Here is a 54713-nt window from a genome sequence, read left to right as displayed (position 1 = left end):
GAGCGTCATCATGGCCATCAGCGGCAGTGTGGTGCCGACGTAGGTCACCAGCGAGGCCAGCAGCAGCGCCAGCACCTCGGCCACCGCCGAGGGCAGGTTCGATACCAGCAGCAGGGCCGCCAGGCCCGCATGGGCGGCGCCGGCCAGTGACCAACTGGCCATCGCCATCGCCGGGCTGGCCACCCGGCTGGAGAGCCGGCGCGAGGTCCGCATCGTGCCCACCAGGCCCTCGGCGCCAGCGCCCAGCACCGCGGCGGCCGGGCCGTACATCACCAGCAGCGTGAAATTGAAGGCATCCGCGATGCTGAACGAGAAGCTCGATCGCGGCAGTTGCAGCGAGAGCAGCGCGGCCGTGACCACCAGGCTCAGTGCGCCCACCACCTGCATCTGCCGCTCGGCCGGCCAGCCCAGGAACGTGTCCAGCGCGATGCCCAGCGCCAGCGCACCCGACAGCGCGATCACCCACCACAGCCGGGTGGAGGCCGGACTGTAGTCGGGCAGGTGCTGCGCGTGGAACCGCGCCAGCCAGCCGCCGGGATCGGCCGGCGGGCGTGGGGCGGGAGAGGATGTGGTCATGGCGGCGGGCCCGGGGATGTCCATCCAACATCGGTCAGGTCGGGCGCCAACTTGAATCCCGCCGCCAGACGCCGGGCGGCGCCGCGGCTCAATCGCCGGCCCAGCTCCGGTCCTGGCCGCCAGCCACGTCGCCGACCGACTCGGACAGCAGGAAGCCCTCGCTCAGCAAGAAGCCCTCGCTGAGCAGGAAGCCTTCGGACAGCAGGAAGCCTTCGCTGAGCAAAAAGCCCTCGCTCAGCAGGAAACCTTCGCTGAGCAGGAAACCCTCGGACAGCAGGAAGCCTTCGCTGAGCAGGAAGCCTTCGGACAACAGGAAGCCCTGGCTGAGCAAGAATCCCTCGCCGCGCAGGCCCAGGCTGTCAAAGCCGAAGCCCCGACGCAGTCGCAGGCCCTGGCCGCTGGCCGCCAGCGCAGACAGTCGGGCCACCGGCGTCAGCAGCGCCGCGGTGCTGTCAGCCGCCGACGGGGCCAGCGCATCGAGCAGGCGCACGCCCGCGCTCAGCAAGGCTTGTGCGCTGGCGTTGCGCTCGACGATGGCGCGCGGCACGGTCAGCGGCGGCACGCCGTCCTTGAGTGACATGGGCTGCCAGCTCACATCGCGCCGCAGCACCCATTGCCGTGCCCAGGTCAGCCGGCCATCAAAGATCGGCTGCCAGCGCGCAATGGCCTCGGCGCCGGTGGCCAGATGGGTGCCGCCAACGGTGAGGATCTGGCTCCAGGGCCGTGCCACGCCGTCCAGGACGGTGAACGGCATCGGCATCGTGCGGCCCACGGCCAGCAGGTTGGCGCCGGGCAGCAGCAGGCCGGCGTCGGCGGCAGCGCTGATGTCGGTGCGCAGGGCGGTTGCCAGCCGTACCGCGCCGGCCACGTTGATCTGACCGGTCCCCTGCTGCAGCAGGTTGCCCTGCGCCAAGGGGGTGGCGGTGTACTGCAGGATGGCCTTGACCAGCGGCGGCGTCAGGCCGGGGTTGGCCTGCAGCACCACCGCCGCCGCACCGGCCACCACGGGCGCGGCCATCGACGTGCCCGAGAGCGACATCAGCGCCTGCCCCTTGGCCTGGGAGGCGCCGCTGACCTGCGTCAGCTCGGGGTGGCTGCGCGCCAGCAGGTTCCAGCGGCCGTCGCGGTCGGCGGCCAGCGCGCCGACGATGCGGTTGCCAGGCGCCACCAGGTCCGGCTTGGGCAGGTGGTCCACCCAGCGCCGGCCACTGGCGAACAGCACGCTGCCGCGCGTGGGACCGCGTGAGCTGAAGCCGGTCACCGCGTCATCGCCGCGCGGCCCGGTGCCGTAGGGGTTGGACGCGCCAACAGTGATCACCGACGGGTCGCTGCCCGGCGACGAGATCGCCCCAAAGACCTCCTGGCCAGATCCGTTGCGCCCGGCATTGCCGGCCGAGGCCACCACCACCAGGCCGGCCGCCGAGGCACTGCGGGCGGCGCGCGCCAAGGGGTCGTTGACAAAGGTCTCCGCCGACGAGCCGCCCAGGCTCAGATTGACCACGCGGATGCCGGCCAGGCGGGCGTTCTGCAGCACCCAGTCCATGCCCAGCAGCACATCCGCCAGGTTGCCGCTACCCTGCTCGTCCAGCACGCGCACGTCGATCAGCGAGGCCCCGGTGGCCACCCCGCTGGCGTCAGGCGACTGGTAGCGGCCGTTGCCCGCGGCCGCCGCGGCGACCATGGTGCCGTGGCCGTAGGGATCGGGCACGGGCGCGACCGGCGCCAGCTTGTCGAACAGCTGACGGTACTTGGTGCCGTCGACGCCCGCTCGCGAGATCGTCGAGTAGTCGACGCCGACGCTCCAGCCCTTGCCCAGCAGGCGCCGCGACAGCTCGACGATGTCGACCGCCAGCTTCACCCGAGAGCGGCCCTTGGCGTCGACGAAATGGCGATGGCGGTGGTCGATGCCCGAATCGAGCACCGCAATGCCCACGCCGCGGCCGTCGTAGGCCGTGCCGTTAGGCTGCGCGGCCAGCGCCGCGCCGTCGCCCGCCGCGGTCTCGAGCAGGCTGGCCTGGCGCGACACCGCGCGGTTGGGCACGATGCTCACGACATCGGCGCGCGCAGCCAGGCGGTTCAGCGCGGCGGCCGGCACCATCGCCGCCAATGCACGGGTGGACAGGAAGTTGTGGTGCACCGATCCCCCCCGGGCCAGCACATCGGCACGCAGCCCCGCCAGGCTGCTGTCGGGGCTGGCGGCCACGATCAGTACCTTGACGTAGGCGCTGCTGGACCGGACCTGCGCCCAGGTGACGGCGGGCTGTCCCGTCGCACGACCGGCCGCATAGGGCAGCAGTTCGGGCGCCAGCTTGGCGGACAGGGCGGCGGCAGGCGTGGCCAGCGCGAAGGCGCACAGCACGGCCAGGCACAGGCGGATCAGCTTGGACAGCGTCAAGGAAGGTACTCCAGGAAAGGTGGACCGGGGTCCCCGGTTCGTCGTCCACGGCTTCGGCCGGCCAGCAGGCCGCTTGAGTCGGCGCCCGCACAGCCGTTCGGGCGCCGTGACAGGGGTCACGAAGAAGGGACGAGCCGGTACCTTGGACGCGCCTGGGGCCCTGCGGCGTGGACGGAGGTGCCCCTGCGCACGACCGGATCTCCGACTTCGGCGTAAGGTCCAGCCTGCGTTGCGCGACTCAGGTTCATCGTCCTTGACCAACAGGCTGCCCATGCCCCTCCTGCCCCGCCCCGGTTTCGACCAGCCCCGCCCGTCCGAGATCACCCCACGCGAGACCTGGCTGCGCCGCCGCGACTGGCTGGCCGCCGCCGCGCTGGCCGGCGCCGGCGTGCACGGCGCGCAGGCCCAGACGCGTGGCCCGGGTCGGCTGCCCGCCCTGCCCGGCGCCCGCTCCGCGGTGGCCGGCGCCCTGGTGATGGAACAGCCCACCGCCTACGGCGACGTCACCAGCTACAACAACTTCTACGAGTTCGGCACCGACAAGTCCGACCCCGCCCGCACCGCCGGCAGCCTCAAGCCCCGGCCCTGGACGGTGATGGTGGATGGCGAGGTCAAACAGCCGCGCCGCTTCGACCTGGACGAGTTGCTCAAGCTCGCGCCGATGGAGGAGCGCGTCTACCGCCTGCGCTGCGTCGAAGGCTGGTCGATGGTCATCCCCTGGGTGGGCTGGTCGCTGGCCGAGCTGCTGAAGAAGGTCGAGCCCACCGGCAACGCCAGGTTCGTCGAGTTCACCACGCTGGCCGACCGCGCCCAGATGCCGGGTCTGCGCTCGGGCGTGCTGGACTGGCCCTACCGCGAGGGCCTGCGCCTGGATGAGGCCATGCACCCGCTGACGCTGCTGGCCTTCGGCCTGTATGGCGAGGTGCTGCCCAACCAGAACGGCGCACCGCTGCGCCTGGTCGTGCCCTGGAAGTACGGTTTCAAGAGCGCCAAGTCCATTGTGCGCATCCGCCTGGTCGAGAAGCAGCCGCTGAGCAGCTGGGAGCAGGCCGCGCCGCAGGAATACGGCTTCTACAGCAACGTCAACCCGCAGGTCGACCACCCGCGCTGGAGCCAGGCCAGCGAGCGGCGCATTGGCGAGGCCCAGGGCCTGTTCGCCAAGAAGCGCCCGACGCTGATGTTCAACGGCTACGAGGCCCAGGTCGGTCAGCTCTACGCGGGTTTGGACCTGCGCAAGCACTACTGATGAACCGCTGGCTGCTTCACCCACTGGCCAAGCCGGTGGTCTGGCTGCTGCTCGGTCTGCCGGCGGCCTCGCTGGTCTGGGCCGCGCTGTACGGCGGCCTGGGCCCCAACCCCGCCGAGGCGCTGATCCGCAGCCTGGGCGACTGGACGCTGCGCGGCCTGTGCCTGACGCTGGCGATCACGCCGCTGCGCCAGCTGACCGGCTGGAGCGGGCTGGCGCGCTTTCGGCGCAATGTGGGCGTGGCCACCTTCGTCTATGCCACGCTGCACTGGTCGGCCTACGCCTGGCTGGACATGGAATGGGCGCTGGACGCGCTGCTGAAGGACATCGGCAAGAGGCCCTTCATCCTGGTGGGCACCGCTGCCTGGCTGGCCCTGCTGCCGCTGGCCGCCACCTCGTTCAATGCCGCGGTGCGCTGGCTGGGTGGCCGGGCCTGGCGCGACCTGCACAAGCTCACCTATGTGATCGGCCCGGTGGCGCTGCTGCACTTCTGGTGGATGCGCGCCGGCAAGAACAACCTGCTGGAGCCGGCGATCTATGCGCTGGTCATCGGCGGGCTGCTGGCGGCGCGGCGCTGGCGCGCCTGAGCAGCCCCCGCACGGCGCGGCGCCTCAGTTCCTGGCGTGGGCCAGGCTGAACTTCACCACGTCGCTCCAGCCCTGCAGCGCGGCCGCCAGGCGGTCCAGCGGCGCGGCATGGTGGCGGTCCTGCACCACGGCAACAAACTTCCAGGTGGACTGGCCGTCGTCGTGGCAGATCGCCAGCGAGCCGGTGGCCAGCATGAAGCCCTGCTGGCGCAGAAAGTGATCGATCGTGGCGGCGTCGCTGGCCACGCCGGGGCGCAGGCGCAGCTCGATGCCCACCGCCTGGTGCGAGGGCAGCCAGGCCTCGATGCGGCTGCCCCACATCATCGCCGAGGCCGACAGCGCGGCCAGCAGGATCGCGGCGCCGTAGAAGCCCACGCCGATCAGCACGCCGATCGCCGAGGCCGACCAGATCGACGCGGCGGTGGTCAGGCCGCTGATGTTCAGCCCGTCCTTCATGATCACCCCGGCGCCGAGAAAGCCGATGCCGGTGACGATGCCCTGGATCACCCGTGTCGGGTCATGCGCCAGCGCGGCGGTGAAGCTGGCCTGGCCGCCGTACCACAGCGCTGGGTAGCCGGCGAACACCGTCAGCGCGGTCGAGGCCATGCACACCAGACCGTAGGTGCGCATGCCCGCCGCGCGGCCGCGGTAGGCGCGCTCATAGCCCACCAGCGAGCCCAGCAGCAGCGCGCCGGCCAGGTTCAGGAAGATCAGCAGGTTCACCGCCAGCAGGTCGCCGCTCCAGTAGGCGGCCAGCTGACGGACAAAGGCGTCGGAGCTCATCGCGCGAGCATCGCCCGCGCCTGCGCACGGCCATGCGCCGATAAGCGCGGCGAAGCGCGCCCTACTCGTCGCGGTGGCGGTAGCTGCGCAGGCCCGGCAGGTCCAGCACGCGCACGCCGCCGTACTCGATGCGGATCAGCTGGCGCTGCTGCAGGGTGCGCAGCGCCTCGTTCACACGTTGGCGCGACAGGCCCACCAGAAAGCCCAGCTCCTGCTGCGTGATGCGCAGCAACTGGCCCACGCCGGGATAGAGCACCGGGTGAAACAGCGAGGCCAGGTTGCGCGCCACACGGGTGTCGGGGTCGCCCTGGCGGTCGGTCTCGCGGGCGGCGATGAACTGGCCCAGGCGCTCATTGAGCTGGTTCAGCACGAAGCGGTTGAACGGGATGCTGCGGTCCAGCAGCTCATGGAAGCTGTCCACCGGCAGGCCGGCCACGGCGCTGCGCCGCAGCACCTCGATGTTGTAGCGGTAGGGCTCGCGCTTGAGCAGCGTGCCCTCGCCGAACCAGGCGCCGGGCGGCACGCCGGTGAAGGTGATCGCCGGGCCCTGGCTGGGGTCGTTGCTCATCTTCAGCAGGCCGTCGACCACACCGAACCAGTAGGTAGCCGGGCGGCCGATGCGGCAGATCAGGTCGCCGGGCTCGGCCTCGGCAATGACGATGACGGCGCGGGCGCGGCGCTGATCCTCGGCGTCCAGCACCTGCAACCAGGGCACGTTGGCCAGCTCGGCCTCGGTCAGCGCTCGGGCGCGCTCGCGCAAGGCGTGGGATCGTTGATTCACCGCAAGGCTCCTTCTCCCCCGATCGGCGACACCGGGGCGCAACCGGCGCGGACCCGGGAAAGTCCGCTCAGGGCTCACCCGTAGATTGTCGTCCAACGGACAACATGACGTCAAAGGGCAGCCTAGGATCGCATCCATTCCGGGGTCGGCCTGTCCGGCCGCGCCGCCTTCTTGGAGAACCGCGTGCAGACCACCTTCGTCCAGCTCCTGCTTGAACACGCCAGCCGCCGGCCCCAGGCCCCGGCGCTGCGCGAGAAGGAATACGGCATCTGGCAGACCACCACCTGGGCCGACCTGGCCACGCTGGTCAAGCGCCTGGCCGGTGGCCTGGCCGCCGCCGGCCTGCGGCGCGGCCAGCACCTGATCGTGGTGGGTGACAACCGCCCGCGCCTGAACGCCAGCATGCTGGCCGCACAGGCGCTGGGCGCCATTCCGGTGCCGCTGTACCAGGACGCGGTGGCCGCCGAGTTCGTCTTCCCGGTCAGCAATGCCGAGGTCTGCTTCGCCGTCGTCGAGGACCAGGAGCAGGTCGACAAGATGATGGAGGTGCGCGAGCAATGCCCCGCGCTGGCCCACGTCTGGTACGACGACCCGCGCGGCCTGCGCAACTACGACGAGCCCGGTCTGGCCTCGCTCGACGCGCTGGCCGAAGCGGGCGACGCCTGGCTGGCCGCCCACCCCGGCTTCTTCGAGGCCGAGGTGGCCCAGGCCCAGCCCACCGATGTGGCGGCGATGTTCTTCACCTCGGGCACCACCGGCAACGCCAAGGGCGTGGTCCACACCCACCTGTCGCTGCTGGACCGCGCCGCGGCGGGCCAGAAGTTCGACCGCCTGACCGAGCAGGAGGAAGTGCTGGCCTACCTGCCGCCGGCCTGGATCGGCCAGAACATCTTCAGCTACGCGCAGTGGCTGGCCTGCGGTTATGTGGTGAATTGCCCCGAGTCGGGCGCCACGGTGTCGATCGACATGAAGGAGATCGGCCCGAGCTACTACTTCGCGCCGCCGCGCATTTTTGAAGGTCTGCTGACCACGGTGATGATCCGCATGGAGGACGCCAGTGCCATCAAGCGCGGGATGTTCCACCACTTCATGAACGTGGCGCGCCGCGTCGGCCCCGACCTGATGGACGGCAAGCCGGTGGGCCTGCTCGACAAGCTGCACTATGCGCTGGGCAATCTGTGCATTTACGGCCCGCTGCGCAACACCCTGGGCATGAGCCGGGTGCGCGTGGCCTACACCGCCGGCGAGGCGATCGGGCCCGACCTGTTCACCTTCTACCGGGCGATTGGCATCAACCTCAAGCAGCTCTACGGCTCCACCGAGACCGCGGTGTTCGTCTGCCTGCAGCCCGACCACGAGGTGCGCGCCGACACCGTGGGCGTGCCCTGCGAGGGCGTCGAGATCAAGCTCAGCGACAGCGGCGAGGTGCTGGTCAAGTCCGCCGGCCTGCTCAAGGAGTACTACAAGAACCCCGAGGCCACGGCCGAGGTGCTGACCGCCGACGGCTGGTACCACACCAGCGACGCCGGCTTCATCGATGCCCAGGGCCACCTGAAGATCATCGACCGCGTCAAGGACGTCGGCCGCATCAAGGGCGGCGCCAACGACGGCGCGATGTTCGCGCCCAAGTACGTCGAGAACAAGCTGAAGTTCTTCCCGCACATCAAGGAGGCGGTGGCCTTTGGCAACCAGCGCGAGAAGGTCTGCGCCTTCGTCAACATTGACTTCGAGGCGGTGGGCAACTGGGCCGAGCGGCGCAACCTGCCCTACGCCGGCTACACCGACCTGGCCGCCAAGCCCGAGGTGCTGGAGCTGATCCGCGAGAACGTCGAGAAGGTCAACGCCGACCTGGCCCGCGACGAGCTGCTGGCTGGCAGCCAGATCGCCCGCTTCATCGTGCTGCACAAGGAACTCGATGCCGACGACGGCGAGATGACCCGCACCCGCAAGGTCAAGCGCGGCTTCATCAACGACAAGTACCAGGTGCTGGTCGACGCCATGTATGAAGGCCGCACCGAGCAGTTCATCGAGACCGTGGTGAAGTTCGAGGACGGCCGCAGCGGCAGTGTCTCGGCCACCCTGAAGATCACCGACGCCAAGACCTTCCCGGCGCAAACGAAAAAGGTGGCTTGAGATGGCCGAAAGAAAGATCGGCGACGTCATCCTCGACGTCCAGAACATCAGCCTGCGCTTCGGCGGCGTCAAGGCGCTGACCGACATCAGCTTCAATGTGCGCGAGCACGAGATCCGCGCCATCATCGGCCCCAACGGCGCCGGCAAGAGCTCGATGCTCAACTGCATCAACGGCGTCTACACGCCGCAGGAGGGCAAGATCACCTTCCGTGGCCAGACCTTCAGCCACATGAACAGCCGCCAGGTGGCCGAGATGGGGGTGGCGCGCACCTTCCAGAACCTGGCGCTGTTCAAGGGCATGAGCGTCATCGACAACATCATGTCGGGGCGCAACCTGAAGATGAAGACCAACCTCTTCCAGCAGGCCATCCGCTGGGGGGCGGCCGAGCGCGAGGAGAGCGAGCACCGCGCCTTCGTCGAGCGCATCATCGACTTCCTCGAGATCCAGGCCTGGCGCAAGACCCCGGTGGGCCGCCTGCCTTACGGCCTGCAAAAGCGGGTCGACCTGGGCCGCGCGCTGGCCATGGAGCCGCAGGTGCTGCTGCTGGATGAGCCGATGGCCGGCATGAACGTCGAGGAGAAGCAGGACATGAGCCGCTTCATCCTGGACGTCAACGACGAGTTCGGCACCACCATCGTGCTGATCGAACACGACATGGGCGTGGTGATGGACATCTCGGACCGCGTGGTCGTGCTCGACTACGGCAAGAAGATCGGTGACGGCACGCCCAGCGAGGTGCGCAGCAACGAGGACGTGATCAGCGCGTACCTCGGCACCAGCCACTGATCGCAGGAGACACAAGACCATGGGATTCTTCCTCGAGACCCTCATCGGCGGCCTGATGGCGGGCATGCTGTATTCGCTGATCGCCCTCGGCTTCGTGCTGATCTTCAAGGCGTCGGGCGTCTTCAACTTCGCGCAGGGCGCGATGGTGCTGTTCGCCGCGCTGGCCATGGCCCGTTTCTCGGAGTGGGCGCCGGGCTGGACCGGCTCCGACTCCAAGCTGCTGGCCAATCTGATCGGCTTCGTGCTGGCCATGGCCTGCATGGTGGCGCTGGCCTGGGTGATCGAGCGCTTCGTGCTGGGCAAGCTGGTCAACCAGGAGGGCATCACGCTGCTGATGGCCACGCTGGGCATCACCTACTTCCTGGATGGCTTCGGCCAGACGGTGTTCGGCTCGGACATCTACAAGATCGACATCGGCATGCCCAAGGACCCGCTGTTCCTGTTCGAGAGCACCTTCCAGGGCGGCGTGCTGGTTGGTCAGGAGGACCTGTTCGCCGCGGTGATCGCCGCCGCGCTGGTCGCGCTGCTGGCGGCGTTCTTCCAGTACACGGCCACCGGCCGCGCGCTGCGCGCGGTGGCCGACGACCACCAGGCGGCGCAGTCGATCGGCATCCCGCTCAACCGCATCTGGGTCATCGTCTGGTCGGTTGCGGGCTTCTCGGCGCTGGTGGCTGGCGTGATCTGGGGCTCCAAGCTGGGCGTGCAGTTTTCGCTGTCGCAAGTGGCCCTGAAGGCGCTGCCGGTGGTGATCCTGGGCGGCCTGACCAGCGTGCCGGGCGCCATCATCGGCGGCCTGCTGATCGGCGTGGGCGAGAAGCTCTCCGAGGTCTACATCGGCCCGATGCTGGGCGGCGGCATCGAGATCTGGTTTGCGTATGTGATGGCGCTGGGCTTCCTGCTGGTGCGGCCGCAAGGGCTGTTCGGCGAGAAGATCATTGACCGCGTCTAACGCCTGAGCGCACAAGGAGAACAACATGCTCTACCGTGAGAATGGCCAGTTCAAGACCAGCTACCGGGCTGATCAGCAGATCTTCCCGATCGCGCAGGACAAGGCGGTCATCGGCGCGCTGGTGGCCTTCGCCTTCCTCGCCGTGCCCTTCCTGGCCAGCGAGTACCTGTTCCGCGCGATCCTGATCCCCTTCCTGATCCTGTCGCTGGCGGCCATCGGCCTGAACATCCTGGTGGGCTACTGCGGCCAGATCTCGCTGGGCACCGGCGGCTTCATGGCCGTGGGTGCCTATGCGGCCTACAACTTCCTGATCCGCATCGACGGCATGCCGATGCTGCTGGCCATCATCCTGGGCGGCCTGTGTGCCACGGTGGTGGGCGTGCTGTTTGGCATCCCCTCGCTGCGCATCCGCGGCCTGTACCTGGCGGTGGCCACCTTGGCGGCGCAGTTCTTCACCGACTGGGCCTTTCTGCGCATCAAGTGGTTCACCAATGACTCGGCTTCGGGCTCGGTCAGCGTGTCCGAGCTGAGCCTGTTCGGCTGGGTCATCAACACGCCGATCGAGAAATACCTGTTCTGCCTGGGCTTCGTGGTGATCTGTGCACTGCTGGCCAAGAACCTGGTGCGCAGCCACATCGGCCGCGAGTGGATGGCGATGCGCGACATGGACGTGGCCGCGGCGGTGATCGGCATCCGCCCGGTCTACGCCAAGCTCACCGCCTTCGCGGTCAGCTCCTTCTTCGTTGGCATGGCCGGCGCGCTGTGGGGCTTCGTGCACCTGGGCTCGTGGGAGCCGGCGGCCTTCAACATCAACCGCTCCTTCGACCTGCTGTTCATGATCATCATCGGCGGCCTGGGCTCGATCATGGGCAGTTTCTTCGGCGCCGCCTTCATCGTGGTGCTGCCGATCGTGCTGGACCTGCTGGGCGTGGCGCTGGGCTTCGACACCGCGCTGGCCTCGCACCTGACCTACATGATCTTCGGCGCGCTGATCGTGTTCTTCCTGATCGTCGAGCCGCACGGCCTGGCGCGCCTGTGGTCCACCGCCAAGGAAAAGCTGCGGCTGTGGCCCTTCCCGCACTGATGACCTGAATCCGCACGGTGCGGGGCGACGAACCCCGGGCCGGCAGACCCTGCACTGACGAGTGCGTTTTTCTCACCTTCCTCTGGAGGCAGACAACATGTTGAAGTTCAAGACCCTGGCCCAGGCCGCGCTGATCGCATCGGCCGGCTTCTCGGCCCTCGCCACCTCGCCGGCGTTCGCCCAGGCCAAGGAGCAGTTCTTCCCGGTGCTGGTCTACCGCACCGGCGCCTACGCGCCCAACGGTGTGCCCTGGGCGAACGGCTATGTCGACTACCTGAAGCTCACCAATGCCCGCGGCGGCATCAACGGCGTCAAGGTCACCTTCGAGGAATGCGAGACCGGCTACGCCACCGACAAGGGCGTGGAGTGCTATGAGCGCCTGAAGGGCAAGGGCGCCTCGGTGTTCCAGCCGCTGTCCACCGGCATCACCTTCGCGCTGACCGAGAAGGCCCCGGTCGACAAGATCCCGCTGATCACCGCCGGCTATGGCCGCAGCGAGTCGGCCGACGGCAATGTCTTCAAGTGGAACTTCCCGCTGCTGGGCACCTACTGGACCGCGGCCGACGTGCTGGTCCAGCAACTGGCCAAGCGCGAGGGCGGCGCCGACAAGCTCAAGGGCAAGAAGATCGCCCTGGTCTACCACGACAGCCCCTACGGCAAGGAGCCGATCCCGCTGCTGCAGGAGCGCGGCAAGATGCACGGCTTCGAGGTGCAGCTGCTGCCGGTGACCCACCCGGGCGTTGAGCAGAAGGCCACCTGGCTGCAGATCCGCCAGCAGCGCCCCGACTACGTGCTGCTGTGGGGCTGGGGCGTGATGAACTCGGCCGCCCTGAAGGAAGCCGTGGCCACCGGCTACCCGCGCGACAAGATGTACGGCGTGTGGTGGGCCGGTGCCGAGCCGGATGTCAAGGACGTCGGCGACGGCGCCAAGGGCTACAACGCGATCACCATGCAGCATGGCGCCGAGCCGAACTCCAAGGTGGTGCAGGAGATCCTGGCCCAGGTCCATGGCAAGGGCCAGGGCACCGGCCCGAAGGATGAAGTGGGCAGCGTGCTGTACATGCGCGGTGTGGTCCACGCCATGTTGGCGGTCGAGGGTGTGCGCCGCGGCCAGGACCGCTACGGCAAGGGCAAGGTCATGACCGGCGAGCAGGTGCGCTGGGGCCTGGAGAACCTGGCACTCGACCAGAAGAAGCTCGACGGCCTGGGCTTTGCCAACGTGCTGCGCCCGATCTCGACCTCCTGCGCCGACCACCAGGGCGCCAACTGGGCCCGCATGCACCAGTGGGACGGCAAGGCCTGGAGGTTCACCTCCGATTGGCTGCAGGCCGACGAGGCGCTGATCAAGCCGTTGGTCAAGCAGGCCGCCGACAAGTACGCCGCCGAGAAGAAGCTCAGCCGCCGCGACGCCGCGGATTGCCAGAGCTGATCACCCCCGAGGCGGCTCGCGCCGCCTTACCCCCTGCCTGCGGGCAGGGGCCTCATTCAAGCGCCGCGCGCGGCGCTTGAATGAGCCAACAAGGACCCCGCGATGAGCAACATCCTTCTGAACGTCAATGGCATCGAGGTCATCTACAACCATGTGATCCTGGTGCTCAAGGGCGTGAGCCTGCAGGTCCCCGAGGGTCAGGTGGTGGCCTTGCTGGGCGGCAACGGCGCCGGCAAGACCACCACGCTGCGCGCGGTCAGCAACCTGCTGGCCGGTGAGCGTGGCGAGGTGACCAAGGGCAGCATCGAGCTGCGCGGCGAGCGCATCGAGAAGCTCTCGCCCGCCCAGATGGTCGACCGCGGCGTGATCCAGGTGATGGAGGGCCGGCATTGCTTTGCCCACCTGACCATCGAAGAGAACTTGATGACCGGCGCCTACACCCGCCAGGACGGCAAGGCAGCGGTGGCGCAGACGCTGGAAAAGGTCTATGCCTATTTCCCGCGCCTGAAGACGCGCCGCAGCAGCCAGGCCGCCTACACCTCGGGCGGTGAGCAGCAGATGTGTGCCATCGGCCGCGCGCTGATGGCCAACCCGAAGATGGTGCTGCTCGATGAGCCCAGCATGGGCCTGGCGCCGCAGATCGTTGAGGAGGTGTTCGAGATCGTCAAGGACCTCAACACCAAGGAGAAGGTCACCTTCCTGCTGGCCGAGCAGAACACCAACATCGCGCTGCGCTATGCCGACTACGGCTACATCCTGGAGAACGGCCGCGTGGTGATGGACGGCGAGGCCAAGGCCCTGCGCGAGAACGAGGACGTCAAGGAGTTCTACCTGGGCATGGGAGGCGGCGACCGCAAGAGCTTCAAGGACGTCAAGAGCTACAAGCGCCGCAAGCGCTGGCTGGCATGAGCGGTGACGAGGATTGGGGCTTCGCGCTGCCGGCCTTCAAACCCGACGAAGCCTTGCAGCGGCTGCGCCGCGACCTGCAAGCCCTGGGTCTGACCGAGCGCGAAGGCCGCTTCGAGCGGCGCGGCAGCGCGATTGCGCGGGCCACGGTGGACGGCGCGCTGCTGCAGGTGGCCATCGTCAAGCGGCCCTCGCGCAGCAGCCCCGAATGGACAAGCAAGGCGCTGAAGGACAGCGCCCAGGTGCGCGACTTTGTCGCGCTGGTGAAGAAAAACCTGGCCAGCTGGAGCGACAGCGATGAGTGATTTCTACGATGCCCTGGAAGCACGCGACCCGGCCGAGCGCGAGGCCGCGCTGATGGCCGCGCTGCCGCGCGTGGTGGCCCGCGCCCGCGACGGCAGCCAGACCATGGGCGAGTTGCTGGCCGGCGTGGATGCCGCCGGCGTGAACAGCCGCGCCGCCCTGGCTGCGCTGCCAGTGACGCGCAAGCATGAGCTGCTCGAGACCCAGCAGGCGCGCCGCGCCGACGCCGCGCAATGGGACCCGTTTGGTGGCTTCTCGGCCATCGGCTGGCGCGGCCTGCGCGCCGCCCAGGGCGCGCGCCGGGTGTTCCAGTCGCCCGGCCCCATCTATGAACCCGAGGGCACCGCGGCCGACTACTGGCGCATGGCCCGCGCGATCTGGTCGGCGGGCTTCCGCGCCGGTGACCTGGCGCACTGCAGCTTCAGCTACCACCTCACCCCGGCCGGCTCGATGATGGAGACCGGCGCGCACGCGATCGGCTGCACCACCTTTGCCGGCGGTGTGGGCAACACCGAGCTGCAACTGCAGGCCGTGGCCGAGCTGAAGCCCCACGGCTACATCGGCACGCCCAGCTTTCTGAAGATCCTGGTCGAGAAGGCCGCCGAGACCGGCACCGACATCTCGTCGATCACCAAGGCCATGGTCTCGGGCGAGGCCTTCCCGCCCTCGCTGCGCGACTGGCTGGCCGAGCGCGGCATCACCGGATACCAGTGCTATGCCACTGCCGACCTGGGCCTGATCGCCTATGAGACCGCCGCGCGCGAGGGCCTGGTGATCGACGAAGGCGTGATCGTCGAGATCGTGCGCCCCGGCACCGGCGACCCGGTGCCCGAGGGCGAGGTCGGCGAGCTGGTGGTCACCACGCTGAACCCCGACTACCCGCTGGTGCGCTTTGGCACCGGCGACCTGTCGGCCATGCTGCCCGGTCCCTGCCCCACGGGCCGCACCAACGGCCGCATCAAGGGCTGGATGGGCCGCGCCGACCAGACCGCCAAGGTCCGCGGCATGTTCGTCCACCCCAGCCAGGTGGCCCAGGTGCTGCGCCGCCACCCCGAGGTGCTGCGCGCCCGCCTGGTGGTCGAGGGCGAGATGGCCAGCGACCGCATGACGCTGAAGGTGGAAGTGCCCGGCACGCCCGAGGGCTTGGCCGCGGCCATCGCCGACACCGTGCGCGACGTCACCAAGCTGCGCAGCGAGGTGCAGCTGCTGGCCCCCGGCGCCCTGCCCAACGACGGCAAGGTGATCGAGGACGCGCGCTCGTACAAGTGAGCCCCCGGCGCCCGGCGTACCGGGCACCACCCCCCGAGGGGGTGCGCGGGCCGCTCCGGAGCGGCCGCGCGCTGGCCCGCGCGGCGTGAGCCCCCGGTGCCCGGCGTACCGGGCACCACCCCCCGAGGGGGTGCGCGGGCCGCTCCGGAGCGGCCGCGCGCTGGCCCGCGCGGCGTGAGCCCCGGCGTTGGGCACTTAGCGATCGACGATCACGAAGTGTTTGCGAACTTTCTCAAGCACCTCGAAACTACCCTCGAAGCCCGGCGGGATGACGATGGCCTCGCCAGGCCCGGCCTCGGTGAAGCCACCCTGCGCGTCATGCACGCGCACGCGGCCGGACAGGACCACGAAGTACTCGTGCTCGTTCGGGCCGAAGACGATGCGCCAGCGGCCCGGCTCGCAGTCCCAGATGCCAGCCGCCAGGCCGTGGCCGGGCGGCTCATAGAGGGTCCAGGTGTGTCGTTCGGGGTTGCCCTGTTCCCGGCGCTCCTCGCGCGGGTGGTCGACCTCCGGGGCGGTGGCGGGCAGGTCGAATCGGATGCTGCGGCTCATGCGCCGATTGTGACGTGGGCGGCAGGGATTACGTAGTTCCCCACATGGCGCCCCCTTCCAGCCCCCCTACCATCCGCCCACCCCTTGTCATGCACCCAGGAGACACCGCATGAATCTGCGCCTGAAAACCCTTGCCGCCACCGCGCTGGCCGCGCTGGCCCTGCCGGCCCTGGCCGAGTACCCCGAGAAGCCGGTCACCATCGTCGTGCCCTTTGCGGCTGGCGGCCCGACCGACAAGGTGGCGCGCGACCTGGCCGAAGCGCTGCGCAAGCCGCTGGGTGGCACCATCGTGATCGAGAACGTCGGCGGTGCCGGCGGCACGCTGGGCGCCACCAAGGTGGCCAAGGCGGCCCCGGATGGCTACACCATCCTGCTGCACCACGTGGGCATGGCCACTTCGCCGTCGCTTTACCGCCAGCTGCAGTACAAGACCCTGGACGACTTCGAGTACCTCGGCATGATCAACGAGGTGCCGATGACCCTGATCGGCCGTCCCACGCTGCCGGCCGCCAACTACGCCGAGCTGGCCAAGTGGATCGACGCCAACAAGGGCAAGATCAACCTGGCCAACGCCGGTCTGGGCTCGGCCTCGCACCTGTGCGGCCTGATGTTCCAGCAGGCGATCAAGGTCGACATGACCACCGTGCCCTACAAGGGCACCGCCCCGGCCATGACCGACCTGCTGGGCGGCCAGGTCGACATCATGTGCGACCAGACCACCAACACCACCAGCCAGATCGAAAGCGGCAAGGTCAAGGCCTACGCGGTCAGCACGCTCAAGCACCTCACCTCGCCAGCGCTGGCCAAGCTGCCCACGCTGGACGAGTCGGGCCTGAAGGGCTTCAACGTCACGATCTGGCACGCGATGTACGCCCCCAAAGGCACGCCCAAGCCGGTGCTGGACAAGCTCAACGCCGCCCTCAAGACCGCACTGAAGGACCCCGAGTTCATCAAGCGCGAAGAGGCGCTGGGGGCGGTGGTGGTGACCGACGCGCGCGTCAACCCGGCCGAACACAAGAAGTTCGTCGAGGCCGAGATCACCAAGCTCGGCACCGCCATCAAGGCCGCGGGTCAGTACGCGGATTGATCACCTGCTGAGGACCTCGAACCTCCAGCCAGCGGGCGCCTTCGGGCGCCCGTTGTCGTTCAGGCCAGGCGCATCGGGATGGTCACCGGTCCGTCGTTGACGAGGTGCACCTGCATGTCGGCGCCAAACTCGCCGGTGGCCACCAGGCCGGTGTGGCGCTCGCGGGCCAGCGCCACCAGGGCGTCGTAGAGGGCGCGGCCCTGCGCCGCCGGCGCCGCGCCACTGAAGCTGGGGCGGTTGCCGCCCGCCGTGTCGGCGGCCAGCGTGAACTGCGACACCAGCAGCAGGCCACCTGGCGTGCCGGCGCCGTCCAGGTCCTGCAGGCTGCGGTTCATCTTGCCGGCGGCGTCGCTGAAGATGCGCAGCTTGAGCCACTTGTCCAGCATCTTCGCGGCGGTGGCCGGCGTGTCGGCCGGCTCGGCACAGACCAGGACCAGCAGGCCCGGCCCGATCGCGCCCACCACCTGGCCGCCCACCGCCACGTGCGCCTCGCGCACGCGCTGCAGCACGGCGATCACAGCAGGTCCTTGGGATCGTCGAAGTGGGCTTCCACGTCCATCGGCAGCAGCTGGATCGTGGCGCGCAGGCCCGGCACCGCGCTCATCAGCGCCTGCTCCACCGACGCGCGCAGCGCGGCCGCGCGCTGCAGTGTCCAGCTGGCCGGCATGTGCATGTGCAGGTCGGCAAACCGGCGCGCGCCAGCGCGGCGCGTGGTCAGGTGGTCGAAGCGGATGGTGGCGTGGTCGAAGTCCTTCAGCACCGCGTGGATCGCGGCCTGGTGCTCGGGCTCCAGCGCGCGGTCCATCAGGCCGTCGGCCGAGCGGCGCACCAATGACACCCCCTCGCGCACGATGTTCAGCGCCACCAGCAAGGCGGCCAGCGGGTCCAGCCACAGCCAGCCGGTCAGTTGCACCGCAATCAGGCCGATCACCACGCCCACCGAGGTCCAGACGTCGGTGATCAGGTGCCGCGCATCGCCCTCCAGGGCGATCGAGTGGTGTTCGCGGGCGGCGCGCAGCATGCTCCAGGCCAGCGCGCCGTTGATGACCGAGCTGGCCACCGACAGTGCCAGGCCCCAGTCCAGCCGCTCCAGCGGCTGCGGGTGCAGCCAGCGGTCCAGCGCGGCCAGCATGATGCCGACGGCGGCGCCCAGGATCAGCACGCCCTCGAAGCCGCTGGAGAAGTACTCGGCCTTGTGGTGGCCATAGGGGTGGTCTTCGTCGGCCGGCTGCGCGGCGATCGTCACCATCGCCAGCGCGAACGTGGCGCCGGCCAGATTGACCAGCGACTCCAGCGCATCGGACAACAGGCTGACCGAGCCGGTCAGCCACCAGGCGCCGGCTTTCAGCGCGATGGTGGCCAGCGCCGCCACGACCGACAGGCGCAGGTAAGAACTCACTTGCATGCCGCGATTGTCGCCCGCAACAGGTCGTCACAAGGGGCTTGGCGAAATTCGTAACATCGAGCGGTCCTCTGACTCTGATACACACCATGCGCTTCGCTCACCGCACCTTCACCCTGCTGCTGGCCTCCAGCCTCAGCTTCGCCGGCTTCATGCAGCCCGCCCAGGCCGCCGGCATCGCCGCCGAGGCGGTGGCCGTTGACGAAGGCCTGGCGCTGCGCCCGGCCGCCGACGCCCGCGCACTGATCGACGCCTCGCTGGCCCGCGCCGATGTGCAGGCCGGCCTGCAGGCCCGCGGCGTCGACCTTGACCAGGCCCGCGCCCGCGTGGCCGCGCTGAGCGATGCCGAGGCCCAGCAACTCGCCCGCACGATCGACAGCGCCCCCGCCGGCGCCAGCGATCTGGTCGGTGTGCTGGTCTTCATCTTCGTGCTGCTGCTGGTCACCGACATCCTGGGCCTGACCAAGGTCTTCCCGTTCACGCGCTCGGTGCGCTGAGACGCCGAGCGGGATGCACCGGCGGGATGCGCTGGCCGCCGGCCTGCTGGCACCGGCGCTGAGCGGCTGCGCGGCGCTAGCGCCGCCACCCATGGGGGCGGCACTGCGCGCGCAGTCGCCGCCGGCTCTGCCGCGCCGCCACTGGCTGGCCGACACCCCCTTCGTGGCTGGCGACGACGAGCTGTGCGGTCCCGCCGTGCTGGCCGCCGCGCTGGCCGCGGCCGGGCAGCCGGTGCCGCTGCCTGTCCTGCAGGCGCAGGTCTACCTGCCCAGCCGCGCCGGCAGCCTGCAGGCCGAGATGCGGGCCGCCCCGCGCCGCCACGCGATGCTGGCGGTGGAACTGCCGCCGCGGCTGGACGCGGTGCTGGCGCTGGTGGCCCAGGGCCACCCGGCCGCGCTGCTGCTGAACCTGTCGCTGCCGATCTGGCCGCGCTGGCACTATGTGCTGCTGACCGGCTACGACCTGGACGCCGGCACCGTGCGCCTGCACAGCGGCACCCAGGCCCACGCACAGTGGGACCTGGTTCCCTTGGAGGCCACCTGGGCGCGCAGCGGCCACTGGGCCCTGGCGGTGCTGCCGCCGGGCCAGTGGCCGCCCCAGGTGGACGAAGCGCCGGCCATGGCCGCGCTGCTGGGTTTGGACCGGGCCCCCGCGCCGACCGCCGCACGGGTCAGCGCCTGGGCCTCGGCGGCGGCCCGCTGGCCGCAGCGGCTGTCCATCACCGTGGGCTGGGCCCAGGCGCTGACCGAGGCCGGCCGCGGGCCCGAGGCCGAGGCCGTGCTGCTGGCCTGGCTGGCCCAGGGCGACAGTGCCGTGGCCTGGAACAACCTGGCCCAGCTGCGCCTGGCGCGCGGCGACGCCAGCGGCGCCTATCAGGCGGCCACACGTGCCATGCAGCGCGCCCGCGCGGCCGAGCCGCAGTGGCTGGGCGAGACCGAGGCGACGCTGCGCGCCGCCACGCCCCTGCCCTGATCAGCGCTTGGCGATGCCCAGCAGCTCGACCTCGAACACCAGGGTCGAGTTCGGGGGAATGATGTCGCCGATCGCCCGGCCGCCATAGGCGATCGCCGAGGGGCAGGTCAGCTTGGCCTTGCCACCGGTCTTCATCAGTTGCAGGCCCTCGGTCCAGCAGGGGATCACGCGGCCCAGCGGGAACTCGGCGGGCTGGCCGCGGCTGTAGGAGCTGTCGAACTCCTTGCCGTCGGTCAGCGTGCCGCGGTAGTGCACGCGCACGGTGTCGGCCGCCACCGGGCTGCCGCCGGTGCCGTCCTTCAGGCTGCGGAACACCAGGCCGCTGGCGGTGGTCTTGGCACCCGGCTCCTTGGCCGCGGCGGCCAGGGCCGGGTTGGCGTCCTGGGCCTGGGCGGCGCCGAACAGGGTGAGGGCCAGCAGGGTGGCGGCGAGAGACTTCATCAGGGGGCTCCTGGTCCAACGGATCACGACAGTGTCACACGGGCGAACTTGCGCTTGCCGACCTGCAGCACCACGGTGCCGGCGTCGACCTTCAGGCCGCGGTCGCTGATGACGGCACCGTCGATGCGCACACCGCCCTGCTCGACCATGCGCAGCCCCTCGCTGGTGCTGGGCACCAGGTTGGCGGCCTTGAGCAGCGCGCCGATCGCCATCGGGGCGCCGGCCAGCGACACCTCGGGGATCTCGTCGGGAATGCCGCCCTTGGCGCGGTTGTTGAAGTCCTGCTCGGCCGCGTCGGCCGCCGCGGCGCTGTGGAAGCGCGCGGTGATCTCCTTGGCCAGCAACACCTTGGCGTCCTTGGGGTTGCGGCCCGCGGCGACCCCGGCCTTCAGCGCCTCGATCTCGCGCTCGTGGCGGAAGGACAGCAGCGTGAACCACTTCCACATCTGCTCGTCGCTGATCGACAGGATCTTGGCGAACATGGTGTTGGCCGGCTCGGTGATGCCCACGTAGTTGTTCTTGGACTTGGACATCTTCTCGATGCCGTCCAGGCCCTCGAGCAGCGGCATGGTCAGGATGCACTGCGGCTCCTGGCCGTACTCGCTTTGCAGCGCGCGGCCGACCAGCAGGTTGAACTTCTGGTCGGTGCCACCCAGCTCCAGGTCGCTCTTGAGCGCCACCGAGTCGTAGCCCTGCATCAGCGGGTAGAGCAGCTCGTGCACCGAGATCGGCGTGTTGCTCTGGAAGCGCTTGGTGAAGTCGTCGCGCTCGAGCATGCGCGCCACGGTGTACCTGGCGGCCAGCTCGATCATGCCGCGCGCGCCCAGCGGATCGCTCCACTCGCTGTTGTAGCGGATCTCGGTTCTGGCCGGGTCCAGCACCAGGCTGGCCTGGGCGTAGTAAGTCTTGGCGTTGGCCTCGATCTGCTCGCGCGTCAGCGGCGGGCGGGTGGCGTTGCGGCCCGAGGGGTCACCGATCATCGAGGTGAAGTCGCCAATCAGAAAGATCACCTGGTGGCCCAGGTCCTGCAGCTGGCGCATCTTGTTGAGCACCACCGTGTGGCCCAGGTGGATGTCGGGCGCGGTGGGGTCCAGGCCCAGCTTGATGCGCAGCGGCTGGCCGCTGGCCTCCGACCGTTGCAGCTTCTTCAGCCAATCGGCCTCGGGCAGCAGTTCGGCGCAGCCGCGGCGGCTGACGGCCAGTGCGTCGAGCACGCGCTCGCTGGCGGGGGAGACAGAAGACTGAGGCATCGCAAACACCAAGGGATCACGACAATCCCCACGATCGTGGGGGTCGGTAGAATCGGGGAACTCTGCCGGGCTGACGGGTCAGACCCGTGGCGCCTGCCTGCAGCCACGCTGCGGGCACCGCCCCCGAGCAGCGCCGTGATTCTAAGGGCCGGCCTGCGCCGACCCTGCCGCCCCGGCGGCACCTCAGACCTCCAAGATCCATGCCGCTGGGAACCGCTTTGCCTGAATTTGCCGCCGACCTGCTGGCCCGCCTGGGCCGCTGGACGCGCACCCACCACCGCGGCCTGGCCCTGAGCACGCTGCTGGGTCTGGCCGGCTTCGGTGTCACCGCCTTCGGCATCGCGCCGCTGGCCCCCGACGCCGCGCAGCTGCCGCAGCGCCTGCTGCTTGAGCCGATCGTGCCGCCCAGCTTGGACGGCCAGCTCGAGGCCCTGGCCGGCCTGCGCCTGCAGCTTTCGCGCGGCGAGGTCACCCGCGCCAGCGACACCGCCGACAGCCTGCTGCGCCGCCTGGGCGTGGAAGACGCCGCCGCCGCACAGTGGATGCGCAGCGACGCCTTGGCCCGCCGCATCATTGAAGGCCGGCCCGGCAAGCTGGTGCAGGCCCAGGTCGATGCCCAGGGCCGGCTGCTGTCGCTGGTGGCGCGCTTCCCGGTGGATGAGGCCGATTCGCCGGTGCCGCAGTCCTTCCACCGCTTCGAGATCACCCGCCAGGGCGACAGCTTCAGCAGCCGTGCGGAGCAGCGCCCGCTGGAGCGCCTGCCGCGCCTGGCCAGCGGCCACATCGACAGCTCACTGTTCGCCGCCACCGACGAGGCCAACATCCCCGACGGCGTCGCGGTGCAGATGGCCGAGGTTTTCTCCACCGACATCGACTTCCGCCGCGAACTGCGCAAGGGCGACCGCTTCAGCCTGATCTACGAGTCGCTCAGTGCCGACGGCGAGCCGGTGCCCTGGGGCAACGGCCGGCTGCTGGCCGCCGAGTTCGTCAACAACGGCAAGACCTACCAGGCCGCCTGGTTCGGCGAGGGCCGCGGCGGCTACTATGACCTCAACGGCCAAAGCAAGCGGCGCGCCTTCCTGTCCAGCCCGCTGGCCTTCTCGCGCGTGACCTCGGGTTTCGCGATGCGCTTCCACCCGATCCACAAGACCTGGCGCGCGCACCTGGGCACCGATTACGGCGCCCCCACCGGCACACCGGTGCGCAGCGTCGGCGACGGCAGCGTGGTCTTCAGCGGCTGGCAGAACGGCTACGGCAATGTGGTGCGCATCCAGCACTCGGGGGGCCGCGAGACGGTCTACGCCCACCTCAGCCGCTTGGATGTGCGCAAGGGCCAGCGCGTTGGCCAGGGTGACCGCCTGGGTGCCGTGGGCGCCACCGGCTGGGCCACCGGGCCGCACCTGCACTTCGAGTTCCTGGTCGGCGGCAAGCACCAGGACCCGCAGATCATCGCCAAGGCCTCGGAGGTCATCGAGCTCGACCCGTCCCAGCGCGGCCGATTCGCCAGCATCGCGCAAGAGGTGTCGCACCAGTTGGCGCTGGCCACGCGCATCGACGGCCACCCCGGCCAGGTCGAGTGATGGGCTGAACCGATGCGCTGCATCGGTCTGATGTCGGGCACCTCGCTCGACGGCATCGACGGCGTGCTGGCTGTGCTCGATCCCGGCCTGCGGGTCGAGGCCCATGTCCACCGGCCCATGCCCGCCGCGCTGCGCGCCGAGCTGCTGGCGCTGAACACCCCCGGCGCCGACGAGCTGCACCGCGGCGCGCTGGCCGCCAACGCGCTGGCGATGGCGCAGGCCGAGGTGGTGGCCGAGCTGCTGCAGCGCAGCGGCCTCAGCGCCACCGATGTGCAGGCCGTGGGCTCGCATGGCCAGACGGTGCGCCACCGTCCCGGCGCGTTCGACGGCTGCGGCTACACCTGGCAGCTCAACCAGCCAGCCCTGCTGGCCGAGCGCTGCGGCATTGCCGTGGTGGCCGATTTCCGCAGCCGCGATGTGGCGGCCGGTGGCCAGGGCGCGCCGCTCGTGCCGGCCTTCCATGCCCAGGTCTTTGGCCGACCTGATCGCGCGCGCGCCGTCCTGAACCTGGGCGGCATCGGCAACCTGACGCTGCTGCCGGCGGGCGGCGGCGCCGTCGCGGGCTTCGACTGCGGGCCCGGCAATGCGCTGCTCGACCTGTGGGTGCAGCGCCACCGCGGCCAGGACTTCGACGCCGATGGCCAGTGGGCCGCGGGTGGCCAGGTCCACGCCCCGTTGCTGCAGAGGCTGATGGCCGAGCCCTTCCTGGCCGCCGCGCCGCCCAAGAGCACCGGCCGCGACCTGTTCCACGCCGACTGGCTGGCGCAGCGGCTGCAGGGCACCGCCAGCGTGCCGCCGCAGGATGTGCAGGCCACACTGGCCGAGTTCACCGCCCGCGCCGCCGCCGAGGCGCTGCAGCGCCACGCGCCGGCCAGCCGCGAGCTGCTGGTGTGCGGCGGCGGCGCGCTCAATGCCGATCTGATGCGGCGCCTGGCGCACCTGTTGCCCGGCCTGAGCGTGCGCAGCACGGCCGACGAGGGCCTGCCACCGATGCAGGTCGAGGCCACCGCCTTCGCCTGGCTGGCCGCAGCGCACCTGCAGGGCCGGCCGGCCAACCTGCCGGCGGTCACCGGCGCGCGCGGGCCAAGGGTATTGGGCGCGCTGTATCCTGCCTGACCCCCTTCCTGGACCGCTGCGATCACCCCGATCGCCGAGGAGCACCTCATGCCCGCCTGCCCCCGCCACGCCGCCTGGGCCACTACGCTGCTGGGCGCCTTGACGCTGCCGGTCGGTGCGCAAGCACAGGGCCAGCCGATCATGGTTCCCAGCACGGATCCGGGTGTGCCATCGGTGGCGCAGACCGGCCCGCAGGCCGACGCGATCCGCGAGTCCCTGCGTCGCATCAAGCTGCCCCCGGGCTTCCGCATCGAGTTGTACGCCGTGGTGCCCGGCGCCCGGCATCTGGCCCCGTCACCCGGCGACGGCGTGCTGTTCGTCGGGACCCGCCAAGCCACCGTCTGGGCGGTGACCGCGCGCGAGGGCCAGCGCATGGCAGATCAGGTCCGGCCCTTCGCGCCCAGCCTGCGGTTCAGGCTGCCCAATGGTGTCTGCCGTACCCGCGACGGTGGCCTGGTGGTGGTCGAACTCAACCGCGTGCTGCGTTTCCCCGCGGCCGATCGCTTCCTGGAGCGGTCGGACACCACGGCGATTCCGGTGGTGGCCCAGGGCGGCCTGGTGCCGGAGGATGAGGAAAGCCCCAACCATGGCGCCCGCACCTGCCGCGTCAGTCCGGGTGGCCGGCTCTACATCACGCTGGGTCAGCCCTACAACGTGCAGCCCCGGGGCAAGGTGGCGCTGTACGAACGACTGGGCATCGGCGGCATCATTGCGATGAACGCGATGGATGGCTCAGCCCGCGAGGTGGTGGCGGTGGGCGTGCGCAACTCCGTGGGCCTGGACCTCCACCCGACCGACGGAACCCTGTGGTTCACCGACAACCAGACCGATCGCATGGGTGACGACACGCCACCGGGCGAACTCAACCGCGTCACCCGCAGCGGGGGCGAGCACTTCGGCTATCCCTTCGTACACGGCAAGGATGTCCAGATCGCCGGCACGGCGGTGGCGCCCGATCTGAAGGGGCTGGCACCGCCCGCCCAATGGACGCGGCCCCAGGTGGAATTTCCGGCGCACCAGGCCCAGTTGGGCATGAGCTTCTATACCGGCACGATGTTCCCGCCGCCCTACCGCGGCGGCATCTTCGTGGCGGCCCATGGTTCCTGGAACCGCAGCCAGCCCAGCGGCGCACTGATCAACTTCGTGCCGATCCAGCCCGATGGCAGCGCCGGCCCGAGCCGGGTGTTCGCGCACGGCTGGCTGGACGAGAGCGGCAGCTACCGTGGCCGCCCAGTGGATGTGGCGCCGTTGAAGGACGGCTCCTTGCTGATCAGTGATGACCTGGCCGGAGCCCTCTACCGCGTGAGCTACAGCGCCAAGGACAGCACGCCCTGAGCCACAGGGCGCGCGCCTTGGGCGCCCTGTGGGTCAGACCGAGAAGCTCGAGCCGCAGCCGCAGGTGGTGGTGGCGTTCGGATTGCGGATCACGAACTGCGCGCCCTGCAGGTCTTCCTTGTAGTCGATCTCGGCGCCGACCAGGTACTGCAGGCTCATCGCATCGATCAGCAGCGTCACGCCGTTCTTGCTCATCTGCGTGTCGTCCTCGTTGACGACCTCGTCGAAGGTGAAGCCGTACTGGAAACCCGAGCAGCCGCCACCCTGCACGAAGACGCGCAGCTTCAGCTCGGGGTTGCCTTCCTCGGCGACCAGATCGGCCACCTTGGCGGCGGCACTGTCGGTGAAGACCAGCGGGGCGGGCATCTCGCCGACGGCGGGGGCCAGGTTCTCGGTCACGGCGTTCATGGAGCGGTCCTTTGGGGCAAAGAGGAAATCAGTGGTCGTTCGACGCCGCCAGCTTGAGCGTCGGCTTGTCGTCGGTGGCGCTGGCGTGGCGCAGTTCGCCGTCGATCTTGGCGCCCTGGTGCATCTCCAGCGCGTGGTAGTGCACATCGCCGACGATGCGTGCCTTGGGCTGAAGCTCCAGCAGCTCGCTTGAGGACACCGGGCCGTGCACTTCGCCATTGATGATCACATGGCCGGCGATCACCTTGCCCATGATGCGGGCATTCTCGGAGATCACCACCAGGCTGGCACCGTCACCGGCGGCAATGACGTCGCCGATGACCTCGCCATCGACGCGCAGACCTTCGCTGAATCGCAGTTCGCCGTGCACGGCGGTGCCCTCGCCGATCAGGCTGCGGATCGGGGGTTGCTTCTTGCGGCTGAACCACATGGCGGTGTTCTCCAGGTTCCCAACGTTGTTGTCACAGGCGAGCCGACTGGCTGGCCAGCACGGCGCCGCGGGCGTCCAGCACCCGCAGCTGCACGAGTTTTACCACCGCCGCAGGCGGATGGTCCAGATGGCCCTCCAGGCGCAGGTACTGGCGCAGCTGGAAAGGCTGCGGCCCACCGGGCATGGGCTGGGTCCAGGGCTTGCCGTCCTGGGTGCCCGACAGCGTCAGCTCGTAGCGCCCGTCACTGGGCGCCGCCACGCGGGTGGGGCTCATCACCAGCACCTGGTAGTGCAGCTTGCCGGGCCCGTCGGCCTCGACCTGAAAGGCCCGCACCTGCGGCGCATCGCCGTTCTGGCCGGCGGCCGGCAGCAGTCGCTCGAAAAAGCCCAGGTCGGCCTTGAGCTGCAGGTTGTCGGCCTCGACCTGGCGCAACTGCGTCGCCAGCCGCTCCTGCGCAACCTTCTCGGCCTTGAGCAGGCTTTCGGCGGTGTTGGCGATCGACTGGGCCTTGTCCTTGTCGTCGCGCAGCGCCCGCACCTCGGCGCGCAGGTGCTGCAGCTCGACCTTGGCGTCCTTGTCCAGGCCTGCCAGGTCCTTGCCAAACTCGAAGGCCCACAGCGCAATGGCCGCCGAGAAGCCCAGCGCCAGCGCCGCCACCGCCCAGCGCAGTGGCCAGGGCAGGTGGCTGCGCACGATCATCCGCGGCGCGGAGATCGAGAAGCGGCGGCGAAGTAGCTTCCAGCGCATGGTGCGGCAGTGTGGCCCGAAGACGCGAAAGGCCGCTTGCGGCGGCCTTCCGTGGATACCCGAAGTGTCGGGTGTCGATCAGCGCTTGCTGAACTGCTTGCGGCGACGCGCGCCGTGCAGACCGACCTTCTTGCGCTCGACCTCGCGGGCGTCGCGGGTGACGTAGCCAGCGTGGCTCAGCACCGGCTTCAGGGCCGCGTCATAGTCGATCAGGGCGCGGGTGATGCCGTGGCGCACCGCGCCAGCCTGGCCCGATTCACCGCCGCCGTGCACATTGACCTGCACGTCGAAGGCTTCGCCGTTCTCGGTCAGCACCAGCGGCTGACGGACGACCATGATGGAGGTCTGACGGCCGAAGTACTTGTCGACGGGCTTGCCGTTGACGACGATCTGGCCGGTGCCCTTCTTCAGGAAGACCCGGGCGACCGACGACTTGCGACGGCCGGTGCCATAGTTCCAGTTACCGATCATTCAACCGCTCCTCAGATTTCCAGGGCCTTGGGGGCCTGGGCGGCGTGCGGGTGCTCGGCACCGGCGTACACCTTCAGCTTCTTGATCATGGCGTAGCCGAGCGGGCCCTTGGGCAGCATGCCCTTGACCGCCTTTTCCAGCGCGCGGCCGGGGTGCTTGGCTTGCATGTCCTTGAACTTCGTGGCGTAGATGCCGCCGGGGAAGCCCGAGTGACGGTAGTAGATCTTGTCGTTGGCCTTGTTGCCGGTGACACGGAGCTTGTCGGCGTTGACGATGACGATGAAGTCACCGGTATCGACGTGAGGCGTGTAAATGGCCTTGTGCTTGCCGCGCAGACGGAGTGCCACTTCGCTGGCGACACGTCCGAGCACCTTATCGGTGGCGTCAATCACAAACCACTCGTGCGTCACCTCGGCCGGCTTGGCGCTGAAGGTCTTCATGAGGGATCTCTTGAGTGAGAAAAAACGGCTGTGAACCGGGCTCCGGGCACCATCGGTGCTGCTTGTTGCAGCCTCTCAGGCCCCCCGGTGTGGCACCGGCCTTTACCCCTGCAACCACCACTCAAGGCACCGCAGTTGTAAAGCTCACCCCAGCCGAAAACGGGCGAAGCCGCGGATCATAACACAGACGCCGGAACCACACCAGGCGGTCATCTGACCGAAAACACCGGGTCTGATCCTCACCAAGAAGAGATGGATCTGTGTACAGTGCGGGTTATCCCTTAGTCACCGGAGCGCCCCACATGAGCGACCCCGTGTTTCCCCCGCCCGAGCCGGCCACCCCGCCAGAGGCCCATGCCCCCAACTTCCGTTGGGTGCCCATCCGCTCGTTGTCCGAGCGGCAGCGGCCGCGCGTGCTGACGCACCTGCTGGGCCTGGAGCCGCACGACCGCTACCTGCGCTTCGGCTATGCCGCCAATGACGCGCAGATCGGCCGCTATGTCGACCTGCTGGATTTCCGCCGCGACGAGGTCTTCGGCATCTTCAACCGCCGCCTGGAGCTGATCGCCATGGCCCACCTGGCCTTCCTGCCCGACGTGCCCGGCGAGCAGCCGATGGCCGAGTTCGGTGTGTCGGTCTCGCCACAGGCCCGTGGCCGCGGCTATGGCGCCCGGCTTTTCGACCACGCGGTGCTGCATTCGCGCAACCGCCACATCGAGACCATGGTCATCCACGCGCTGAGCGAGAACACCGCGATGCTGCGCATTGCCCGCAACGCTGGCGCCACGCTGGAGCGCGAGGGCGGCGAGGCCGAGGCCCGCCTGAAACTGCCCTCCGAGACCGTGGGCTCGCACTTCGAAGAGCTGATCGAGGAACAGGCGGCCGAGCTCGACTACGGCCTGAAGCAGGGCGCCCGCCATGTCGACTCGCTGCTGGGCCTGATCCAGGAGGTCAAGGACGGCATCGGCCGCGTGCGCCGCAGCACCATCGAATAGGCCGTGTCGAGCGGGGCGCGTACCATGCCCCGATGACCGACGCCCCCTACGCCGCGCTGGACCCCGCCGGCATTCTGCAGGCCCTGTTCCTGGCCGGCCTGGAGCCCGACGGCCGGCTGCTGCAGCTCAACTCCTACGAGAACCGCGTCGTCCAGGCCCATCTGGACGACGGCCGCGTCGTCGTCGCCAAGTTCTACCGCCCCGGCCGCTGGAGCGACGCCCAGATCGCCGAAGAACACGCCTTCTGCGCCGAGCTGGCCGAGGCCGACCTGCCGGTGGTGGCGCCGCTGCCGCTGCAGCCACGCGACGGCGTGGCCGACGCGCTGCGCCTGTCCGCCCTGACCCCCACCCTGGCCCACTGGCGCAGCCCCGAGGGCGCCGAATTCCGCCTGGCCGTGACCGAGCGCCGCGTGGGCCGCGCGCCCGAGCTGGAACAGCCCGAGACCCTGGCCTGGCTGGGCCGGCTGATGGGCCGGCTGCATGCCGTGGGCCGCCGCGGCCGCTTCGAGCACCGGCGCCGGCTGGATGTGCAGACCTTTGGCCATGCGCCGCGCCAGCGCCTGATCGACAGCGGCCTGGTCAGCCCTGAGACCGCGGGCCGCTGGATCAACGTCAGCGCCCGGGCGCTGGACCTGGTGGACGCCGCCTTCGATCGTCACGGCCCGCTGGCCACGCTGCGTCTGCATGGCGACTGCCACCCCGGCAACGTGCTGTGGCGCGACGAGGGCGCCTTCGCCGGCCCCAACTTCGTCGACTTCGACGACTGCTGCACCGGTCCGGCCATCCAGGACCTGTGGATGCTGCTGCCCGGTGAGCGCGATGCGGTGCAAGCCGCCCAGTGGCAGTTGCTGGACGCCTACGCCGATTTCACCGACTTCGACGACCGCGAGCTGCTGCTGATCGAGCCGCTGCGCACCCTGCGCATGGTCCACCACAGCGCCTGGATCGCCGAGCGCTGGAACGACCCGGCCTTCCCGGCGGCCTTCCCCTGGTTCGCCTCGCCCAGCTACTGGGCCCAGCAGGCCACCGAGCTGGACGAACAGATCGAGCGCATGCACGGAATCTGAGGGCTGGCGCGCGCCCAGTGACTAGGGATACCGCGCAGCCGGTCTGGCACGCAACATCCGTGTGCCGACACAGCGTCGGCTCAGGCTGCTCCAGCCTTCCGGAGCATCGACACGAGTAACGAGGGACAACCCGCATGAACCACCTGACCCGCATCGCCGCCGCCACCCTGACCGGGCTGGCCTGCCTGGCCGCCCAGGCCCAGACCGACACCTGCACCCAGCTGGCCGGCAAGTCCCAGTGCTTCACCTTCAACTACGGCATGGGCGGCAGCAACAGCTATACCGCCACCTTTGGCGCAGACGGCTCGTTCACCTTCCCGGATGTGGCGGGCACGACCGGCACCTACACCTGCTACGGCAACGGCCTGACCGATGTCAGCTATGCCTACGGCGGCTTCGAGGCCCAGAGCTGGTACGGCGTGGCTGGCCGTCGGGGCAAGACCATGAAGGGCAACGGCAAGGCGCCCGACAGCGGCTACATGTACACCTTCACCAGCGTCGCTGGTGCCTGCGCGCCTGTGGCCAACCGCGCCCCCTCCAGCCGCCAGGACCGCTGAGCCTGCCGAGTGGCCCGGCGCGCCCCAGGGCGCGCCGGGCGCCTGATCAGGCGGCCGCCAGCAGCGCCGTCACGCGCTTCACATAGGCCGCCGGATCGTCCAGCTGTCCGCCATCGGCCAGCACCGCCTGGTCGAACAGGATCTGCGCCAGGTCATCGAAGCGCGGGTCGGTGGCCAGCTGCTTGACCAACGCATGCTCGGGGTTGACCTCGAGGATGGGCAGCGAGGCTGGCGCCGCCTGGCCCGCCTGCTTGAGCATGCGCGCCAGGTGGGCGCTCATGCCGCCCTCGTCGGCCACCACGCAGGCCGGTGAATCCACCAGACGCGAGGTCACCCGCACCTCCTTGGCGCGCGCCTTCAGCGCTTCCTGCAGGCGCTCCAGCGTGGGCTTGAAGGCTTCGGCCGCGGCCTCCACCTGCTTCTTTTCTTCCTCGTCCTGCAGCTCACCCAGGTCCACCGCGCCCTTGGCCACGCTCTGGATGGGGTGGCCATCGAACTCGTAGAGGTGGCTCAGCAGCCACTCGTCCACACGGTCGGTCAGCAGCAGCACCTCGATGCCCTTCTTGCGGAAGACCTCCAGCTGCGGGCTGCTCTTGGCCGCGGCCAGGCTGTCGGCGGTGATCACGTAGATCGCCTTCTGGCCTTCCTTCATGCGGCCCACGTAGTCCGCGAACGACACGCCCTCGTCGGCGTGGGTGGAGGCAAAGCGCAGCAGCTTGGCCAGCCGCTCCTGGTTGGCGAAGTCCTCGCCCACGCCCTCCTTCAACACCGCGCCAAACTCCTTCCAGAACTCGGCGTAACGGGCCTTGTCGTCGGCGCTGTCGCTGTCGGCCAGCGACTCCAGCATGCCCAGCACGCGCTTGGTGCTGCCCTCGCGGATGGCCTTGACGTCGCGGCTTTCCTGCAGCAGCTCGCGGCTGACGTTCAGCGGCAGGTCGGCCGAGTCGATCACGCCCTTCACGAAGCGCAGGTAGGTGGGCATCAGCGCCTCGGCATCGTCCATGATGAAGACGCGCTTGACGTAGAGCTTGACGCCGCCGCGCTTGTCGCGGTTCCACAGGTCCATCGGCGCCTTCTTCGGGATGTAGAGCAGCTGGGTGTACTCGCTGCGGCCTTCCACGCGGTTGTGGGTGTAGGCCAGCGGCGCGTCGCTGTCGTAGCTGATCTGCTTGTAGAAGTCCTGGTACTCGGCGTCGGTGATGTCGCTCTTGGAACGGGTCCACAGCGCAGCGGCCTTGTTGACCGTCTCCCAGTCGTCGCTGACCACCTGCTCGCCCTTCTCGGCGTCCCAGGTTTCCTTCTTCATCAGGATGGGCAGCGAGATGTGGTCGCTGTACTTGCCGATCACCGACTTGAGCTTCCAGGCCGACAGGAACTCGGCCGCGTCCTCGTCGCGCAGGTGCAGGATCACATCGGTGCCGCGCGCGGCGCGCTCGATGGTTTCCAGCTCGAACTCGCCGGTGCCCTCGCTGCTCCAGCGCACGCCCTGGTCGGCCGGCAGGCCGGCGCGGCGGCTTTCCACGGTGATGCGGTCGGCGACGATGAAGCCCGAGTAGAAGCCCACGCCGAACTGGCCGATCAGGTTGGCGTCCTTCTTCTGCTCGCCTTCGAGCTTGGCCATGAATTCGCGCGTGCCGCTGCGGGCGATCGTGCCCAGGTGCGACGCGGCCTCCTCCGCCGACAGGCCGATGCCGTTGTCGCGGATGGTCAGGGTCTTGGCGTCCTTGTCGAAGAACACGCGCACTTCCAGCGTGGGCGCGTCTTCATACAGCGCGGCGTTGTCCAGCGCTTCGAAGCGCAGCTTGTCGCAGGCGTCCGACGCGTTGGAGACCAGCTCGCGCAGGAAGATCTCCTTGTTCGAGTACAGCGAGTGGGTGACGAGGTGCAGGATCTGCTTGACTTCGGCCTGGAACGAATGGGTCTGCTTGCTCATGGTTCTTGCTGTGGTGAGAAGGTGGGGCGGGCGCCTGACGCGCCGTGCGGGGCGCAGGTGGGGCCGCCTGGCCGGGTTTCAAGAGCGACTACGATGTGCCGCCATGAACACCCTGGCCCACCGCATTGTCGACGCCCTGGCGCAGGCCCTGGGCCCCGGCCCCCGCCCGCCGGTGAAGGCCCTGCACCTGCCCCCCACGCCCTGGAATGGCAGCAAGGACGGCGAGTTCGGCGCGCTGGAGCTGGCCGACGGCTCGCTGGGCCTGGCCTACCTGCTGCTGGACGACGCGCTGGCCCGGCTGGCCGGCGGCGAGGCCGGCGAAGCCCTGGCCGGTGCCGACCCGCTGGACATCGCCCGCTGGTGGGTCGAGCGCGACGGCGCCGCCCGCACACTGGGCTTTGCCGCCGTCAACGCCCTCACCCGCCACCTGTTCGACCGCCACGGCTGGGTGCCGCCAGAGGCGCCCGACTCCATCGCCGGGCTGGATCCGCAGCCCGGCGAGTCCATCGGCATGGTGGGCTACTTCCCGCCGCTGCTGAAACAGGTGACCGCCCGCGGCGCGCGGCTGACCGTGCTGGAGCTGCGCGCTGACCTGGTGGGCGAGGCCAACGGCGTGCGCGTGACCCTGGACCCCGCCGAGCTGGCCGGCTGCGCCAAGGTGCTGGCCACCAGCACCACGCTGCTCAACCACAGCCTGGAGGGCGTGCTGGCCGCCTGCCGTGGCGCGCAGCAGGTGGCGCTGATCGGCCCCGGCGCGGGCCTGTGGCCGGCGCCGCTGTTCGCCGCCGGCGTGACCGCACTGGGCGGCAGCTGGATCGTCGACGGACCCGGCTTTGCCGCCGCGCTGCGCCGCGGCGAGCCCTGGGGCACCCACGCCCGCAAGACCCTGCTGGACGCGGCCACCTGGGCCCGCTGGACGCACGTACCATCGCCCCGATGAGTGCCCCCGACCCCGAACAGGTACGCGCCCAGACCCTGGACTGGCTGGACCAGGCCGTGATCGGCCTGAACCTGTGCCCCTTTGCCAAGAGCGTGCGCGTCAAGGGCCAGGTGCGCACCGTCATCTCTGACGCCCAGGACACCGACACCCTGCTGACCAAGCTGCTGGCCGAGCTGCAACACCTGGCCACGGTGGACCCCGAGCAGACCGACACCACGCTGCTGGTGCACCCACGCGTGCTGACCGACTTCCTGGACTTCAACGACTTCCTGGATGTGGCCGACATGGCCTTGCGCCAGCTGCGCCTGGACGGCACGCTGCAGATCGCCAGCTTCCACCCGCAGTTCCAGTTCGCCGGTACCGAGGCCGGCGACATCTCCAACTACACCAACCGCTCGCCCTGGCCCACGCTGCACCTGATCCGCGAGAGCAGCATCGACCGCGCGGTGGCCGCCTTCCCCGAGGCCGAGGCCATCTACGAGCGCAACATCGAGACGCTGGAACGCCTGGGCCTGGACGGCTGGCAGCGTCTCTTTCCTGACTTCCCCACCCCGAACAAGCCATGAAGAAGTTGCTGTGGCGCGGCCTGCTGGGCCTGCTGATCCTGGTCGTACTGGCGGTGGGCTTCGCCGTGTGGTTCATGCTGCAGCGCCTGCCGCAGCGCGAGGGCACGCTGCCTCTGAGCGGCCTGAGCGCCGAGGTCACGGTGCGCTACGACGAGTGGGGCGTGCCCCACCTCCAAGCCGCCAACGAGGCCGACCTGTACCGCGCGCTGGGCTGGGTGCATGCCCAGGACCGGCTGTTCCAGATGGAGATGATGCGCCGCCTGGCCCGCGGCGAGCTGGCCGAGATCCTGGGCCCCAAGCTGCTGCCCACCGACCGCCTGTTCCGCAGCCTGGGCCTGCGCCAGCGCGCCGACGAGCAGACCGCCGCGCTGGACATGAGCCGCCCCGCCCACCAGGCGCTGCGGGCCTACCTGGACGGCATCAACCAGTACCAGGCCACCCGGCCGCTGCCGCTGGAGTTTGCGCTGCTGGGCATCCCGCGGCGCGACTTCACGCCCGCCGACACCTACGCCGTGGCCGGCTACATGGCCTATAGCTTTGCCGCCGCCTTCCGCACCGAGCCCATCCTCAGCCGCATCCGCGACCAGCTGGGCCCCGAGTACCTGAAGATCTTCGACCTGGACTGGCACCCCGAAGGCGCCGCCGACCACGGCGCCCGCCTCACCCAGGCCGACTGGCAGGGCCTGACGAAGCTGGCCCTGCTGAGCCAGGACGCCGTGCAGCAGGCCGCGCTGCCGCTGCTGGAGGGCAGCAACGCCTGGGTGCTGTCGGGTGCGCGCACCGCCAGCGGCAAGCCGCTGCTGGCCGGTGACCCGCACATCAGCTTTGCCGTGCCGGCCGTCTGGTACGAGGCGCACCTGAAAGCGCCGGGCTTCGAGCTCTACGGCCACTTCCAGGCCCTCAGCCCCGCCGCGCTGCTGGGCCACAACCAGCGCTTCGGCTGGAGCCTGACGATGTTCCAGAACGACGACATCGACCTGATCGCCGAGCACACCGACGCCGATCACCCCGGCCAGGTGCTGGTCAAGGGCCAATGGGTGCCGCTGACATCGCGCGAGGAAACCATCGCCGTGAAGGGCGCGCCGGCCGAGCGCATCGTGCTGCAGCGCTCACCGCACGGCGCCATCATCAACACCGTGCTGGGCCCCGACGCCGGCCCCACACCGATCGCGATGTGGTGGACGTTGATGGACAGCGACAACCCGGTGCTGGAAGCGTTCTACAACCTGAACCGCGCCGACACGCTGGCCGCCGCGCGCAGCGCCGTCAAAGGCATCCACGCGCCCGGCCTGAACGTGCTGTGGGCCAACACCAGCGGCGACATCGCCTGGTGGGCCGCCGCCCGCCTGCCGCAGCGCCCCGCCGGCGTACACCCCAGCTTCCTACTCGACGGCCGCACGGCCGACGCCGACAAGCCCGGCTGGCTGCCCTTCGAGCGCAACCCGCAGGAAGAGAACCCTGCGCGCGGCTGGATCATGTCGGCCAACCACCAGCCCGCCAGCGCCGAGCCCGTGCCCGGCTACTACAACCCCTGGGACCGCGCGCTGCGCCTGCAGCAGCAGCTGCAGGCCACCCCCAGCGGCTGGACAGTGGAGCGCGCCCGCGCGCTGCAGCTGGACGTGCAGACGAACTTCGGCCCGCGCACCCTGGCCCCGGTGCTGGCCGAGCTGCGCGCCGCCGCCGCCAATGACGAGGAACGCCGCCTGATCGACCAGCTTGCCGCCTGGCAGGGCGACCACCGCACCGACCAGATCGCGCCCACGCTGTTCTGGCAATGGCTGAGCGAGCTGACCCGCCAGGCCATGGGCGACGAGCTGGGCGATGAGCCGGGCAGCAGCGGTGTGGAGGCGCTGCGCCGCACCCGCGCCATTGAACAGGCCCTGCCCCGCCTGCTGGCCGACCCCGCCTCACCCTGGTGGGACCGGCGCGACACCGCCGACAAGCAAGAGACCCGCGCCACCATCGTGGCCGCCGCCTGGCAGGCCGCGCTGCAGCACCTGCGCAGCCTGTACGGCAACGACCCCGCCAGCTGGACCTGGGGCCGCGCCCACACCATCACCCACGTCCACCCGCTGGGCCGCCAGGCCCCGCTGGACAAGGTCTTCAACGTCGGCCCCTGGCCCGCCCCCGGCGCCCGCGAAGTGCCCAACAACCTGGCCCAGCCCTTCGGCCCCGCCCCCTGGGCCGTGACCTACGGCCCCAGCACGCGCCGCGTCATCGACTTCGCCCAGCCCGACCAGGCCCAGGGCAGCAACCCGGTGGGCCAAAGCGGCGTGTGGGGCGATCCGCACTACCGCGACCAGGCGGAGCTGTGGTTGAGGGGCGATGTGAGGACGGAGTACCTGAGCGACGCCGATGTGGGGGCGCATGTAAAGCAGACGCTCAGCCTGAGGCCGTAGAGGCAGCGACTGCTGCGGCTGATGGACAGCGGTGCCGCGGTCCTCCTGCGTCGACCCGGGCGCTGCAGGCCCGCGTCCTCAGCCGCGGAGCCAGGCCGGCCACATTCGCCTGCGCAGGCTCACGCCGTCCAGCGTCAAACCACTGCTGTCCCAGGCCATGGCCCACGGGTAGCCGCCACACTGGCCCCCCGTGATGCGCCATGGACGGGCGTCGGCACCTGACATCTCGCGCACACGCAGTGCCCCGCCTTCCTGGGGCTGCAGGCGCACCCGCGTGAGCCCCAGTGCGAGGCCGCGGCCATCGGCCTTCATCACCGCCTCCTTGTGTGTCCAGAGCCGAAGGAAGGCACGCGCCTGTGCCGGCACCGGATGTCCCAGCAACCATCGGCGCTCGCAGTCATCCAGGTAGCGCAGGCGCGCCGCGGGCGACGGCAGGCGACGGTGCGGGCACTCGAGGTCAATTCCCAGCGCGGCCGTCGGCGCCAGCACGCAGGCCACACGGTCCACCGCATGGCTGATGCTGACGTGCAGATCGGGCAGTGCCGGCAGCCGCGGCCGGCCCATCGGATCGGGCCGCACGGCCAGGTCAGCGGCGCGCCAGCCGCTGCGCTCGGCGGCCAGGTGCTTGACCAGCAGCCGACCCGCCAGGTGCAGCAGCTGCGCCCGGGGCTGGGTGAGCGCGGCCAGCTGACGACGTTCCTGCGCGTCGAACAGCTCCAACCACCGCTCAGCGGGAGGCGCCCGGGTCGGCAGAGCCAGGATGTGCACCTGGAGTTGCAACTCAGTCCTCGTGGTAGATGCCGGCGATGTGGTCCCAGCGGGGCGGCGGCTGCAGTTCACGCTGATCGATGCTGGCGATCGGTGCGCAGCCCAGGCTGTTGCAGATGAACGCGCTGTCGGCATCGACCAGCCGCGCGGAGGGCAGCGCGGTGTCGCGGGCCTGCAGTCGGGCGATCAGTCGCCGGCGCGCCAGCCCCGGCAGCACCCCGCTGTTCAGCCATGGCGTGTACCAGCTGCCGTCGATGTGCAGGAACACATTGCCCACCGTGGCACAGGCCAATCGACCGCGGGTGTCGCACAGCAGGGCGTCCGTGGCGCCGCGGTCCAGCGCCTCCTGTCGGGCCAGGAGCTGGTCGCCGTAAGCCAGCGACTTGATGCCACTCAGCGGCGATCGTTCGTTGCGGCAGGTCTGCCGTGCCAGCACCACATGCTGGACCGGATTGGCGCTCCAGGGGGACAGCCCCATCAGCAAGGTGGGGCGCACCGGCTCACAGGGGTGCCACAGGCCGCGTGTGGCGGCCGGTCCGCGGGTCAGCGTGATGCGCGCGACGCAGCGGTGGCCGACCTCGGCGCGCGACAACAGCGCCGCCAGGCCGCGGCCGATGGCATCGTCGCACCAGGGCAGCGGCAGGCGCAGCCGCTGTGCCCCCTGCCGCAGGCGGGCCAGGTGGTCGCCCAGCCACAGCGGGCGGCCATCCTGCACCAGCAGGGTCTCGAACACGCCATCGGCCAGGTTCAGGCCGCGGTCGCTCACGCTGATCAGCGCCGTGGCGCGGGCCATGATCTGGTCGTTGAGCCAGACCTCCTCGTCCAACGGCAGGCCATGCGGCGGCACGGCCTGCGGGCGGGTCTCGACAAGAACGCTCACAACGGGACTCCTCGGCACACCGGCCACCCCATGCCGAGCCCGGCCCAGGCTGCGCGCCGGCTCATGCGGGCTCCGCCGCCAGCGCCGCCGGTGCGGCCTCGGCGAGTGCCTGGCGCACCGGTGTGGCGGCGTGGATCGCTGCCATCGTGGCCTGCGCCTTGAGCAGCATCTCGGCGAACTCGCCCTCGGGCGTCGAGTTGGCCACCACCCCGCCACCGACGCCGAAGCTCAGCTCGCCACCGGCGCTGACGATCGTGCGGATGACGATGCTCAGGTCGGCCGCGCCGTCGTGGCCCAGCCACCCGAGCGCACCGGAGTAGACGCCGCGCGGACGCTGCTCCAGTTCGTCGATCAGCTGCAGCGTGCGCTCCTTGGGCGCGCCGGTCATCGAGCCGCCGGGGAAGGTGGCGCGCACTGCGTCGATCACGCTGAGGCCGTCCCGCAGTTGCCCCTGCACGGTGCTGACCAGTTGGTGCACGGTCTTGAATGACTCGATGCCGAACAGCTTGGGCACCACCACACTGCCGGGTTGACACACGCGCGAGAGGTCATTGCGCAGCAGGTCGACGATCATCACGTTCTCGGCACGGTCCTTGATGCTGGTGCGCAGCGTCTCGGCCAGGCGCGCATCGGCCTCGGCGTCCGGCGCGCGGCGGATCGTGCCCTTGATCGGCTTGGTCTGGACCAGGCCCTGCGCGTCCACACTCAGAAAGCGCTCCGGCGAGGCGCTCAGCACTGCGCCACCGGGCCAGCGCACGAAGGCGGCAAAGGGCGCCGGATTCACCCGCCGCAGCGTGGTGTAGAGCTGCCAGGGGTCGAGGTCGCTGCGGCAGCGGATCTCGTTGGTCAGGCAGACCTGGTAGGTCTCGCCCTGGCCGATCCAGTCGAGGCAGCGTGTCACGTCGGCGAGGTAGGTGGCCTCGTCGCGGTCGAGCACGAACTCGGGCATCGCGCCGCGCGGCGTCGGCGCCTGCATCGAGGCGGGCGGCTGTCCCGCCAGCCCGTCGAGCAGCGCGCTGGTCTGCGCCAGCCAGGCGTTGGCGCGGGCGGCCTGCCCGGGGGTGTCGATCGCCACGAGGTAGCTGCGGCGGTTCAGGTGGTCGATGGCCAGGTAGCGGTCGACCTGCACAAACAGCGCATCGGGCGTCGCGGCGCGCTGCGGGCTGGGCGGCAAGCCGCCGGGGCGCAGCTCGTAGCCGAACCAGCCCACATGCCCGCCCTGGAAGGGACAGGGCGGCGGCGTGTCCACCGGCACGCGCAGGCGCGCGTCGAGGTGCGCGAAGATGTCCTGGTCGAGCCGCTGGCGGCCATCGGGCGAGTCGATCTCCAGCACCTGGCCAGCGCAGCGGTAGCTCAGCAGCGCGGCGTTCGGGCCGCGCGCATCGCCCAGGTAGCTCCAGCGCGATGGACCCGGGCCGACCAGGCCGCCGTCGAGCCAGAAGGCGGTGGGCGCGTCTGCGTACAGCAGCCGGAAGGCCGCCTCGGCATCCAGGCCGGCCGGACCCTCGCACCAGAAGGCGCGCCGGCGGCCTTCGTCCGGCGCCGCAGGCGCTGCCCGCTGCGCCTGGTGGGCCAGGGTCAGGCGACGGAAGTTCTCAAGCAGTTCACGTCCCCCCTCGCTGATGATCGACTCGGGGTGGAACTGCACGCCCCACTGGGGCTTGTGGCGGTGCTCGAACGCCATCAGCAGCCCGTCCTCGGTCCAGGCGGTCTCGACCAGATCCGGCGGCAGCGGGCGCTCCAGGATCAGCGAGTGGTAGCGCGCCACCTCCAGCTGCTGAGGCAGACCCTCGAACAGGCCCTGGCCACTGTGCCGCAGCCGGGCGGTCTTGCCGTGCACCGGCTCGGGGGCCCGGGTGACGCGGCCGCCAGCCTGCGAGCCGGCACCCTGGTGTCCCAGGCACACGCCCAGCACCGGTACCTGGCTGTGCCGCAGCACATCGCGACAGACGCCGAAGTCGGCGGGCACGTCCGGGTGCCCGGGGCCGGGCGACAACACAATGTTGTCGAACGACAGGCGCTGCAACTGCTCCCAGCTGCATTCGTCGTTGCGCACGACGATCGGCGGCGCGCCGTTGACGATCTCCAGCAGGTGCACCAGGTTGAAGGTGAACGAGTCGTGGTTGTCGATGACGAGGCTGATGGTCATGGGGGTCCTCCCTGGGTTCGTCGACGGCCGGTGGCTCAGTCGACAATGAGCTTGTTGGGGCCGTAGGCTCGGCCAAAGATCAGCAGGCTGCGGGCGACGAAGGCGCCGGCGAACACACCGAAGCCCAGGCCGATCAGTGCTGCATAGGACAGTTGCTCGGCCAACTCGGGATGCCGCACCAGGCTGCCCGTAGCGAAGAAGCGCAGCGCGAACAGTCCCATCAGCAAGGCCAGAGGCAGCCAGCTGCCCGGGATCAGAAAGACCTCCTGCGATGCAGAGAATGACGCCTGCGCGCTGAAACTGATCAGTCGGCGCTTGGCGACCAGCAGTGACAGGCCAAGCCCCCAGGCGGCCAGTGCCGCCAGGTTCCAGCCGAACAGCTGGACGATGGCGCTCAGCGACACCAGTGTGATGACCAGCGGCATGGTCAGCACCTTGCCGCGCGAGGCCCTGCTCGGGCGGGCCTGGAGCAGGCCCAGGATCACCAGCCCGACGAGGATGGCGAAGACCCAGTACGGAACGTTGGACATGTGTTTCCTCCCCTGTGTATGCAGCGCCCGGGGGGACGTGGTCCCCCCCGGAGCGCCGGCTTACTTGAGCTTGATGTTGATCGTGGCGCCGCCGGCGGGCAGTGCGAAGGCCGCGTCCTTGTAGTCGGGCGGGCCGAACTTGGCCGGCTGGCCGGAGAACGCATAGGGCTCGGTCGGGATACCCACCAGGTTGCGCGCCAGCTTGCCGTCGCCATCCTTGTCGTGGAAGGCCAGCAGCGCGTACTCGCCGGCCGGCAGGTTGCTGAAGACCGCCGACAGTTGCCCTTGCGCGTTCTGCTTGGAGGCCGGCACCATCACCTGCGCCTTGGGCGTCTTGCGGAAGGTGTCGGCACTGGCGAACAGGTTGACGACGAGTTGGCCGGCCTGGCCGTCCAGAGTCTCGACGTTGACGACGAGGTCTCCGGCCATGGCGGTGGTGGAGGCGATGGCGAGCATGGCAATGACTCCCTTGGTGGTGATGGCGGCGGTGCGCCCGGTGCGGTGGAACATGAGGTCCTCTCTGAGGGTGTGATCAGCCTGATGGACGTGCCATGGAGACGGGCTGGAACATCTCCTGGCGATACTTGCCTGGCGTGGCTGGCGGCCCATCGCCCCGGCCACGGGCGTCGTCCTGCGCCCTGGTGCCATTCAGAAGTAGCCGGTCCAGGTGAACTGCCAGGCGCGCCGGTCGGGGGCCGCGCCGTAGTTGGTCGTCGGGCCGCCACGTGTGGCCTGGGCCTGCAGCGCCAGGTCCACCTGGCCGCTCCAGCGGTAGCGCAGCTCGCCCCACAGGAAGGCGCTGCGGTCGGCCTGGTCACGGCGGGCGATCAGCGTCAGGCCAAGACCGGGCGTCAGCACGTCGCTGGCAGTGACGCGCAGGAACCAGCCGCTGCGCGTGACCAGCTCCTGGCGCTGCTGCGCCCATTGGCGGTATCGGCCGTACCCCAGGCCCGGCGCCGCACGCAGAGCCGCCCACTCGGCGCTGTCGGGCGCCGCGTTGTCGCGGTCGTATTCGAGCGTGATGCCGACCTGCTGTGCCGTGGTGTAGGTCCAGCCGAGCGAGAACTGCTGGTGAAACGACGGTGTGCCGGCGAGCCCTGCGGCCTGGTCCAGCGCGGCGGCGACGCGGCTGCCGCTCCAGTCCAGGTAGGCCACGCTGGCCTCGCCGACCACCGTGCTCAGGCCCAGGCCCAGACGCAGCGGCCGGCCGGCCTCATGCAGCAGCGAGGCCTGCGGCCGCAGGCCCTGGCCCAGGTCGTGCGTCCAGCGCACCAGCAGCCGCTCGCTGGCGTTGGTGCGGCCCCAGTCGGGGTCGAGCACCGCTTCGCTGGCGCCACCGCCGATGCGCGGCACATAGGCCAGCTCCAGCGCGTCCTGCGGCCACACCTGCTGCAGCCGCAGCGCCACGCTGCCCAGGCGTTCGCTCTTGAGCTGCGTCGGGTCGCCGGGCACCTGGAAACGCACCGCGCTGGCGCGGAAGTAGTCCACCGGGCTGTAGCCCTGGGCCAGGCCGCCGCGCAGGTTGATGCGGCCGAACTCCCAGCTGGCCTGGTCGTCGGGCGCATAGCCGACATAGGCCTCGCGCAGCGAATGGACGCTGGCGTCCTGCGCCGGGCGGTCGGCGCGGGAAAGGTCGAGGCGGTCGTCGAGCACGCCGCGCCAGCCGTCGCCCAGTGAGCGGTCATGGCGGGCGACCAGCGACACGCGGCTGCCATGGTGGTGGCCGCCGTCGGGTGAACGCTGCCAGCCCTGGGCCAGCTCCAGCCGTCCCTGCCATGAGGGCGTGCCTGAACCGGTGGCCAGTGCAGGCGCCTGATCGGCCAGGTCCAGCGCGGCGGCCTCGTCCAGTGCCCGCGCCGGGCCTTGGGCCAGCGACAGCAGCATCAGCATGAACAGGGCGCGCATCAGTTCACCTTCACCCTGGCCAGGTACTCGGGGCGCAGCCAGCTGTCGGGAACGTCGAACCAGGCGTGGTCGCCGAAGCGCATCACCGTCACCCAGTTCGGCTGCAGGCCGTCGATGATGACCATCTCGGTCGGCCGTGGGCTGCCCAGGACCGGCTTGTACTTGCGGTAGAAGGCGGTCTTCAGCAGGTGCCCGCTCTCGGAATGGAAGTAGGCCTTGATCGGTGCGTGGCTGGCGTTGACCCACAGGTCGATGCGCTTGTAAGTGGCCTCCTGCACCTTGGCCGAGAGCGACAGGTGCATGCACTTGCAGGTCTGGCGGTCGCCGTCGAGGATGTCCTCCGGACCCTTGATCTCGGCCTGGTATTCCTGCGACCAGTTGGTTGTCACCACGTCGCCGTTGGAGACCTGACCCAACAGACGCTGCTGCGGCGCGATGCGCACCTGCGCCTTGCTGGTCGGGTCGTAGAACCACAGGTCCTTGCCGGACTTGAGCATCAGCTTGTTGAGATCGCGCTCGGGTGCGACGAAACGCACCAGATTGGCGTACTGGCGCTCGCCCGGCAGCAGGCGCGAGAAGACGTCCATGCCGTTCTGCGCGGTCTGGCGGCCGTCGCGGTACTCGGTCAGCGTGACGCGCAGACGGAACGGCTTGTCGGGGTTGCGCACGGCGTCGCTGGCCTCGAGGATGCGGCTGGCCTCGTCGGCTGCCGTCGCCAGCGATGCGGCGCCCGCCAGGGCCAGGGCCAGGGCCAGGAGGATTCGGAGGAGTTTCATCGAGGTGCTTTCCTTCAGACCTGCCGCAGGGCGTCGACAACGTTCATGTGGGCGCCGCGGCGCGCCGGCAGCCAGGCCGACAGCGCGGCCACCAGCGCGATGCCCACGGCACCGGTCATCAGCAGCCGCAGCTCGCCCCACAGGCGCACGGTGATGCGCACCGCATCAATGCGCCCCGGCGGCGTCCAGCTCAGGCCGCTGTGGTTGATCAGCCAGGCCAGCGACAGCGCCACGGCCAGGCCGATCGCCGCGCTGACCAGCCCCAGCAGCGCGCCCTCGAAGAGGAACATCGCCTTGATGCCGGTGCGGCGCTGGCCGATGGCGCGCAGCGTGCCGATCTCGGTGGTGCGTTCCATCACCACCATGCTCATGGTGTTGCTGACGGTGAACAGCACGATCACCGCGACCAGCACCGACACGGCGGCGAAGACGGCACCGAACATCGCGTTGATCTGGCCGTAGGACGGGTTGAGGGTGCGGAAGTCCAGCACCGCCAGCGAGGCGCCAGCAGGGTCTTCCTTCAGCAGGGCCTCCAGCCGCGCCTGGACCAGGGCCATGTCCTCGGTGCGGTGCAGCTGGACCTGGAGCGCCGTCACCCGCGCCGGCGCCTGGCCGTAGAGCAGGCGCTGGGCCTGGGCCAGATGCATCGAGACGAAGATGTCGTCGATCTCCTTGGCGCCCATTTCCTCGGCCTTGATGGCCTGCAGCGACGCCACGTTCGGCGCCCCCTCGGGGTTGGCCACCAGCAGCTCGATCTGCGTCGGGCGGCGCGCGGTGGCGCCCTGTTCGGCGGCGCTCAGCGCGGAAATGTCGTCGGGCGCCTGGTCGCCCGAGCGAACCGGCGGTGCGGTGTCGATGCAGCCGGTCACGCGCAGGGGCCCGCACAGCTGCAGCGTGCGCGCCAGACCGGCCCCAAGCACCACCGCGTCCGGGGCCGAGCCGGTCAGGCCCAGCGCACGCACCTCGGCGGCGGTGCCGTGGGCGTTCCAGGCCCGCATGTGGTTCTGTCCGTCGGTCTCGACGCCCACGACCACCGCCGTGCGCGACACGCCACGGCCGAAATTGGCCGCGATGCCGGTGAGCTGCAGCACCGGCGTGACCACACGCACCAGCGGGCCGGCCAGCGGGTCTTGCTGCACCTTGCGGGCCAGCGCCTCGTAGTCGGCGATACCGTAGGCCACGGGGTTGCCGCTGCCGTAGGTGAAGTAGTCGCGGTGCTGGATCTGCAGGTGGCCGCTGCGCTGCACGTAGGCAGTCTCCAGACCATAGGCGATGCTCTGGCGGTAGCCGCCGAACATCAGGATGGCGGTGACGCCAAGCACCATGGCGGCCAAGGTGGCCAGCGAGCGGCGGCGATTGCGCAACAGGTTGCGCCAGGCGATGGCAAGCAAGGTCATGCTGCGAGCTCCGAAGTGGCTTCTTCTTGTCGATGGATGGCGACGATGCGGCCGTCACGCATCTGCACCGAGTCGTCAGCCTGCTCCATGAGCCCGGGGTCATGCGAGGAGAAGACGAAGGAGACGTGGTAGCGGCGCTGCATGTCGCGCATCAGCGCGAGGATGGCGGCGCCGGTGCGGCTGTCGAGGTTGGCGGTGGGCTCGTCGGCCAGCACCAGGCTGGGCCGGCTGGCCAGCGCGCGGGCAATGGCCACGCGCTGCCGCTGGCCGCCGGAGAGCTCACCGGGCCGGTTCGGCGCGCGGTCAGCCAGCCCCACCGCCTCGAGCAGCTCGAGCACGCGTTCGCGCCGCTCGGCCGCGGGCACGCCGGCCAACCGCAATGGGTACTCGATGTTTTCGTAGGCGCTGAGTACCGGCACCAGGTTGAAAGTCTGGAAGATGAAGCCCAGTCGGCGCGCGCGGAAGTCCGACAGCGCGTTGTCGGACAGGGCCAGCACGTCGACGCCGTCGATGTGCAGCTGGCCGGCCTCGGGGCGGTCGATGCAACCGATCAGGTTCAGCAGCGTGGTCTTGCCGCTGCCTGAGGCGCCCGAAATGACCGTGAAGCGGTTGGGCAGGATGTCGAGATCGATCTCCTGCAGGGCCGGGACATCGACCGCGCCCAGGCGGTAGGTGCGGGAGATGCCCCGCAGGCGGACGTGAGGATTCATGGCTGATGAGGGGCGTAGGGAAGTTCAGTGGAGTGGCGCAGCAACAGGGCTGAGCAACTGCCGCCAGCGCCGCAGTTGATCGACAGCGCGGTGTCGACGCGGGCCGCGCGGGCGTGCAGCGGCACGTTGTCCAGACCCACCCGGGGGTCAGGCTGCTCGAGGTGGATCGTCGGCGGCAGGAAGCCGTCGCGCATGGCGGCGAGCACGCAGGCCGCGTCCAGCGCGCCAGCCGAGCCGGCCGGGTAGCCATACATCGGCTTGGTTGAGCTCACCGGCAGACGCGCGCTGCGCTCGCCGAAGACCTTGCGCAGGGCGCGCGCCTCGGCCAGATCCTTGTCGGTGGCGGCGCCGTGGGCGTTGACGTAGTCGACCGCATCGGCCTCGACGCCCGCGCGGTTCAGCGCACGCTGCAGTGCCAGCGCCAGCCAGCGGCCGGTCGGTTCAGCGGCGCGGCCGGCATGGGCCTCGGAGCTGGAGCCCCAGCCAAGGACCTCGGCCATCGGGCGGCCGCGGCGCGCGCGCAGGTGACGCTCGGACTCCAGACACAGGACACCCGCGCCTTCGCCCATCACCATGCCTTCGCGGCGGCGGTCGAAGGGCCGCATCGGCCCGCGGGTCAACAGCCGGGCGCCATTCATGATGGCCAGCGTGGGCAGGTCGATGAAGTCGGCGCCGCCGCACAGCACGACGTCGAAACGACCGCTGGCCACCGCCTCGCTGGCGTAGCCGATGGCGATCGACGCCGAGGTGCAGGACGAGCTGAACGCCAGGTTGGTGCCGCGCCAGCCCAGGCGGCTCTGCAGGCGACGGCCGATCGCTCGGTGGGGAAAGTCCTGGGCCAGCGCCAGGTCGCCCTCGCCCTCGCGATAGGTCTGTTGCACGAAGCGCAGCTTGTTGTCGGCGCCGCCGGAAGCGGTGCCGAAGAGCAGGCCGGCACGTTGCGGATCGACCTGCTGCGGCGCCAGGCCGGCGCGCCGCAGCGCCTCACGCGAGGCGGCCAGCGTGAACTGGACCAAGGGGTCCATGGTCGACAAGTCTTCACCGGGCAGCGCCGAGGCAGCGTCGAAGTCCTGCACCTTGCAGACCTGCAGCCCGCTCTGTGCCACCACGGGGCCAAAGAAGCGCTCGGCCGGCGCTGCGCCGCAGTCGCCGCGGCGCAGCGCGGCGGCAAAGTGGTCGAAGTCGCAGCCGATCGACGAGACCACGCCGACTCCGCTGACGAAGACGCGTTCGCGGCCGCCGGTTGCGGCGGGTTGCGGGGTGCTCATGCGGGGATCTCCTCAGCGTGGCGCAGCAAGGCGCTGGCGCTGTGGCCGTCGTGGCCATGGGCGGCACACAGGATGGCGCCGCGACCGGGCAGGGTCTGTGCCGCCTCGGACACCGGCAGCGCCAGGCCATCGCGCAGCTGCTGGCAGCCGGTGGTGCCGGGCAGGCGGTCCTCGTGCAGGCTGCGCGTGGCGGCAATGAGTGAGAACAGGCCGGTGGCGGCACCGGCCTCACCGAGCGCGCCACGGACATTGGTCACCGCGGGCATCGGCTGGGTGGCCAGGCAGCGGTGCAGCGCCCGCGCCTCGGCGGCCTCGCTGCGCTCGCTGCAGTGACTGCCCGCATAGACGGCCTGGACCCGCGGGTGCCCGGCCTGGGCCAGGGCACCGCCGAGCGCTTCAGCCATGGCCTGCTCGTCGTAGCCGACCAGCGCACCGTCGCCGATGTCACCGGCTGCCAGGCCGTTGCCGGCCACCCAGGCCAGCGGCACGGCGCCGCGGGCGCGTGCATGCGTCAGGGTCTCCAGCACCAGGGCGGCGCCGCCCTCGCTCCAGGCCGTGCCGTTGGCGCGGCGGTCGAACGGACGCACGGCCGTCTGGGCACCGTCGTCCGGGCTGAGCAGGCCCATGCGGCGGGCCATGGGCCGGGTGCCTGAAGGGCGATCGTGGCCGGTTTCATCGGCCGCGGCCAGCACCACCGCCGGTGCCAGGCCGAAGCGCAGCAGGTCGCAGGCGACGGCCAGCGCGGACAGCCCGGCGCACCAGCCGTTGGGCAGGTTCATCAGCGGGCCGCGGTAGCCGTGTGCGTGGCTGATCACCGACGAGGGACCGCGCAGCGTGTCGGACATCGCCTTCATGTCGGGCATCTCGAAGCGCGCGCTGCGAAAGGCCTGCTCCAACGCCTGCGCCACATCGACGCCCGAACTGCCGCAGGCGGTGGCGAACAAGACCGCCACGCCCGCGCGATCGACCTGCGGCGCATCCAGGCCGGCCTGGGCGATGGCCTCCTCGGCCGCAGCGAAGGCCAGCGCAGAGACCGAGCGACGGCTGTCGCCGGCATCAGGCGCCGGCTGCGGCGCCGCGGCCTGCGGCACGCGACCAGCCAGGCCGGCCGCCGGCCATTCGGTGTCGGGCTGCAGCAGGCAGTGCCCTTCCAGCAGCGACGACCACAGCGCCTCGACGCCAGCGCCGAAGGGCCCGATCGCGCCAACGCCGGTGAGCACGACGGTGCCATCGTCGGTTGCCATCATGCGGGCTCCGACGCCACCGTCAGGTCGGCCGTGGCGACCACCTCGCCGCGCACTTCGGCGCGCGCGCTGATGCGCATCATCGCGCCGAAGCGCTTGATGCATCGCGCACTCAGCTCAAGCTGGTCGCCGGGCACCACCGGCGCCTTGAGCTGCAGGTGGATGCTGACCAGGTAGGCACGGCCCATGCCGTCGCCGGCGTCGTCACCGACGAAGGCCGAGGTCTGCGCCATCGCCTCGCCGATCAGCACGCCGGGAAGCACCGGGTGGCCCGGGAAGTGGCCCTGGAAGTACCACTCGTTGGCGCTGACGCTCTTCACGGCCACGGCCTCGCCATCGCCGTGGCGCAACACGCGGTCGATCATCAGGAAGGGATAGCGGTGCGGCAGCCGGCGGCAGATGCCGGCGACGTCAATTTCCTGCTGGGTGACGGTGTTCATGCGGACAAGGCCTCTTCAGGGGGGGTGGCGGCGTGGGGAAACATCGAGCGCAGCACAAGGGCGCAGTTGTTGCCGCCGAAGCCGAAGTTGTTGGACAGCGCCGCGCGGATCCGGTGCGCACGCGCCTGGTTGGGGACCACGTCGAGATCGCAGCGCGGATCACTGACGCGGTGGTTGATCGTCGGCGGCACGAAGTCGCCGCGCATGGCGGCCACGATGGACGCCGCTTCGACCGCGCCGGTCGCGCCCAGCACGTGACCGTGCATCGACTTGGTCGAGCTGACGGGAATGGCGTCGGCGCGCGGTCCGAAGACCTTGCGGATGGCGCGCGTCTCGACCTCGTCGTTGTGGCGCGTGCCGGTGCCGTGGGCGTTGATGTAATCGATCTCGTCGACAGTCAGGCCGGCGTGGCGCAGCGCCCGGGTCATCGCCAGCGCCGGGCCGCGGCCGCTCGCGTCGGGCGCAGTCATGTGGTAGGCATCGGTGCTCATGCCGTGCCCCGCGACCTCGGCCATTGGTCGCACGCCGCGGCGCCGGGCAGATTGCTCCGACTCGATCACGAAGACCGCCGAGCCCTCGCCCAGCACCAGGCCGGTGCGGTCCTTGTCGAAGGGGCGCATGGCCTCGCGGGTGACGTTGCGCAGCGCGTTAAAGCCCGCCACGGTGGTCCGCGTCATGGTGTCGACGCCGCCGGCCAGCACGATGTCGAGTCGGCCGTGGCGCACCAGATCGGCGGCATGTCCCAGCGCCACGTTGGACGACGAACAGGCGGTGCTGAACGCGATGTTGGGGCCCTTCAATCCGAACTCGCCGACGATGCGCGCGCCGGCCGAGTACAGCATGTAGTCGCACAGCAGACTGGCGAAGGCGTGGCCGGTGCGCGCCTGGCGCTCGTAGTAGCGGTAGCCGTTGACGATGCCGCCGACCGTGGTGCCCATCACCACCCCGACGCGCAGCGGGGCAAAGTCGCCACGGCCCAGCGCCGCCATCCGCATCGCCTGGCGTGCCGCCACCACGCCCATCTGCGACGAGCGGTCCATGCGACGCAGCGAACGCCGGTCGAAGTGCTCCAGCGGATCGAAGGGCCGCACCTCGCTGCCCAGGCGGCCGGGCACGGCACTGGCATCGAAGGCGCTGATCTCGTCTGTGCCGCAGCGGCTGCTGCGCAGCGACTCGGCCAGGCTGTCGAAGTCGCGGCCAATGCTGGACAGCACACCGATCCCGGTGATGCATGGCTTGTTCATGCGGGGCATTCCTCTGGCAGTTGCGCCGACCGGACACGGTCGAGCACGTGGGTGATCGAATCGGGCAGGCGCAGCAGCATCCGGCCCTGGCGGTCGAGCACGGCCGAGACCGTGGTGCCGGTGGCCAGCAGGCGGCCGCTGCGGGCGTGGGTGATCTGGAAGTCGCAGCTCACGCGGGCCACATGGCCACTGAGGCGCAGGCCCGCCTGAACGACGAGCTCGTCGCCGTAGCGCGCGCTGTGCAGGTAGCGGCAGCTGGCGTCGACGATGGGCATGGCATGGCCCTCGCGGGCCAGCCCGAACAGGTCCACGCCCAGGGCCGTCATCAGCGCGTCGCGGGCCTCGTGAAACCAGACGAGGTAGTTGGGGTGGTAGGCCACCTGCATCGGATCGCATTCGCCAAAGCGCACGCGCAGCCGGTGGCGGTGGCACAGCCGCCCTTGGGGGTCGAGCCACAGGTTCATGTCGTCCTCCGTGCTTCGGGGGCAGCGTCGAGCCGCACCAGGCTCAGACGGGCGCGGCCGGCGCGCCGGTCGCCGACCGCTGCCGGCTCGGCCAGCCGCCAGCTGCCGACGATGGCGCTGGGGGCTCGGCCGGCAAGCAGCAGTTGGCGGCCCGCAGCGACGGCGGCCAGTCCGACGTCGGCCCGGCCGCACAGGGTGTAGGTCGGGCCCTGGGTGCGCCAGCGCATCGCCACACAGGCCAGCGGGATCGACGGCAGGGCGTTCGAATAGGCCAGTGGGGCGAGTTGACCGGCACGCAGGCCCAGCTCGAAGCTGCGGTAGCTCTCGACGCTGGCCAGGCTGACGCCCATCACCAGGGCCGCGTCACGCAGCGCGGGCTCGGTCAGACCGCCGCCTTGCAGCGCCAGTTCGACGCCCAGCAGGAGCAGACGGGCATCGCGGTTGATGCGGAAGGCGTCGGCCCAGCCGACCTGCTCGCGGTAGCGCTCATCGAGTTGCGCCAGTGGCAGGTCCAGCTGCAACAGGGGCTGCAGGCGCACGCTCATGGTTCGACCCTGCGCAGCACCACGGCCGCGTTGGTGCCGCCAAAGCCGCTGTTCATCGAGACGGCCGTGTCGCCGCGCCACTCGCGGGCGGCGCCGCGCACGAAATCCAGGCCGGCAAAACGCGGGTCCGGCCGCTCCAGGCCGAGCGTCGCCGGTACCAGGGCATCCTGCAACGCCAGTGCGGCGGCGATGACTTCGGTGGCACCAGCGGCACCGCAGAGGTGGCCGGTGATCGGCTTGGTGGAGGTGACCGGGATGCCGTCGAGTGCCTGCCCGAAGACGCGCCGCAGTGCCGCGCATTCCATCGCGTCGTTGTGCCGGGTCGCCGTGCCGTGGGCATTGATGTGGCCGGGCAGTTCGTCCAAGGCGGCGTCGTCGAGGGCCTGGCGCAGCGCCTGCGCGGCGCCAGCGCCGCTGGGGTCGGGGGCGGTCAGGTGGGCCAGGTCGAGACCGAAGCCGTAGCCGGCGATCTCGGCCAGCGGCTCGGCACCGCGCCGACGCGCGTCGTCCTCGCGCTCCAGGACCAGCGCCGCAGCGCCCTCGCCCAGCGCCAGGCCGTCGCGCTCGGCATCGAAGGGGCGGCAGCGCCGGCCCAGTGCGCGCAGCGCGACAAAGCCTTCGTAAAGGAAGGGGGTCATGACCTCGAAGCCGGCCACGATGGCTTGCCGCAAGCGACCCTGGCGCAGCGCATCGAGCGCCAGCCCGACCGCGGCCGACGAGGCCGTGCAGGCGGTGCTCAGCACGCTCACGCGGGCCGGATCCAGCCCCCGCCCGGCCAGCAGCGGCCCCAGGTCCCAGGGCGACGGCGCCGCGGCGTCGGCGCCGTCGCGCGACAACCAGTGGTCGTGGTAGCCATGCACGGTGCCCAGGTACAGGTGGGCCTGCTGCAGGTCCTGCGTCAGGCCGGCCTGGGTCAGCGCCTCGTCGAGCGCTGCCAACAGCAGCGCCTGGCCGCGCGGGACGGCCGGGTCGTGCGACAGCGTCACCTGGCCCACCCGGCCGGCGGTGCGGTAGGGTGGCGAGGCGTCCAGTGGCGTCAGGCCGCTGCGACCTTCGGTCAGGGCGCGGCGCAGGGCCTCGACGCCGAGCCCGACGCCGGAGACCGCGCCCATGCCGGTCACGACAATGCGCATGCGGTCTCCTCGTCATGGGCCAGCAGGGCCTGGCGCTCGGCGGCCGTACCGGTGCCGACGCAGCGCAGATGCGGCAACTGGCGCAGCGCCAGGCCCTTCAGCGTGCGGCCCGGTCCCACTTCGACCGCCCCATCGACGCCCAGCTGGCCCATGCCGGCCATCGTGGCGACCCAGTCGACCGGCCGCAGCATGTGGCCGAGGAATTCCTGGCGCAGGTCGTCGGCGTGCTCCAGCGTGCGGCCGTCGGCGTTGCCCAGCAGCGGACAGCAGGGCGCGTGCCACTGGGCCGCCTCCAACAGCGCATCGAAGCGCGCCGAGGCCTCGGCGAACAGCGGGGTGTGGTACGGACCGGCCACCTGCAGCCAGCTCAGGCGCGCGCCAGTGGCGGCCAGCGCCGGGTACAGACGCCGCAGGTCGGGCAGCAGGCCGGCCAGCACGGTCTGGCCAGGCGCATTGCGGTTGGCGATCCACACCTGCGCTGCGGCGCGGTCCAGGACCTCGCGCCAGGGGCCGTCGCTGGGCGCGGCGACGGCCAGCATGCCGCCATCGACGCGCTGGTTGACCTCGTGCATCAAGCGGCCTCGTGCCACCACCAGGTCCAGCGCGGTGTCCACGTCAAGCGCGCCGCAGGCCACCGCGGCACTGAACTGGCCCAGGCTGTGGCCGGCCACCGCGACCGGACGCAAGCCCCGCGTGCCCAACAGCCCGGCGGTGGCGACCGACAGCGCGAAGATGGCTGTTTGCGCCACCGCGGTCGCCGCCAGGCTGGCGCGCGGGCCGTCGGCCATCAGGCGGCGCAGATCCACACCCAGGCGCTCACCGGCGCGGCGGCACAGATCGGCGGCGGCCGGCTCGTCGCGCAGCAGCTCATCGCCCATCCCCGGCTCCTGCGAGCCCTGCCCGGGGAACAGCCAGACGCGCTTCATCGCGCGGTCTCCAGCACGATGCTGGTGTTGACGCCGTTGACCCAGTAGGCATTGCACAGCACGGTGTCGATGGCGTCCGGCGGCTCGTCCTGGCCGGCGATACGCAGGCCCCAGTCGGGGTCTGGCTGCTCGCAACCGACGGCTGGCGGCAGCAGGCCGGTATCGAGCGAGGACAGGGCCGCCACGATGTTCCAGAGCGCGGTGGCGCCACGCGCCTCGCCGACCACGCCGCGGATATTGGTCAGCGGCGGCTGCTGCGGACCGAACACCCGCTGCATCGCGTGGGCCTCGGCGCGGGCGGCGTCGAGCGTCCCGTAGGCGCCGGAGTAGACCGCATCGACCTGCTGGCGGCCAGCCATGGCCAGTGCGGCCGTCATCGCGTCGTCAAGCGCCGGCGTGCCGGCGTCCTTGGCGCCAACGCCAAACTCGTCCGAGGTCACCGACCAGCCGGTCAGACGGGCCAGCGGCGTGACGCCCCGGCGGCGGGCCGACTCGGCGGTCTCGAGGACCACCGCCGCGGCGCCCTCGCCCAGCCGGGTGCCGTTGGCGCGCCGGTCGAGCGGGCGCGTGGCGTCGTCACCGCCGTCGTTCGGCGTGGTCATGCCCAGCGCGCGGTAGGCCTGCTCGGCCACCGGCGCCAGCTCGTCGGACAGCAGCACCAGCGCGATCTCGGCGTGGCCGAACTGCAGCATGTCGGCTGCGGTGGCCAGTGCGTGACCTCCGGCGGCCCAGCCCATGGGCAGCGCCACCAGGGGGCCGCGGAAGCCGAACTCGATGCCCACCCAGCTCGCCGGCGCGTTGAACACGCTTTCCTGGAACCACAGCGGCTCGACGCCGGTCAGGCCCTTGTCGACCAAGGCCGCGAGCATGCGCTGCGTCAGCGAGACCGGGCCGGTGCCGGTGCCGTAGACGATGGCGACCTCGTCGCGGTCGACCTGTGGGTCGCTGTCCAGCCGGGCTTGGCCGATCGCACGGGCTGCGGCGGCCATCGCGTACTGCGAGGTGCGCGGGCGTCGATGGCCGTCACGCGAGTCGTGGAAGCGCCGCAGGTCGAAGTCCGGCAGGGTGCCGGCGTCCACGCAGGGCGGCAGCGGCAGCGGCTGCCCGGCGGTCAGGGATGACCACAGCGACTGCGGGTCGTCGCCGAAGGGGCCGACCGCACTGGCGGCGGTGATGACGAGCTCGGGGTGCATGCAAGAGGTCCTTGTCGGTCAGTTCGCGGCCAGGGCCAGCTCACGAGGGGGGGTGACGGGCGGCGTGAACCGAGCCGCATCGGCCAGCAGGCCGGGGACCAGCGACTCGGCGGCATTGGCGCCGGAAATCATCACGGTCTCGATGCCCGAGCCGAGCGCGCTGCTGCCCACCAGGTACAGGCCTGGAACGCTGGTGCGGCCGTTGTCGAAGCCCTCGGGCCGGCCGCTCCAGCCGTACAGCGCGCCGCCTATCGAGTGGCCGTAACGGGCGTAGGTGAGCGGACTGGCGTCGGTGCGGTAGAGAACATGCTCGTGCAACTCGGGCACGACCTGTGCCGCCTGGCGCAGCAGCCAGTCGCCGAAGCGGCGTTTCCGCACCGCGTAGGCCGGCGTGGCGCGCCAGTCGTCGTGCTCGGCGTCTGCCGGGAACCAGTTCGCGGTGTCGCTGAAAATGGTGCGCACCTCGAACACCGAGCAGCCCGCCGGCGCGGCGCCCGGGTCGACCAGCGAGGGCACGTGAAAGGCGTAGTTGGCGTCAACGGTGTACGAGCGCAGACGCTGCGGCACGAAATCGACCGCCAGGTAGACGGTGAATCCCGAGGGGGTGGGCTTCATCGCCGCCAGAGCGCGCGCCACCTCGGGCGAGACCGCGCCAGGCTCCAGCAGTTCGCCAAAGGTGCGGCGGATGTCGGCGTTGGAGATCACCACCGCTGCGGCGATCTCCCG

56 protein-coding genes (2 of these 56 running past the window's edge) are annotated in these 54713 nt (G+C 70.4%); 22 read left to right on the top strand and 34 right to left on the bottom strand.

Translation table 11 applies throughout. The features are described from left to right. Both KAK06_RS03465 and KAK06_RS03460 read right to left on the bottom strand, forming a co-directional pair. Nucleotides 1-576 carry the start of a putative bifunctional diguanylate cyclase/phosphodiesterase gene (locus tag KAK06_RS03465; protein WP_210800410.1) on the bottom strand. 1938 nt of this gene lie to the left of the window's left edge, so the window shows 576 of its 2514 coding nt (coding positions 1-576); it begins with the start codon at nt 574-576; its stop codon lies beyond the left edge, outside the window. Between the two features lie 88 nt (nt 577-664). Next, a complete protein-coding gene (locus KAK06_RS03460) occupies nt 665-2971 on the bottom strand; it encodes a S8 family serine peptidase (protein WP_210800409.1) in 2307 nt (768 codons plus the stop codon). Between the two features lie 271 nt (nt 2972-3242). On the opposite strand from KAK06_RS03460, the gene msrP reads away from it, so the two are divergent. Then, on the top strand, nt 3243-4217 hold the full coding sequence (gene msrP, locus KAK06_RS03455) for a protein-methionine-sulfoxide reductase catalytic subunit MsrP (protein WP_210800408.1): 975 nt from the start codon (nt 3243-3245) through the stop codon (nt 4215-4217). Continuing rightward, nucleotides 4217-4804, top strand: a complete 588-nt coding sequence (gene msrQ, locus KAK06_RS03450; protein WP_210800407.1) for a protein-methionine-sulfoxide reductase heme-binding subunit MsrQ — start codon at nt 4217-4219, stop codon at nt 4802-4804. Before msrP ends, msrQ begins: the two co-directional genes overlap by 1 nt. A 24-nt stretch (nt 4805-4828) precedes the next feature. Here the strand turns inward: msrQ and KAK06_RS03445 are convergent, their stop codons facing one another. Together KAK06_RS03445 and KAK06_RS03440 are read right to left on the bottom strand one after the other, a co-directional pair. Further along, the gene (locus KAK06_RS03445; RefSeq protein WP_210800406.1) at nt 4829-5587 is read right to left on the bottom strand and encodes an MgtC/SapB family protein; all 759 of its coding nucleotides are present in this window, start codon (nt 5585-5587) and stop codon (nt 4829-4831) included. A 61-nt stretch (nt 5588-5648) separates the two neighbouring features. Beyond that, the gene (locus tag KAK06_RS03440) at nt 5649-6368 is read right to left on the bottom strand and encodes a Crp/Fnr family transcriptional regulator (protein ID WP_310741023.1); all 720 of its coding nucleotides are present in this window, start codon (nt 6366-6368) and stop codon (nt 5649-5651) included. Nucleotides 6369-6551: 183 nt separating this feature from the next. Between KAK06_RS03440 and KAK06_RS03435 the strand changes: the two genes are divergently transcribed. The 8 genes from KAK06_RS03435 to KAK06_RS03400 all read left to right on the top strand — a co-directional run bounded on the left by KAK06_RS03435 (nt 6552) and on the right by KAK06_RS03400 (nt 15228). Beyond that, nucleotides 6552-8501, top strand: coding sequence for an AMP-dependent synthetase/ligase (locus KAK06_RS03435; protein ID WP_210800404.1), 1950 nt, complete (start codon nt 6552-6554; stop codon nt 8499-8501). Nucleotide 8502: 1 nt separating this feature from the next. Next, on the top strand, nt 8503-9288 hold the full coding sequence (locus KAK06_RS03430; RefSeq protein WP_210800403.1) for an ABC transporter ATP-binding protein: 786 nt from the start codon (nt 8503-8505) through the stop codon (nt 9286-9288). Between the two features lie 19 nt (nt 9289-9307). Beyond that, nucleotides 9308-10237, top strand: a complete 930-nt coding sequence (locus tag KAK06_RS03425; RefSeq protein WP_210800402.1) for a branched-chain amino acid ABC transporter permease — start codon at nt 9308-9310, stop codon at nt 10235-10237. Nucleotides 10238-10262: 25 nt separating this feature from the next. Further along, on the top strand, nt 10263-11321 hold the full coding sequence (locus KAK06_RS03420; protein WP_210800401.1) for a branched-chain amino acid ABC transporter permease: 1059 nt from the start codon (nt 10263-10265) through the stop codon (nt 11319-11321). Nucleotides 11322-11418: 97 nt separating this feature from the next. Next, on the top strand, nt 11419-12750 hold the full coding sequence (locus tag KAK06_RS03415) for an ABC transporter substrate-binding protein (protein WP_210800400.1): 1332 nt from the start codon (nt 11419-11421) through the stop codon (nt 12748-12750). Nucleotides 12751-12852: 102 nt separating this feature from the next. Beyond that, the gene (locus KAK06_RS03410; RefSeq protein ID WP_210800399.1) at nt 12853-13659 is read left to right on the top strand and encodes an ABC transporter ATP-binding protein; all 807 of its coding nucleotides are present in this window, start codon (nt 12853-12855) and stop codon (nt 13657-13659) included. Next, entirely contained in the window at nt 13656-13961 is a 306-nt protein-coding gene (locus tag KAK06_RS03405) for a hypothetical protein (RefSeq protein ID WP_210800398.1), read from the top strand. Before KAK06_RS03410 ends, KAK06_RS03405 begins: the two co-directional genes overlap by 4 nt. Further along, the gene (locus KAK06_RS03400) at nt 13954-15228 is read left to right on the top strand and encodes a phenylacetate--CoA ligase family protein (RefSeq protein ID WP_210800397.1); all 1275 of its coding nucleotides are present in this window, start codon (nt 13954-13956) and stop codon (nt 15226-15228) included. The genes KAK06_RS03405 and KAK06_RS03400 overlap by 8 nt, the downstream gene beginning before the upstream one ends. A gap of 195 nt (nt 15229-15423) precedes the next feature. On the opposite strand, the gene KAK06_RS03395 is transcribed toward KAK06_RS03400, so the two are convergent. Further along, nucleotides 15424-15780 (bottom strand): cupin domain-containing protein, encoded by a 357-nt coding sequence (locus KAK06_RS03395; protein WP_210800396.1) that lies wholly within the window; start codon nt 15778-15780, stop codon nt 15424-15426. 109 nt (nt 15781-15889) lie between these two features. Here KAK06_RS03395 and KAK06_RS03390 point away from each other — a divergent pair, with 109 nt between their 5' ends. After that, a complete protein-coding gene (locus KAK06_RS03390; RefSeq protein WP_210800395.1) occupies nt 15890-16867 on the top strand; it encodes a tripartite tricarboxylate transporter substrate-binding protein in 978 nt (325 codons plus the stop codon). 59 nt (nt 16868-16926) lie between these two features. On the opposite strand, the gene dtd is transcribed toward KAK06_RS03390, so the two are convergent. Further along, nucleotides 16927-17385: a D-aminoacyl-tRNA deacylase gene (dtd, locus tag KAK06_RS03385; RefSeq protein ID WP_210800394.1), complete on the bottom strand. Its 459-nt coding sequence runs from the start codon at nt 17383-17385 to the stop codon at nt 16927-16929. Then, the gene (locus KAK06_RS03380; protein ID WP_210800393.1) at nt 17382-18272 is read right to left on the bottom strand and encodes a cation diffusion facilitator family transporter; all 891 of its coding nucleotides are present in this window, start codon (nt 18270-18272) and stop codon (nt 17382-17384) included. The genes dtd and KAK06_RS03380 overlap by 4 nt, the downstream gene beginning before the upstream one ends. An 86-nt stretch (nt 18273-18358) precedes the next feature. Here KAK06_RS03380 and KAK06_RS03375 point away from each other — a divergent pair, with 86 nt between their 5' ends. Both KAK06_RS03375 and KAK06_RS03370 read left to right on the top strand, forming a co-directional pair. Next, nucleotides 18359-18766 carry a PA2779 family protein gene (locus tag KAK06_RS03375; protein WP_210800392.1) on the top strand — a complete coding sequence of 136 codons (408 nt, stop codon included), beginning with the start codon at nt 18359-18361 and terminating at the stop codon, nt 18764-18766. A gap of 13 nt (nt 18767-18779) precedes the next feature. Then, nucleotides 18780-19739: a PA2778 family cysteine peptidase gene (locus tag KAK06_RS03370; RefSeq protein WP_210800391.1), complete on the top strand. Its 960-nt coding sequence runs from the start codon at nt 18780-18782 to the stop codon at nt 19737-19739. Here KAK06_RS03370 and KAK06_RS03365 read toward each other — a convergent pair whose 3' ends face one another. After that, nucleotides 19740-20180 carry an FKBP-type peptidyl-prolyl cis-trans isomerase gene (locus KAK06_RS03365; protein ID WP_210800390.1) on the bottom strand — a complete coding sequence of 147 codons (441 nt, stop codon included), beginning with the start codon at nt 20178-20180 and terminating at the stop codon, nt 19740-19742. 23 nt (nt 20181-20203) lie between these two features. Beyond that, the gene (tyrS, locus tag KAK06_RS03360; RefSeq protein WP_210800389.1) at nt 20204-21430 is read right to left on the bottom strand and encodes a tyrosine--tRNA ligase; all 1227 of its coding nucleotides are present in this window, start codon (nt 21428-21430) and stop codon (nt 20204-20206) included. 200 nt (nt 21431-21630) lie between these two features. On the opposite strand from tyrS, the gene KAK06_RS03355 reads away from it, so the two are divergent. Genes KAK06_RS03355 through KAK06_RS03345 form a run of 3 tightly spaced genes read left to right on the top strand, consistent with a single transcriptional unit; the run spans nt 21631 to nt 25461 of the window. Continuing rightward, on the top strand, nt 21631-23010 hold the full coding sequence (locus KAK06_RS03355) for a M23 family metallopeptidase (RefSeq protein WP_210800388.1): 1380 nt from the start codon (nt 21631-21633) through the stop codon (nt 23008-23010). A 12-nt stretch (nt 23011-23022) separates the two neighbouring features. Beyond that, on the top strand, nt 23023-24126 hold the full coding sequence (locus tag KAK06_RS03350; RefSeq protein ID WP_210800387.1) for an anhydro-N-acetylmuramic acid kinase: 1104 nt from the start codon (nt 23023-23025) through the stop codon (nt 24124-24126). Nucleotides 24127-24174: 48 nt separating this feature from the next. Then, nucleotides 24175-25461 carry a PQQ-dependent sugar dehydrogenase gene (locus tag KAK06_RS03345; RefSeq protein ID WP_210800386.1) on the top strand — a complete coding sequence of 429 codons (1287 nt, stop codon included), beginning with the start codon at nt 24175-24177 and terminating at the stop codon, nt 25459-25461. Between the two features lie 33 nt (nt 25462-25494). Here the strand turns inward: KAK06_RS03345 and erpA are convergent, their stop codons facing one another. From erpA to rplM, 5 genes are all read right to left on the bottom strand, one after another. After that, a complete protein-coding gene (gene erpA, locus KAK06_RS03340) occupies nt 25495-25869 on the bottom strand; it encodes an iron-sulfur cluster insertion protein ErpA (RefSeq protein WP_210800385.1) in 375 nt (124 codons plus the stop codon). A gap of 28 nt (nt 25870-25897) precedes the next feature. Then, complete coding sequence (locus tag KAK06_RS03335; RefSeq protein ID WP_210800384.1) at nt 25898-26299, bottom strand: bactofilin family protein; 402 nt, start codon at nt 26297-26299, stop codon at nt 25898-25900. Between the two features lie 31 nt (nt 26300-26330). Further along, nucleotides 26331-27047 (bottom strand): DUF6776 family protein, encoded by a 717-nt coding sequence (locus KAK06_RS03330; RefSeq protein WP_210800383.1) that lies wholly within the window; start codon nt 27045-27047, stop codon nt 26331-26333. A gap of 78 nt (nt 27048-27125) precedes the next feature. After that, the gene (rpsI, locus tag KAK06_RS03325) at nt 27126-27518 is read right to left on the bottom strand and encodes a 30S ribosomal protein S9 (protein WP_210800382.1); all 393 of its coding nucleotides are present in this window, start codon (nt 27516-27518) and stop codon (nt 27126-27128) included. 11 nt (nt 27519-27529) lie between these two features. Continuing rightward, nucleotides 27530-27958, bottom strand: a complete 429-nt coding sequence (gene rplM / locus KAK06_RS03320; protein ID WP_210800381.1) for a 50S ribosomal protein L13 — start codon at nt 27956-27958, stop codon at nt 27530-27532. 302 nt (nt 27959-28260) lie between these two features. On the opposite strand from rplM, the gene KAK06_RS03315 reads away from it, so the two are divergent. The 3 genes from KAK06_RS03315 to KAK06_RS03305 all read left to right on the top strand — a co-directional run bounded on the left by KAK06_RS03315 (nt 28261) and on the right by KAK06_RS03305 (nt 30577). Further along, nucleotides 28261-28953, top strand: coding sequence for a GNAT family N-acetyltransferase (locus tag KAK06_RS03315; protein ID WP_210800380.1), 693 nt, complete (start codon nt 28261-28263; stop codon nt 28951-28953). Nucleotides 28954-28985: 32 nt separating this feature from the next. Beyond that, on the top strand, nt 28986-30020 hold the full coding sequence (locus KAK06_RS03310) for a serine/threonine protein kinase (RefSeq protein WP_210800379.1): 1035 nt from the start codon (nt 28986-28988) through the stop codon (nt 30018-30020). Nucleotides 30021-30154: 134 nt separating this feature from the next. After that, nucleotides 30155-30577: a hypothetical protein gene (locus tag KAK06_RS03305; protein ID WP_210800378.1), complete on the top strand. Its 423-nt coding sequence runs from the start codon at nt 30155-30157 to the stop codon at nt 30575-30577. Nucleotides 30578-30623: 46 nt separating this feature from the next. On the opposite strand, the gene htpG is transcribed toward KAK06_RS03305, so the two are convergent. Beyond that, on the bottom strand, nt 30624-32510 hold the full coding sequence (htpG, locus tag KAK06_RS03300; protein ID WP_210800377.1) for a molecular chaperone HtpG: 1887 nt from the start codon (nt 32508-32510) through the stop codon (nt 30624-30626). Nucleotides 32511-32613: 103 nt separating this feature from the next. Between htpG and KAK06_RS03295 the strand changes: the two genes are divergently transcribed. Genes KAK06_RS03295 through KAK06_RS03285 form a run of 3 tightly spaced genes read left to right on the top strand, consistent with a single transcriptional unit; the run spans nt 32614 to nt 36415 of the window. After that, nucleotides 32614-33450, top strand: coding sequence for a Rossmann-like domain-containing protein (locus KAK06_RS03295; RefSeq protein WP_210800376.1), 837 nt, complete (start codon nt 32614-32616; stop codon nt 33448-33450). Next, a complete protein-coding gene (locus tag KAK06_RS03290) occupies nt 33447-34016 on the top strand; it encodes a DUF1415 domain-containing protein (RefSeq protein ID WP_210800375.1) in 570 nt (189 codons plus the stop codon). The genes KAK06_RS03295 and KAK06_RS03290 overlap by 4 nt, the downstream gene beginning before the upstream one ends. Next, entirely contained in the window at nt 34013-36415 is a 2403-nt protein-coding gene (locus KAK06_RS03285) for a penicillin acylase family protein (protein WP_210800374.1), read from the top strand. Before KAK06_RS03290 ends, KAK06_RS03285 begins: the two co-directional genes overlap by 4 nt. Before the next feature lie 78 nt (nt 36416-36493). Here KAK06_RS03285 and KAK06_RS03280 read toward each other — a convergent pair whose 3' ends face one another. The 19 genes from KAK06_RS03280 to KAK06_RS03190 form a co-directional block, all read right to left on the bottom strand. Continuing rightward, on the bottom strand, nt 36494-37135 hold the full coding sequence (locus KAK06_RS03280) for a 4'-phosphopantetheinyl transferase family protein (RefSeq protein WP_210800373.1): 642 nt from the start codon (nt 37133-37135) through the stop codon (nt 36494-36496). A 61-nt stretch (nt 37136-37196) separates the two neighbouring features. Beyond that, a complete protein-coding gene (locus tag KAK06_RS03275) occupies nt 37197-38063 on the bottom strand; it encodes an aminotransferase class IV (RefSeq protein ID WP_210800372.1) in 867 nt (288 codons plus the stop codon). 61 nt (nt 38064-38124) lie between these two features. Continuing rightward, nucleotides 38125-40212: an aminodeoxychorismate synthase component I gene (pabB, locus tag KAK06_RS03270; protein ID WP_210800371.1), complete on the bottom strand. Its 2088-nt coding sequence runs from the start codon at nt 40210-40212 to the stop codon at nt 38125-38127. Nucleotides 40213-40247: 35 nt separating this feature from the next. After that, entirely contained in the window at nt 40248-40742 is a 495-nt protein-coding gene (locus tag KAK06_RS03265; protein ID WP_210800370.1) for a DUF6622 family protein, read from the bottom strand. A gap of 60 nt (nt 40743-40802) precedes the next feature. Further along, nucleotides 40803-41252: a DUF2141 domain-containing protein gene (locus KAK06_RS03260; protein WP_210800369.1), complete on the bottom strand. Its 450-nt coding sequence runs from the start codon at nt 41250-41252 to the stop codon at nt 40803-40805. 138 nt (nt 41253-41390) lie between these two features. After that, complete coding sequence (locus KAK06_RS03255; protein WP_210800368.1) at nt 41391-42647, bottom strand: hypothetical protein; 1257 nt, start codon at nt 42645-42647, stop codon at nt 41391-41393. After that, nucleotides 42647-43423, bottom strand: coding sequence for an outer membrane lipoprotein-sorting protein (locus KAK06_RS03250; RefSeq protein WP_210800367.1), 777 nt, complete (start codon nt 43421-43423; stop codon nt 42647-42649). Before KAK06_RS03250 ends, KAK06_RS03255 begins: the two co-directional genes overlap by 1 nt. Nucleotides 43424-43437: 14 nt before the next feature. Continuing rightward, nucleotides 43438-44820 (bottom strand): ABC transporter permease, encoded by a 1383-nt coding sequence (locus KAK06_RS03245; protein WP_210800366.1) that lies wholly within the window; start codon nt 44818-44820, stop codon nt 43438-43440. After that, on the bottom strand, nt 44817-45530 hold the full coding sequence (locus tag KAK06_RS03240) for an ABC transporter ATP-binding protein (RefSeq protein WP_210800365.1): 714 nt from the start codon (nt 45528-45530) through the stop codon (nt 44817-44819). The genes KAK06_RS03245 and KAK06_RS03240 overlap by 4 nt, the downstream gene beginning before the upstream one ends. Further along, complete coding sequence (locus KAK06_RS03235; protein ID WP_210800364.1) at nt 45527-46798, bottom strand: beta-ketoacyl-[acyl-carrier-protein] synthase family protein; 1272 nt, start codon at nt 46796-46798, stop codon at nt 45527-45529. Before KAK06_RS03235 ends, KAK06_RS03240 begins: the two co-directional genes overlap by 4 nt. Beyond that, nucleotides 46795-48045, bottom strand: coding sequence for a beta-ketoacyl synthase N-terminal-like domain-containing protein (locus KAK06_RS03230; protein ID WP_210800363.1), 1251 nt, complete (start codon nt 48043-48045; stop codon nt 46795-46797). Before KAK06_RS03230 ends, KAK06_RS03235 begins: the two co-directional genes overlap by 4 nt. Continuing rightward, complete coding sequence (gene fabZ / locus KAK06_RS03225) at nt 48042-48482, bottom strand: 3-hydroxyacyl-ACP dehydratase FabZ (protein WP_210800362.1); 441 nt, start codon at nt 48480-48482, stop codon at nt 48042-48044. The genes KAK06_RS03230 and fabZ overlap by 4 nt, the downstream gene beginning before the upstream one ends. Continuing rightward, the gene (locus tag KAK06_RS03220; protein ID WP_210800361.1) at nt 48479-49726 is read right to left on the bottom strand and encodes a beta-ketoacyl-[acyl-carrier-protein] synthase family protein; all 1248 of its coding nucleotides are present in this window, start codon (nt 49724-49726) and stop codon (nt 48479-48481) included. Before KAK06_RS03220 ends, fabZ begins: the two co-directional genes overlap by 4 nt. Continuing rightward, nucleotides 49723-50190: an acyl-CoA thioesterase gene (locus KAK06_RS03215; RefSeq protein WP_210800360.1), complete on the bottom strand. Its 468-nt coding sequence runs from the start codon at nt 50188-50190 to the stop codon at nt 49723-49725. Before KAK06_RS03215 ends, KAK06_RS03220 begins: the two co-directional genes overlap by 4 nt. Next, on the bottom strand, nt 50187-50735 hold the full coding sequence (locus tag KAK06_RS03210; RefSeq protein WP_210800359.1) for a beta-ketoacyl synthase N-terminal-like domain-containing protein: 549 nt from the start codon (nt 50733-50735) through the stop codon (nt 50187-50189). Before KAK06_RS03210 ends, KAK06_RS03215 begins: the two co-directional genes overlap by 4 nt. Then, nucleotides 50732-51868: a beta-ketoacyl-[acyl-carrier-protein] synthase family protein gene (locus tag KAK06_RS03205; RefSeq protein ID WP_210800358.1), complete on the bottom strand. Its 1137-nt coding sequence runs from the start codon at nt 51866-51868 to the stop codon at nt 50732-50734. Before KAK06_RS03205 ends, KAK06_RS03210 begins: the two co-directional genes overlap by 4 nt. Then, on the bottom strand, nt 51853-52794 hold the full coding sequence (locus tag KAK06_RS03200; protein ID WP_210800357.1) for an ACP S-malonyltransferase: 942 nt from the start codon (nt 52792-52794) through the stop codon (nt 51853-51855). Before KAK06_RS03200 ends, KAK06_RS03205 begins: the two co-directional genes overlap by 16 nt. Continuing rightward, nucleotides 52791-53987 carry a beta-ketoacyl-[acyl-carrier-protein] synthase family protein gene (locus tag KAK06_RS03195; RefSeq protein WP_210800356.1) on the bottom strand — a complete coding sequence of 399 codons (1197 nt, stop codon included), beginning with the start codon at nt 53985-53987 and terminating at the stop codon, nt 52791-52793. The genes KAK06_RS03200 and KAK06_RS03195 overlap by 4 nt, the downstream gene beginning before the upstream one ends. Nucleotides 53988-54005: 18 nt before the next feature. Continuing rightward, a protein-coding gene (locus KAK06_RS03190; protein ID WP_210800355.1) for a phytoene desaturase family protein crosses the window boundary here: on the bottom strand, nt 54006-54713 show its final stretch. It continues 888 nt past the right edge of the window; only the last 708 of its 1596 coding nucleotides appear in the window; its start codon lies off the right edge, out of view; its stop codon occupies nt 54006-54008.

Source organism: Ideonella aquatica (assembly GCF_018069755.1).
In the GTDB taxonomy this organism is placed as follows: Bacteria; Pseudomonadota; Gammaproteobacteria; order Burkholderiales; family Burkholderiaceae_C; genus Ideonella; species Ideonella aquatica.
This window is presented reverse-complemented; position numbering and strand designations above follow the sequence as displayed.

Excerpts from the sequence above, each read along its gene's own strand:
- KAK06_RS03400 (WP_210800397.1), top strand. The coding sequence starts at position 13,954 with ATGAGTGATTTCTACGATGCCCTGGAAGCACGCGACCCGGCCGAGCGC.
- tyrS (WP_210800389.1), bottom strand. The coding sequence starts at position 21,430 with ATGCCTCAGTCTTCTGTCTCCCCCGCCAGCGAGCGCGTGCTCGACGCA.
- KAK06_RS03205 (WP_210800358.1), bottom strand. The coding sequence starts at position 51,868 with ATGCGCATTGTCGTGACCGGCATGGGCGCGGTCTCCGGCGTCGGGCTC.
- KAK06_RS03285 (WP_210800374.1), top strand. The coding sequence starts at position 34,013 with ATGAAGAAGTTGCTGTGGCGCGGCCTGCTGGGCCTGCTGATCCTGGTC.
- KAK06_RS03425 (WP_210800402.1), top strand. The coding sequence starts at position 9,308 with ATGGGATTCTTCCTCGAGACCCTCATCGGCGGCCTGATGGCGGGCATG.
- KAK06_RS03215 (WP_210800360.1), bottom strand. The coding sequence starts at position 50,190 with ATGAACCTGTGGCTCGACCCCCAAGGGCGGCTGTGCCACCGCCACCGG.
- pabB (WP_210800371.1), bottom strand. The coding sequence starts at position 40,212 with ATGACCATCAGCCTCGTCATCGACAACCACGACTCGTTCACCTTCAAC.
- KAK06_RS03430 (WP_210800403.1), top strand. The coding sequence starts at position 8,503 with ATGGCCGAAAGAAAGATCGGCGACGTCATCCTCGACGTCCAGAACATC.
- KAK06_RS03255 (WP_210800368.1), bottom strand. The coding sequence starts at position 42,647 with ATGCGCGCCCTGTTCATGCTGATGCTGCTGTCGCTGGCCCAAGGCCCG.
- KAK06_RS03220 (WP_210800361.1), bottom strand. The coding sequence starts at position 49,726 with ATGAACAAGCCATGCATCACCGGGATCGGTGTGCTGTCCAGCATTGGC.
- KAK06_RS03250 (WP_210800367.1), bottom strand. The coding sequence starts at position 43,423 with ATGAAACTCCTCCGAATCCTCCTGGCCCTGGCCCTGGCCCTGGCGGGC.
- KAK06_RS03290 (WP_210800375.1), top strand. The coding sequence starts at position 33,447 with ATGAGTGCCCCCGACCCCGAACAGGTACGCGCCCAGACCCTGGACTGG.
- KAK06_RS03295 (WP_210800376.1), top strand. The coding sequence starts at position 32,614 with ATGAACACCCTGGCCCACCGCATTGTCGACGCCCTGGCGCAGGCCCTG.
- KAK06_RS03310 (WP_210800379.1), top strand. The coding sequence starts at position 28,986 with ATGACCGACGCCCCCTACGCCGCGCTGGACCCCGCCGGCATTCTGCAG.
- KAK06_RS03350 (WP_210800387.1), top strand. The coding sequence starts at position 23,023 with ATGCGCTGCATCGGTCTGATGTCGGGCACCTCGCTCGACGGCATCGAC.
- fabZ (WP_210800362.1), bottom strand. The coding sequence starts at position 48,482 with ATGAACACCGTCACCCAGCAGGAAATTGACGTCGCCGGCATCTGCCGC.
- KAK06_RS03230 (WP_210800363.1), bottom strand. The coding sequence starts at position 48,045 with ATGATGGCAACCGACGATGGCACCGTCGTGCTCACCGGCGTTGGCGCG.
- KAK06_RS03335 (WP_210800384.1), bottom strand. The coding sequence starts at position 26,299 with ATGTGGTTCAGCCGCAAGAAGCAACCCCCGATCCGCAGCCTGATCGGC.
- KAK06_RS03200 (WP_210800357.1), bottom strand. The coding sequence starts at position 52,794 with ATGAAGCGCGTCTGGCTGTTCCCCGGGCAGGGCTCGCAGGAGCCGGGG.
- KAK06_RS03380 (WP_210800393.1), bottom strand. The coding sequence starts at position 18,272 with ATGCAAGTGAGTTCTTACCTGCGCCTGTCGGTCGTGGCGGCGCTGGCC.
- KAK06_RS03345 (WP_210800386.1), top strand. The coding sequence starts at position 24,175 with ATGCCCGCCTGCCCCCGCCACGCCGCCTGGGCCACTACGCTGCTGGGC.
- KAK06_RS03330 (WP_210800383.1), bottom strand. The coding sequence starts at position 27,047 with ATGCGCTGGAAGCTACTTCGCCGCCGCTTCTCGATCTCCGCGCCGCGG.
- erpA (WP_210800385.1), bottom strand. The coding sequence starts at position 25,869 with ATGAACGCCGTGACCGAGAACCTGGCCCCCGCCGTCGGCGAGATGCCC.
- KAK06_RS03395 (WP_210800396.1), bottom strand. The coding sequence starts at position 15,780 with ATGAGCCGCAGCATCCGATTCGACCTGCCCGCCACCGCCCCGGAGGTC.
- KAK06_RS03260 (WP_210800369.1), bottom strand. The coding sequence starts at position 41,252 with ATGTTCCACCGCACCGGGCGCACCGCCGCCATCACCACCAAGGGAGTC.
- KAK06_RS03445 (WP_210800406.1), bottom strand. The coding sequence starts at position 5,587 with ATGAGCTCCGACGCCTTTGTCCGTCAGCTGGCCGCCTACTGGAGCGGC.
- rplM (WP_210800381.1), bottom strand. The coding sequence starts at position 27,958 with ATGAAGACCTTCAGCGCCAAGCCGGCCGAGGTGACGCACGAGTGGTTT.
- KAK06_RS03315 (WP_210800380.1), top strand. The coding sequence starts at position 28,261 with ATGAGCGACCCCGTGTTTCCCCCGCCCGAGCCGGCCACCCCGCCAGAG.
- KAK06_RS03210 (WP_210800359.1), bottom strand. The coding sequence starts at position 50,735 with ATGAGCGTGCGCCTGCAGCCCCTGTTGCAGCTGGACCTGCCACTGGCG.
- KAK06_RS03235 (WP_210800364.1), bottom strand. The coding sequence starts at position 46,798 with ATGAGCACCCCGCAACCCGCCGCAACCGGCGGCCGCGAACGCGTCTTC.
- KAK06_RS03375 (WP_210800392.1), top strand. The coding sequence starts at position 18,359 with ATGCGCTTCGCTCACCGCACCTTCACCCTGCTGCTGGCCTCCAGCCTC.
- msrP (WP_210800408.1), top strand. The coding sequence starts at position 3,243 with ATGCCCCTCCTGCCCCGCCCCGGTTTCGACCAGCCCCGCCCGTCCGAG.
- KAK06_RS03195 (WP_210800356.1), bottom strand. The coding sequence starts at position 53,987 with ATGCACCCCGAGCTCGTCATCACCGCCGCCAGTGCGGTCGGCCCCTTC.
- KAK06_RS03265 (WP_210800370.1), bottom strand. The coding sequence starts at position 40,742 with ATGTCCAACGTTCCGTACTGGGTCTTCGCCATCCTCGTCGGGCTGGTG.
- KAK06_RS03415 (WP_210800400.1), top strand. The coding sequence starts at position 11,419 with ATGTTGAAGTTCAAGACCCTGGCCCAGGCCGCGCTGATCGCATCGGCC.
- KAK06_RS03355 (WP_210800388.1), top strand. The coding sequence starts at position 21,631 with ATGCCGCTGGGAACCGCTTTGCCTGAATTTGCCGCCGACCTGCTGGCC.
- KAK06_RS03405 (WP_210800398.1), top strand. The coding sequence starts at position 13,656 with ATGAGCGGTGACGAGGATTGGGGCTTCGCGCTGCCGGCCTTCAAACCC.
- htpG (WP_210800377.1), bottom strand. The coding sequence starts at position 32,510 with ATGAGCAAGCAGACCCATTCGTTCCAGGCCGAAGTCAAGCAGATCCTG.
- KAK06_RS03305 (WP_210800378.1), top strand. The coding sequence starts at position 30,155 with ATGAACCACCTGACCCGCATCGCCGCCGCCACCCTGACCGGGCTGGCC.
- KAK06_RS03370 (WP_210800391.1), top strand. The coding sequence starts at position 18,780 with ATGCACCGGCGGGATGCGCTGGCCGCCGGCCTGCTGGCACCGGCGCTG.
- KAK06_RS03365 (WP_210800390.1), bottom strand. The coding sequence starts at position 20,180 with ATGAAGTCTCTCGCCGCCACCCTGCTGGCCCTCACCCTGTTCGGCGCC.
- KAK06_RS03410 (WP_210800399.1), top strand. The coding sequence starts at position 12,853 with ATGAGCAACATCCTTCTGAACGTCAATGGCATCGAGGTCATCTACAAC.
- KAK06_RS03245 (WP_210800366.1), bottom strand. The coding sequence starts at position 44,820 with ATGACCTTGCTTGCCATCGCCTGGCGCAACCTGTTGCGCAATCGCCGC.
- KAK06_RS03240 (WP_210800365.1), bottom strand. The coding sequence starts at position 45,530 with ATGAATCCTCACGTCCGCCTGCGGGGCATCTCCCGCACCTACCGCCTG.
- KAK06_RS03390 (WP_210800395.1), top strand. The coding sequence starts at position 15,890 with ATGAATCTGCGCCTGAAAACCCTTGCCGCCACCGCGCTGGCCGCGCTG.
- KAK06_RS03420 (WP_210800401.1), top strand. The coding sequence starts at position 10,263 with ATGCTCTACCGTGAGAATGGCCAGTTCAAGACCAGCTACCGGGCTGAT.
- rpsI (WP_210800382.1), bottom strand. The coding sequence starts at position 27,518 with ATGATCGGTAACTGGAACTATGGCACCGGCCGTCGCAAGTCGTCGGTC.
- msrQ (WP_210800407.1), top strand. The coding sequence starts at position 4,217 with ATGAACCGCTGGCTGCTTCACCCACTGGCCAAGCCGGTGGTCTGGCTG.